Annotated in this window: 54 protein-coding genes and 1 pseudogene; 33 read left to right on the top strand and 22 right to left on the bottom strand. The window is 54.4% G+C overall.

Annotated features, from left to right (window positions below; translation table 11 throughout):
- The first annotated feature begins 443 nt into the window (after positions 1-443).
- Positions 444-2093 (top strand): Na+/H+ antiporter, encoded by a 1650-nt coding sequence (locus WG891_RS21755; RefSeq protein WP_337264489.1) that lies wholly within the window; start codon positions 444-446, stop codon positions 2091-2093.
- A 40-nt stretch (positions 2094-2133) separates the two neighbouring features.
- Here WG891_RS21755 and WG891_RS21760 read toward each other — a convergent pair whose 3' ends face one another.
- Both WG891_RS21760 and WG891_RS21765 read right to left on the bottom strand, forming a co-directional pair.
- A complete protein-coding gene (locus WG891_RS21760; protein WP_337264488.1) occupies positions 2134-3864 on the bottom strand; it encodes a SulP family inorganic anion transporter in 1731 nt (576 codons plus the stop codon).
- 119 nt (positions 3865-3983) lie between these two features.
- Positions 3984-4898, bottom strand: a complete 915-nt coding sequence (locus tag WG891_RS21765) for a LysR family transcriptional regulator (protein WP_337264487.1) — start codon at positions 4896-4898, stop codon at positions 3984-3986.
- Between the two features lie 124 nt (positions 4899-5022).
- On the opposite strand from WG891_RS21765, the gene WG891_RS21770 reads away from it, so the two are divergent.
- A complete protein-coding gene (locus tag WG891_RS21770) occupies positions 5023-5445 on the top strand; it encodes a CidA/LrgA family protein (protein ID WP_337264486.1) in 423 nt (140 codons plus the stop codon).
- On the top strand, positions 5438-6127 hold the full coding sequence (locus tag WG891_RS21775) for an LrgB family protein (protein WP_337264485.1): 690 nt from the start codon (positions 5438-5440) through the stop codon (positions 6125-6127). The genes WG891_RS21770 and WG891_RS21775 overlap by 8 nt, the downstream gene beginning before the upstream one ends.
- Positions 6128-6157: 30 nt before the next feature.
- Here the strand turns inward: WG891_RS21775 and WG891_RS21780 are convergent, their stop codons facing one another.
- From WG891_RS21780 to acuI, 14 genes are all read right to left on the bottom strand, one after another.
- Positions 6158-6850, bottom strand: a complete 693-nt coding sequence (locus WG891_RS21780; RefSeq protein WP_443006244.1) for a CTP synthase C-terminal region-related (seleno)protein — start codon at positions 6848-6850, stop codon at positions 6158-6160.
- A 140-nt stretch (positions 6851-6990) separates the two neighbouring features.
- Positions 6991-7911, bottom strand: coding sequence for a kdo(2)-lipid IV(A) palmitoleoyltransferase (gene lpxP / locus WG891_RS21785; protein ID WP_337264484.1), 921 nt, complete (start codon positions 7909-7911; stop codon positions 6991-6993).
- A 243-nt stretch (positions 7912-8154) separates the two neighbouring features.
- Positions 8155-8451, bottom strand: a complete 297-nt coding sequence (gene fis, locus WG891_RS21790) for a DNA-binding transcriptional regulator Fis (protein WP_000462905.1) — start codon at positions 8449-8451, stop codon at positions 8155-8157.
- Entirely contained in the window at positions 8433-9437 is a 1005-nt protein-coding gene (gene dusB, locus WG891_RS21795; protein ID WP_337264483.1) for a tRNA dihydrouridine synthase DusB, read from the bottom strand. Before dusB ends, fis begins: the two co-directional genes overlap by 19 nt.
- 382 nt (positions 9438-9819) lie before the next feature.
- Positions 9820-10557, bottom strand: a complete 738-nt coding sequence (locus WG891_RS21800) for a carbonic anhydrase (RefSeq protein ID WP_337264482.1) — start codon at positions 10555-10557, stop codon at positions 9820-9822.
- A 186-nt stretch (positions 10558-10743) separates the two neighbouring features.
- Positions 10744-11625, bottom strand: coding sequence for a 50S ribosomal protein L11 methyltransferase (gene prmA / locus WG891_RS21805; protein ID WP_076941756.1), 882 nt, complete (start codon positions 11623-11625; stop codon positions 10744-10746).
- An 11-nt stretch (positions 11626-11636) separates the two neighbouring features.
- Positions 11637-13082, bottom strand: coding sequence for a sodium/pantothenate symporter (gene panF, locus WG891_RS21810; RefSeq protein WP_156294059.1), 1446 nt, complete (start codon positions 13080-13082; stop codon positions 11637-11639).
- Positions 13072-13314: a YhdT family protein gene (locus tag WG891_RS21815; RefSeq protein ID WP_337264481.1), complete on the bottom strand. Its 243-nt coding sequence runs from the start codon at positions 13312-13314 to the stop codon at positions 13072-13074. The genes panF and WG891_RS21815 overlap by 11 nt, the downstream gene beginning before the upstream one ends.
- 149 nt (positions 13315-13463) lie before the next feature.
- Complete coding sequence (gene accC / locus WG891_RS21820) at positions 13464-14813, bottom strand: acetyl-CoA carboxylase biotin carboxylase subunit (RefSeq protein ID WP_156294061.1); 1350 nt, start codon at positions 14811-14813, stop codon at positions 13464-13466.
- 11 nt (positions 14814-14824) lie between these two features.
- A complete protein-coding gene (gene accB, locus WG891_RS21825) occupies positions 14825-15286 on the bottom strand; it encodes an acetyl-CoA carboxylase biotin carboxyl carrier protein (RefSeq protein WP_076941760.1) in 462 nt (153 codons plus the stop codon).
- Positions 15287-15403: 117 nt separating this feature from the next.
- Positions 15404-15898, bottom strand: coding sequence for a type II 3-dehydroquinate dehydratase (gene aroQ, locus WG891_RS21830; RefSeq protein WP_076941762.1), 495 nt, complete (start codon positions 15896-15898; stop codon positions 15404-15406).
- Between the two features lie 286 nt (positions 15899-16184).
- Positions 16185-16784 (bottom strand): protein-methionine-sulfoxide reductase heme-binding subunit MsrQ, encoded by a 600-nt coding sequence (gene msrQ, locus WG891_RS21835; protein WP_076941763.1) that lies wholly within the window; start codon positions 16782-16784, stop codon positions 16185-16187.
- On the bottom strand, positions 16785-17786 hold the full coding sequence (msrP, locus tag WG891_RS21840; protein WP_156294062.1) for a protein-methionine-sulfoxide reductase catalytic subunit MsrP: 1002 nt from the start codon (positions 17784-17786) through the stop codon (positions 16785-16787).
- A 137-nt stretch (positions 17787-17923) separates the two neighbouring features.
- Positions 17924-18901, bottom strand: coding sequence for an acrylyl-CoA reductase (NADPH) (gene acuI / locus WG891_RS21845; protein ID WP_337264480.1), 978 nt, complete (start codon positions 18899-18901; stop codon positions 17924-17926).
- 296 nt (positions 18902-19197) lie between these two features.
- Here acuI and csrD point away from each other — a divergent pair, with 296 nt between their 5' ends.
- The 13 genes and pseudogenes from csrD to WG891_RS21905 all read left to right on the top strand — a co-directional run bounded on the left by csrD (position 19198) and on the right by WG891_RS21905 (position 34473).
- A complete protein-coding gene (gene csrD / locus WG891_RS21850; protein WP_337264479.1) occupies positions 19198-21129 on the top strand; it encodes an RNase E specificity factor CsrD in 1932 nt (643 codons plus the stop codon).
- A 320-nt stretch (positions 21130-21449) separates the two neighbouring features.
- Positions 21450-22493 carry a rod shape-determining protein MreB gene (gene mreB / locus WG891_RS21855; protein ID WP_021180765.1) on the top strand — a complete coding sequence of 348 codons (1044 nt, stop codon included), beginning with the start codon at positions 21450-21452 and terminating at the stop codon, positions 22491-22493.
- A 94-nt stretch (positions 22494-22587) separates the two neighbouring features.
- Positions 22588-23601, top strand: a complete 1014-nt coding sequence (mreC, locus tag WG891_RS21860; RefSeq protein ID WP_337264478.1) for a rod shape-determining protein MreC — start codon at positions 22588-22590, stop codon at positions 23599-23601.
- Positions 23598-24086 carry a rod shape-determining protein MreD gene (mreD, locus tag WG891_RS21865; protein ID WP_337264477.1) on the top strand — a complete coding sequence of 163 codons (489 nt, stop codon included), beginning with the start codon at positions 23598-23600 and terminating at the stop codon, positions 24084-24086. The genes mreC and mreD overlap by 4 nt, the downstream gene beginning before the upstream one ends.
- Positions 24087-24141: 55 nt before the next feature.
- Positions 24142-24729 carry a Maf family protein gene (locus tag WG891_RS21870; protein WP_337264476.1) on the top strand — a complete coding sequence of 196 codons (588 nt, stop codon included), beginning with the start codon at positions 24142-24144 and terminating at the stop codon, positions 24727-24729.
- A gap of 54 nt (positions 24730-24783) precedes the next feature.
- Positions 24784-26253, top strand: coding sequence for a ribonuclease G (gene rng, locus WG891_RS21875; protein WP_076941770.1), 1470 nt, complete (start codon positions 24784-24786; stop codon positions 26251-26253).
- Between the two features lie 44 nt (positions 26254-26297).
- Positions 26298-30110 carry an AsmA2 domain-containing protein YhdP gene (gene yhdP / locus WG891_RS21880; protein ID WP_337264475.1) on the top strand — a complete coding sequence of 1271 codons (3813 nt, stop codon included), beginning with the start codon at positions 26298-26300 and terminating at the stop codon, positions 30108-30110.
- Entirely contained in the window at positions 30107-30967 is an 861-nt protein-coding gene (nit1, locus tag WG891_RS21885; RefSeq protein ID WP_337264474.1) for a deaminated glutathione amidase, read from the top strand. The genes yhdP and nit1 overlap by 4 nt, the downstream gene beginning before the upstream one ends.
- A 7-nt stretch (positions 30968-30974) precedes the next feature.
- A complete protein-coding gene (tldD, locus tag WG891_RS21890; protein WP_337264473.1) occupies positions 30975-32420 on the top strand; it encodes a metalloprotease TldD in 1446 nt (481 codons plus the stop codon).
- A gap of 356 nt (positions 32421-32776) precedes the next feature.
- Positions 32777-32860 (top strand): annotated as a pseudogene (locus tag WG891_RS27105) (ShlA/HecA/FhaA protein); the annotation flags it as partial.
- A 56-nt stretch (positions 32861-32916) separates the two neighbouring features.
- Complete coding sequence (locus tag WG891_RS21895; protein WP_337264472.1) at positions 32917-33309, top strand: contact-dependent growth inhibition system immunity protein; 393 nt, start codon at positions 32917-32919, stop codon at positions 33307-33309.
- Between the two features lie 118 nt (positions 33310-33427).
- Positions 33428-33676 (top strand): hypothetical protein, encoded by a 249-nt coding sequence (locus tag WG891_RS21900; protein WP_337264471.1) that lies wholly within the window; start codon positions 33428-33430, stop codon positions 33674-33676.
- Positions 33677-34095: 419 nt separating this feature from the next.
- Entirely contained in the window at positions 34096-34473 is a 378-nt protein-coding gene (locus WG891_RS21905; protein ID WP_337264490.1) for a barstar family protein, read from the top strand.
- 158 nt (positions 34474-34631) lie between these two features.
- Here the strand turns inward: WG891_RS21905 and WG891_RS21910 are convergent, their stop codons facing one another.
- The 4 genes from WG891_RS21910 to aaeR form a co-directional block, all read right to left on the bottom strand.
- Positions 34632-36320 (bottom strand): glycoside hydrolase family 28 protein, encoded by a 1689-nt coding sequence (locus WG891_RS21910; RefSeq protein WP_337264470.1) that lies wholly within the window; start codon positions 36318-36320, stop codon positions 34632-34634.
- A gap of 557 nt (positions 36321-36877) precedes the next feature.
- Positions 36878-38221, bottom strand: coding sequence for an APC family permease (locus WG891_RS21915; RefSeq protein WP_337264469.1), 1344 nt, complete (start codon positions 38219-38221; stop codon positions 36878-36880).
- Positions 38222-38233: 12 nt separating this feature from the next.
- Complete coding sequence (locus WG891_RS21920) at positions 38234-39136, bottom strand: acetamidase/formamidase family protein (protein ID WP_156294068.1); 903 nt, start codon at positions 39134-39136, stop codon at positions 38234-38236.
- Between the two features lie 297 nt (positions 39137-39433).
- Entirely contained in the window at positions 39434-40345 is a 912-nt protein-coding gene (gene aaeR, locus WG891_RS21925) for an HTH-type transcriptional activator AaeR (protein ID WP_076941782.1), read from the bottom strand.
- Between the two features lie 306 nt (positions 40346-40651).
- Here aaeR and aaeX point away from each other — a divergent pair, with 306 nt between their 5' ends.
- From aaeX to WG891_RS21950, 5 genes are all read left to right on the top strand, one after another.
- Complete coding sequence (gene aaeX / locus WG891_RS21930; RefSeq protein WP_337264468.1) at positions 40652-40855, top strand: p-hydroxybenzoic acid efflux pump operon protein AaeX; 204 nt, start codon at positions 40652-40654, stop codon at positions 40853-40855.
- Positions 40856-40883: 28 nt separating this feature from the next.
- Complete coding sequence (gene aaeA, locus WG891_RS21935) at positions 40884-41795, top strand: p-hydroxybenzoic acid efflux pump subunit AaeA (protein WP_443006254.1); 912 nt, start codon at positions 40884-40886, stop codon at positions 41793-41795.
- The gene (gene aaeB / locus WG891_RS21940; RefSeq protein WP_337264466.1) at positions 41795-43762 is read left to right on the top strand and encodes a p-hydroxybenzoic acid efflux pump subunit AaeB; all 1968 of its coding nucleotides are present in this window, start codon (positions 41795-41797) and stop codon (positions 43760-43762) included. The genes aaeA and aaeB overlap by 1 nt, the downstream gene beginning before the upstream one ends.
- A 196-nt stretch (positions 43763-43958) precedes the next feature.
- Positions 43959-44417 (top strand): ribonuclease domain-containing protein, encoded by a 459-nt coding sequence (locus WG891_RS21945; protein WP_337264465.1) that lies wholly within the window; start codon positions 43959-43961, stop codon positions 44415-44417.
- A 4-nt stretch (positions 44418-44421) separates the two neighbouring features.
- Positions 44422-44721, top strand: coding sequence for a barstar family protein (locus WG891_RS21950; protein ID WP_337264464.1), 300 nt, complete (start codon positions 44422-44424; stop codon positions 44719-44721).
- 33 nt (positions 44722-44754) lie between these two features.
- Here the strand turns inward: WG891_RS21950 and yjgA are convergent, their stop codons facing one another.
- On the bottom strand, positions 44755-45303 hold the full coding sequence (gene yjgA, locus WG891_RS21955; protein ID WP_076941787.1) for a ribosome biogenesis factor YjgA: 549 nt from the start codon (positions 45301-45303) through the stop codon (positions 44755-44757).
- Between the two features lie 293 nt (positions 45304-45596).
- Between yjgA and pmbA the strand changes: the two genes are divergently transcribed.
- Positions 45597-46937 carry a metalloprotease PmbA gene (pmbA, locus tag WG891_RS21960; RefSeq protein WP_337264463.1) on the top strand — a complete coding sequence of 447 codons (1341 nt, stop codon included), beginning with the start codon at positions 45597-45599 and terminating at the stop codon, positions 46935-46937.
- Positions 46938-47071: 134 nt separating this feature from the next.
- Entirely contained in the window at positions 47072-47458 is a 387-nt protein-coding gene (gene cybC / locus WG891_RS21965) for a cytochrome b562 (protein ID WP_337264462.1), read from the top strand.
- 62 nt (positions 47459-47520) lie between these two features.
- Here cybC and rnk read toward each other — a convergent pair whose 3' ends face one another.
- A complete protein-coding gene (rnk, locus tag WG891_RS21970) occupies positions 47521-47931 on the bottom strand; it encodes a nucleoside diphosphate kinase regulator (protein ID WP_337264461.1) in 411 nt (136 codons plus the stop codon).
- A gap of 427 nt (positions 47932-48358) precedes the next feature.
- On the opposite strand from rnk, the gene WG891_RS21975 reads away from it, so the two are divergent.
- The 10 genes from WG891_RS21975 (at position 48359) to WG891_RS22020 (ending at position 57256) form a co-directional block, all read left to right on the top strand.
- On the top strand, positions 48359-48706 hold the full coding sequence (locus WG891_RS21975; RefSeq protein ID WP_337264460.1) for a glycine dehydrogenase: 348 nt from the start codon (positions 48359-48361) through the stop codon (positions 48704-48706).
- 76 nt (positions 48707-48782) lie between these two features.
- The gene (locus WG891_RS21980; protein WP_337264459.1) at positions 48783-49148 is read left to right on the top strand and encodes an SFCGS family glycine-rich protein; all 366 of its coding nucleotides are present in this window, start codon (positions 48783-48785) and stop codon (positions 49146-49148) included.
- Positions 49148-49444 (top strand): DUF4312 family protein, encoded by a 297-nt coding sequence (locus WG891_RS21985; RefSeq protein WP_337264458.1) that lies wholly within the window; start codon positions 49148-49150, stop codon positions 49442-49444. The genes WG891_RS21980 and WG891_RS21985 overlap by 1 nt, the downstream gene beginning before the upstream one ends.
- 88 nt (positions 49445-49532) lie before the next feature.
- A complete protein-coding gene (locus WG891_RS21990) occupies positions 49533-50309 on the top strand; it encodes a DUF4311 domain-containing protein (RefSeq protein WP_337264457.1) in 777 nt (258 codons plus the stop codon).
- Between the two features lie 11 nt (positions 50310-50320).
- On the top strand, positions 50321-50971 hold the full coding sequence (locus WG891_RS21995) for a DUF4310 family protein (protein WP_076941794.1): 651 nt from the start codon (positions 50321-50323) through the stop codon (positions 50969-50971).
- A gap of 52 nt (positions 50972-51023) precedes the next feature.
- Positions 51024-52163: an amidohydrolase/deacetylase family metallohydrolase gene (locus WG891_RS22000; protein ID WP_076941795.1), complete on the top strand. Its 1140-nt coding sequence runs from the start codon at positions 51024-51026 to the stop codon at positions 52161-52163.
- Positions 52147-53265, top strand: coding sequence for a DgaE family pyridoxal phosphate-dependent ammonia lyase (locus WG891_RS22005; protein ID WP_076941796.1), 1119 nt, complete (start codon positions 52147-52149; stop codon positions 53263-53265). Before WG891_RS22000 ends, WG891_RS22005 begins: the two co-directional genes overlap by 17 nt.
- Positions 53262-54002, top strand: coding sequence for a 2-dehydro-3-deoxy-phosphogluconate aldolase (gene dagF, locus WG891_RS22010; protein ID WP_337264456.1), 741 nt, complete (start codon positions 53262-53264; stop codon positions 54000-54002). Before WG891_RS22005 ends, dagF begins: the two co-directional genes overlap by 4 nt.
- An 89-nt stretch (positions 54003-54091) precedes the next feature.
- Complete coding sequence (locus WG891_RS22015; RefSeq protein ID WP_337264455.1) at positions 54092-55288, top strand: lactonase family protein; 1197 nt, start codon at positions 54092-54094, stop codon at positions 55286-55288.
- 51 nt (positions 55289-55339) lie between these two features.
- Positions 55340-57256, top strand: coding sequence for a BglG family transcription antiterminator (locus WG891_RS22020; RefSeq protein WP_337264454.1), 1917 nt, complete (start codon positions 55340-55342; stop codon positions 57254-57256).
- Positions 57257-57373 lie beyond the last annotated feature (117 nt).

Consider the following 57373-nt stretch of genomic DNA (forward strand, 5'->3'; position numbering starts at 1 on the left):
CGCAATAAGCTCTCCCACGGGCTTGGTGTCCCAGAGGGCGTACGTGCTGCCACGCCGGGTAAGAACACGGTACAACCTATCTTTTTACATCAACTACAAACATACAAGGGCATCTTGGCGGTTTTCCCTTTCAGATAAATCCCCCTTCTCCTTGCGCTTTGTTTTAAAAGGCATAACAAGCTTTTCCTGCTACGAAAATGTGATCTACTATTCGGCATAATTTGGCACTGTTCTGAACCAGAGAGTCTATACCCGTGGTCTTTCAAGATGCAGGGTTGTTGGCTGCCTTCTCTCACACTGGTGTAAGCTCCTGGGGACTATGAGCCTCGGGGAGGCTCACCCTGCGGGCCAGCGCAAGCGCTGTTCAAATCGGTCATGACCGATTTGTCGTTCAGTTGCCTCCTACCTGCATCTCGAAATCCATTGGGTATTATAAGGAAAGCATGGAAATCTTTTTTACAATCCTCATTTTGATTCTGGTGGTTTCCCTTTCTGGGGTGGTGACTCGCATGTTGCCGTTCCAGGTGCCGCTGCCGCTCATGCAGATCGTCATCGGGGCGTTGTTAGCCTGGCCGCATTTCGGCCTGCATGTCGACTTTGACCCCGAACTGTTTCTGGTGCTGTTTATTCCTCCGCTGTTGTTCGCCGACGGTTGGAAAACCCCTCTGCGCGAGTTTTTGCATCATGGGCGCGAAATCCTCGGGCTAGCGCTGGTTTTGGTGCTGATCACCGTTGTCGGGGTGGGGTATCTCATCTACCTGATGGTGCCAGGGATCCCGCTGGTGGCGGCGTTCGCGCTGGCGGCGGTGTTGTCACCGACCGATGCCGTAGCGCTGGGGGGGATCGTCGGCAAAGGGCGGATCCCGAAGTCGATCATGGGTGTGCTCGAAGGTGAGGCGCTGATGAACGACGCTTCCGGCCTGGTATCCCTGAAGTTTGCCATCGCCGTAGCCATGGGCACCATGGTGTTTACCGTAGGCGGTGCCACCATGGAGTTCCTGAAGGTGGCGATCGGCGGCCTGCTGGCCGGTGTGGCGGTAACCTGGGTTTACAGTAAGTCGCTGCGGGTGATGAGCCGCTGGAGCGGTGACGATCCGGCAACGCAGATCGTCTTTCTGCTGTTGCTGCCGTTCGCTTCTTATCTGATTGCCGAACACATCGGTGTTTCCGGCATCCTGGCAGCGGTGGCAGCCGGGATGACCATCAGCCAGTCTGGCGTGATCCGCAACGCGCCGCTGGCGATGCGCCTGCGCGCCAACAGCGTTTGGGCCATGCTGGAGTTTGTGTTCAACGGCACGGTGTTCATCATGTTGGGGCTGCAGTTGCCGGGTATTATCGAGACCTCTATTCTGCAGGCCGAGTTAGACCCGACCATCGAGACCTGGTATCTGTTCACCGATGTGGCGATTATCTACGCCGCGTTGCTGATGCTGCGTTTCACCTGGCTGTGGCTGATGAAAAGCGCCAGTAAGCGCTTTATGAAAAAACGCCCGTTGCAGTTTGGTGATTACAGCACGCGCGATCTGTGGGTGGCGTCATTTGCTGGAGTGCGCGGGGCGATCACGTTGGCGGGTGTGCTGTCGATTCCGCTGTTGCTGAGCGATGGCACCGCTTTCCCTGCTCGCTATCAACTGGTGTTTATTGCCACCGGCGTGATTCTGCTGTCGTTGATTATCGGTGTGCTGGTCTTGCCATGGCTGCTGCGTGGCGTACAGGTGGCGGATAAAAGCGTCAGTAAGAATGAGGAGCGCATGGCGATTGCCCTTGTGGCGGAAGTGGCGATCGAAAGCATCAACAAGATGGAGGAGCGCCTGGCTGCCGACACCGAAGAAAACTTTGATCCGCAGATCCTCAAAGAAGTCAGCTCGCGGGTGATCGGTGCGCTGCGGCGGCGTATTGCCAATAGAGATGACATTGAGAACGCGCTGGCGCTGGAAAACCTAGAGCGGCGTTTCCGCCTGACCGCATTGCGGGCTGAGCGAGGGGAGCTTTATCACCTGCGCGCCACACAGAAAATCAGCAATGAGACGCTGCAAAAACTGCTGCACGACCTCGACTTGCTGGAAGCCTTGTTGGTAGAGCGGGAGGGCTGAGGCAGAAACTGCAAGGGCCGCAGCGCGGCCCTTGGTGCAGCTAGCCTTTCAGCAGGGCCTCGGCGTCTCGCATTCCCTCCTCCTTGAGCTCTTTACTTTGAATCAGCCTCAATGCCAGATACAGGTCGGGAACCAGGATCAGATCGCGCTCATCGCTGCCGGAACGATGCAGGCGGAACCAGCGGGTCAACTCGGTACGGCGGCCCGCCAGCACCAGGCTGATACCACGCAGCTTAAGTTCCCGCTGCAATTCGTTGATCGCGGCGAGCACGCTGATATCCGCATGGGTAAAGCTGGCTACTGCGTCAATCACCACCCAGCGCGGCTGGGAAGGCCTGCTATCCACCAGATTGGTGATCCGCCGTTTAAAATAGGCCACGTTGAAGTAGGTCAAGGGCGAATTAAAGCGGTACATAATCACCCCATCGACCGGTTTAATACCGTTATCTTTCCCCATCGAATGGATCATTCCGTCATCATTTACCCCGAGCAACTGCTCGGTTGGCCGGAACACCGTTTGCAGGAACTGCAGCAGGCCGAGCAGAACCGCAAGCCCGATACCGGGAATGATCCCGACCAGCAGCACGCTCAGGAAAGTAAACAACGCCAGATTGAACGCCGGGCGATTGCGCTTGCGCAACCGGAAAATACTGCGCATGTCCAGTAGCGACCATGAGGCGTAAATCAGTATCACGCCCAGCACGGGTATAGGAATAAATTGCAGCGGTTCGCTGAAGAACAGCACCACTACAGCGATCGCCAATGCGGCAATCACCGAGACCAACTGGCTTTTGCCGCCGTTGGCGTCGTTAACGGCGGTGCGGGAATTGGCACCGCTGATGGCAAATCCTTGTGAAAGCCCGGAAACGATATTCACCAACCCCAGCGCGCGAAACTCACTGTCGGCATCCACCTCGTAGCCATTTTTGGCCGCAAAGCTGCGAGCGGTGAGCATCATGCTGACAAAGCTGACAACTGCCAGGTTTAACGCCGGGATCACCAGATCGCGCAGCAACCCCGGTTTAAAATCCGGCCACGACACCATCGGCAAGCCGCCACCGGTATAACCCGATACCGTTTCGATGCCAAAACGCGGTAAATTCGCTGCCCAGGTCAGCGCCGTCGTCAACACTACGGCGAACAGCGGGGCTGGCCAATTGGGCCTGGCATAATGCACGCCGAGCAGGATCAGTAACGTCAGAAACGAGATACCCATCGTCGGCCAATGGCTGTTAAGCAAGTTTTCCGGTAGCGCGAGAATGCGTTCAATCAGTTCATTGGATGGGGCCGGGAAACCGAGTATCTTACTGATCTGATTGACGATGATCGTCAGCGCCACGCCGTTCAGCAGCCCGTTTAATATCGGGCGCGACAGCAGATCCGCAATCGCTCCCAATCTGAAGCGGCTGGCGATCAGGCACCATGTGCCCATCATCAGGGTCATCACGATAGTTAACTGCCAGTGGAGTTCGCTATTACCGGCGGCCAGCGGCGTCACGACGGCGGCGATCACCGCACAGGTTGCCGCATCAGGGCCGACGATCAGCTGTCGTGAGGAACCAAAGATGGCGTAGGCGATCATCGGCAGAATGCAGGAGTAAAGCCCGACGATCGCGCTCACACCGGCCAATTCGGCATAGGCAATCGCCACCGGTAGCGCAACTGCCGCGACGGAAAGGCCAGCGCGAATGTCCGGTTTCAGCCAACTGCGCTCATAAGCGAGCAGATTCATCAGGCCGGGAGTCATATTCTGGAGGGATTTCCGCTGCATATATTTTCCATCTGGCATAATAATTGAGAAGGCTGACTTTGTGCTGGCCCCTGGCCGGTAACCGTTCAGGAAGAATAACCCAGCGTATTTTTAGCTGTTTTCTGTAGCTATTAGCCGAATTATAGCAGGCGATTTTGCAATGAATTTCCCGAAGTCACAGGCCAGTAGTCGCGGCAGCAGGCGATCCAGGCTTGGGCGCTGTGCGAGAGATAGCTCCCCTGGCGCCAGATCAACCCCACCAGCCACTCCATACGCGGCTCGAGCGGCAGCCAAATCAGGCTGCTTTTATCCAGCCATTGGCACACGGGTTCGGGTAACGTGGCAATGCCGATACCCGCCTGAACCATCGAGGCCAGAAAATCCCACTGGCCGCTGCGCACGGCAATCTTGGGCTCGAAACCCGCCTGATGGAATGCGGCCATCAGCATCTTATAGAGCGTAAAATCCTCGTTATAAATCAGAATTGGCCACTCGGCGAGTTCGGCAATATTGACGGTAGTGCGGTTGAGCCAGTAGGCCGTGCGGGGCATGACGACGCACATCGGGTGGCTTAGCAGCGGCAGAAAAGTCAGGAGCTGTTCAGCGCCAGAGGGGCGTATCGTCATCGCCAGATCCAGTTCCCCAGACAGCACCGCCTGTTCAACCGACTGGCCGCCCAGCTCGGCAATCTTCAGCTCGATGCCGGGGTAGGTTTGGCGAAATTGCTTGATGAGCCCGGCGATCTGCCTGCCGACCATCGGCGGGATCCCCAGCCGCAGCACGCCTTTTTTCACCGAGCTGATGTCTTCCAGCTCCGTCTCCAACTGGCGGAATTCATCCAGAATCGCCAGCCCACGCTGATAAACCGCCTGCCCGCTGTCGGTGAGATGCAGCTTGCGCCCTTCGCGGATCAGCAGCGTGCATTCCAGCTCATCTTCCAACTGGCGCAGCATTTTGCTGATGGTCGGTTGGGTGACGAACAGTTTCTCGGCCGCGCGGGTGAAGCTTTGCTGGCGAACCACTTCAATAAAATAGCGCAGAGTGCGGACATCCATTCAGGTGCTCCTCAGGGCAAAACCATTCCTTTTTGGCATGATGATAATGACTTTAATTCATTTCAGGCACAGTTTCCTTACTGCGTATACTGTGTGCCGTGATTTTCTGTTTGAGGTTTCTATTATGTACCTGGCGTTACGCCGCGCTGCGCCATCGTTGTTGAGCCGCTTACAGGTGCCGGCTCAGGTGGTGTTATATGCCTTGTTATTCCTGCTTGCCGATCGGCTGGTAAAACAATTCCATCTGCCGCTGCCGGCCAATATTGTCGGTATGCTGATGATGCTGGCGCTGATCCTGCTGCGCATTCTGCCGCTGAATTGGGTAAAGGCCGGTGCACGCTGGTTGCTGGCCGAAATGCTGCTGTTCTTTGTACCTGCCGTGGTGGCAGTGGTGAACTATGCCCAGTTGCTGATGGTGGAGGGCTGGAAGATTTTCCTGGTGATCGCTCTCAGCACCATGTTGACGCTGGGCGCGACCGGGCTGGTGGTGGATCGCGTCTACCGCTTTGAGCTTTGGCTGCAACGCAGGAAAGCGCGCCATGAATGATGTGATCCTCAGCCTTGCCTGCTTTGTGGCTACCTTGGTGCTCTATTTTGCCAATAAAAAACTCTACCGCCGCCGCAGAACGCTGTTATTGATGCCGTTGGTATTGACCCCGCTGATCCTGGTGGTGCTACTGGTGGTGACCCATATTTCTTATCAGGATTACATCGGTGAAACGCACTGGCTGCTGTGGTTGCTTGGCCCGGTGACCATCGCTTTTGCCGTGCCGGTGTATGAGAACCTGCATATCATCCGCCGCCACTGGCTCTCGCTCAGCGCTGGGGTATTCACGGCGGTCGGCGTGGCCGTTTGCAGCTCGGTGTGGCTGGCACGTTGGCTGACTTTGCCGGACGAGGTACAGCGCAGCCTGGCGGTGCGTTCCATCACTACGCCGTTTGCATTGGAAGCGGCAAAGCAGATGGGAGGCCAGCCAGATCTGGTGGCGCTGTTTGTGGTGATCACCGGCGTATTCGGCATGGCGGTGGGGGACGTGTTGTTCCTGCGGCTTTCGGTGCGCAGCGGTTTAGCGAAGGGGGCTGGATTTGGCGCTTCATCGCACGGTGCCGGTACTGCAAGAGCCTATGAACTTGGCCAGCAGGAAGGCGTGGTTTCCAGCCTGGTGATGATGCTGGCGGGAGTGATTACCGTGATTGCTGCCCCGCTGATTGGCCGGTTGATGTGGTAACCGCAGGGGCTGCTAAGCCCCCTGAAAGACTCAGCGCGCTGCTTGGATCAGTGCCACCACCAGCGGTGAAAGCTCACCGCGTAGCGCCGCGCGTTCCGACTGGAACAGCGTAGCGGCATAAAAGCGGTGCCCCGGCAGTTCTACCGAGCGTACATCCCCTTCGGTATCGTGGCCGCTGACGATCAGCGGATGTTGTTCCAAATCAGCAACAAACTCCGGGTTCACGCCAAAGTTACAGTGGTAACCTTCATGTGTTTCCAACTTGCCATAGGCGCGAGCGATCAGCGTTTCTGGCCGGAAGCGAATGGTGCCGGTCTTTTCGACCAGTGAGCAACTCAGCGGGGCGATCACCAAACGGCCACCCTGATCGGTTTCCGCATGCCCGGCATCGTGCCAGCCCATCACATTGCGGGCATATTCCACAATCGCGTACTGAAAACCACCACAAGATCCCAGAAACGGTACGTTCTGTTCACGGGCATAGCGGATGGCCATAAAAACGCCATCGTCATAGTGATAGGGGCTGCCGGGCACCACCCAGATCGCATCATAACCCTGTAATACCGCGGTTGCGGTAAGGGTTTCCGTGGCAAGCCACTGGAACTGAATATTGATATCGAGGTGTGAGGCAGTCAGTTGAAGAGCGACGGGGATAGCCTGGTGGGCAACAGCTTCTGGTTTGTAATCACCGACCAGAGCAAGACGAACCTGAGTTTTCATCATTTCCTTTTCCTGTGTGTGGGTAAAAAAGGAGGTTACAGCAAAGTTAAAACTGGTTCAGCGGGTTTTTCGATAGGGAGCACAAAATGCCTGAGGAGAAATGCAGATTGGGGCACAGTGGGCTGCGCCCCAGAAGGAGATGTTCAGTACAACGAAGACGACCCAGCCGGGCGCGTCTTGAAACGGCGATGCAGCCACAGATATTGCTCTGGTGCGCGCATGATCTCTTGCTCCACGACCTTATTCATATAGGCAGCGGCGGCAATTTCATCGTTGATGGGGTAGTCTTCCAACGCAGGCTGGATCAGCAGATCGTAACCACGGCCATTTGGGCGACGAATCAGCACCACTGGCAGCAGAGCTGGCTTGGCCAGGCGGGCCAGCATAAAGGTGCCGCTGGTGGTGGCAGCCTGCTCGACCGCGAACAGGGGGGCAAATACGCTGCCGCGTGGGCCATAATCCTGATCTGGCGCGAACCAGACGGCTTCACCTCGTTTCAGGGCATTCACCATACCGCGCAGGTCTTTACGATCCAGCATCGCTTTGTTGGAGCGCATACGGCCTTTAGTTTGGGCCCACTCCATCGCTTTATTGTTGTGCGGGCGATACATTGCCATCATCGGCTGGCATAACCCCATCGCCCGGCCACCGAGTTCCAACGACATAAAGTGCACGCCGATCACCAGCACGCCACGATTGTTCTGCTGGGCTGCTTGCAGATGATGAATGCCTGTCACGTTGAACCAGCGTTTTACGCGGTTGTCGGGCCAGAACCAGGCCATGCCGGTTTCCAACAGGCCCATGCCGAGGGATTCGAAATTACCCACAACCTGGCGTTCGCGCTGTTCGGCGTCCATTTCCGGGAAACACAGCTCAAGATTACGGCGAGCGATGGTGACGCGGCGCTTCAGGAAGCGCATGGAAGTGCGGCCCATCCAGACACCGAGCTTGTGCAGTAGCGGGTAAGGGAGTTGAACCAGCAGAAACAGTACACCCAAACCGAACCAGGTCAACCAGTAGCGTGGGTGCAGAAAAGCACGTTGGAATTTTTGCGGGGGCTTCATCATTAACTCATTATGCGATTGGGTACGGAAACCTGTAACGCATAAAGAAGCGACTCAATAGCGGTACAAGGTTCAGACAGCCAGTCATAGCAATCGTTTAGCCAACTCATGGAATTAGCGAAATATTTACACTCGGGTGCCAGAAAGCACGCATAACCCGCCGTATTTCGCGGAGCCATAAATAAAAAGGCGCTTACCCCAATAAGGAAAAGCGCCTTTTATCAATACGTTAACTGATTAGTATCAGTTCATGCCGTATTTTTTTAATTTCTTACGCAGTGTACCGCGGTTGATACCCATCATCAGTGCTGCACGGGTCTGGTTGCCACGGGTGTATTGCATCACCATGTCCAACAATGGCTGTTCAACTTCAGCCAATACCAGCTCATACAGGTCGTTAACATCCTGACCATTCAGTTGAGCAAAATAGTTCTTCAGTGCTTGTTTAACCGAGTCACGCAGAGGCTTTTGGGTTACTTGATCCTGTGAGTTCACGGTTGAAACGGTCAGTACGTCAGAATTTACGCGTTGTTCGAACATAGTTCTGTCAGCTCTTTTTTTACGCTAAGATTTTCGAAATATGCCTCCAACGCCTCCAGCTGTTCGCTGGCATCCTCTATGGCGTTGAATGTGCGCCGAAACTGGTCATTTGGGGCATGCTCCTGGAGATACCAGGATACGTGCTTACGAGCAATCCGGAATCCCTTGCCTTGGCCATAAAAGCCGTGCAATTCCCGAATATGTTCTATCAACAAGCGCTTCACTTCGCCAAGTGGCATCGGTGGCAGCAGCTCCCCTGTGTCCAGATAATGCTGGATTTCCCGGAAGATCCAGGGTCTCCCCTGAGCAGCACGGCCTATCATCAGGGCATCGGCCCCGGTGTAGTCGAGCACTGCTCTGGCTTTATGCGGGTCAGTAATGTCACCATTCGCGATAATCGGAATGGAAACACTCTGCTTAACTGCCCGAATGCTGTCGTACTCCGCGTCGCCGTTGAACAGGCAGGCACGGGTTCGGCCATGAATCGTCAGGGCCTGTATACCACAGTCTTCGGCCAGTTTGGCAATCTCTACACAGTTACGGTGTTCTGGTGCCCAGCCGGTACGAATCTTAAGCGTTACCGGCACATCCACCGCGTTAACCACCGCGTGGAGGATCTGTTTAACCAGATCCGGGTACTGCAATAATGCAGACCCTGCAAGCTTCCGGTTCACTTTCTTGGCCGGGCATCCCATATTGATGTCGATGATCTGTGCGCCGCTGGCCACATTAATGCGCGCCGCGGCCGCCATATCATCAGGATCACATCCGGCAATCTGCACGGAACGGATCCCTGGTTCATCGCTATGTACCATACGCAGACGTGACTTATCCGTGCGCCACACCTCCGGATTGGAGGAGAGCATTTCGGATACAGCCATCCCAGCCCCCATTGCATGACATAAGGTTCTGAATGGGCGATCGGTGATCCCGGCCATCGGGGCCGCAATCAGGCAATTTGTTAACTGGTGGTTTCCAATGCGCATAGACAAAAGAATGACCATACTGTGTCCGCAAGGGCGCGTATATTACGCATTTTTTCGTTGAGATGAAAGGCCAAACTTTGACCAATTTGCTGCTATTTATCAATGAAAATGCGGGTCACAGCGATTTAGAATAATATTATAGTTATTTAACAATGGTTTGACGTATTGTGCTTAATTTATGTGCAGTGAAATATTCCCGGCACAACAGGATATTATCTTTGAACGATGCGAATTTAAGCATGCAGCATCAGGCATACAGCAGAATTATCAGGGTATTACTTTGACAAAGCGGAAAAAATCTCCGTGGAAGGGGCTGTGGCTGAATCGTGTTAGCGGCCCACCGCCCATCCCTGAGGGTGCAGCGGTGAGCATGCCTTAAACATCAATCGACGATAACGCGGCCATTCAGCGGCTGTACCGGGCGATTGTTGGCATGATGGACAACGGAACGGAACTGACCGATCTGTTCGGCAGAAGCGCTGACAGGATGATCCAGCACCATCCAGGTTACACCTTCAGAGCAGGGTGGCGTAGTCAGTGAACCGCTGAAGCGGTAGAAGTTGAACTGCTTAGGCAACAGCGCCTTGATATCCACCGGCTTGTTCAATACTGCTTTCTGATCAACCTGAGTGGGCATTTGCTGCCAAGCCTGCGCCAGTTGCGGGTTAGCTTTGCCTTCCTCGAACATCAGTGCCATCACGGCCAGAGCACCGTCTTTGTCTTTATAAACGAAGTGCGCTTCCAGTGGGAACTGCTTGCCGTCGATCTCGTTTTCGCTTGGAGCGTGGAAGTGGAACTGCTGCAGCGTAAAGGTATCGTTATCCAGGCGCAGGGTATTGCCTTCGCTGACGTTAACCTGAATGGTGTGGCCGTTATTGATGATTTGCTGCTTACCGGGCTGGAAAGCCAGATCAAGCTTGCCATGATGGGTTTTCAATGCACCCTGAATATTGACCGGTGACTGGTTCTTGCCGGTTTCACACAGTGCGAAATCCGGTGAGAGTTTGCCCCAGTGCGCCGGATCTTCCTGCCCTTCATAGCTCCAGTGCTGATGTTGTTCTGCAGCGCCGATCGAAAAACTGGCAGCCAGCATTGCTGCTAGCAGTAATTTTCTTTTCATTTTCAATCCTTTCAAAACAAAAATGTGGGTGAGCTTTTGGCGTGCAACCAATGGATTGCCGTCGCTTGCGCAGGAGAATACGCCTGCGTTTTCTCAGTATAAACCGGTGATTTTGAGCAGGAATTAGCAAAACCACCGGAAGTGATTCAATTTCCGGTGGTTTTTCGTTGGCAGGGAAAAATGTAACTATTTGCGTTGGCCGGTAATACGGCACCACTCTTCGCGTTCGGCAACTGGCTCGAGAGCGAATTTATCGGCATAGGCTTCGGCAACGCTCGGGGCCTGAGTCGCCAGCACGCCGGAGAGGCCAAGATAACCTCCGGTTTTGGGCAGGCAGCCGATAAGCGGTGCTAGCTCACGCAACGGGCCAGCCAGAATGTTGGCAACGACCACGTCGGCCTGCAGATCGGCAGGCTGGTCTTTTGGCAGATACAGCTCTAGGCGTTCAGAAACACCGTTACGCTGCGCATTATCGCGGCTGGCCTGAATCGCTTGGGGATCGATATCAATGCCAATCGCGCGTGCGGCACCGAGTTTCAGGGCGGCAATCGCCAGAATACCGGAGCCACAGCCGAAGTCGATAAGGGTTTTGCCCGCCAGATCCAGGCCGTCGAGCCATTGCAGGCACAGCGCCGTGGTAGGGTGAGTACCGGTGCCGAATGCCAGGCCCGGATCGAGCATCACGTTAACCGCCGCTGGATCCGGCACGTCACGCCAGCTTGGGCAGATCCACAGCCGCTCGCCGAAGCGCATCGGGTGGAAGTTATCCATCCATTCGCGCTCCCAGTCTTTATCTTCCAACTGCTCGATTTTGTGGCGGAAACCAGCACCCAGCAACGGATGCTGCTCCAGCATGGCAACGACCTCGGCCATATCGGTTTCGGCGTCGTACAGGCCGATCACATCGGTATCGCCCCACAGCAGTGTTTCGCCCGGCAAGGGTTCAAACACCGGGTTATCGTGGGTGTCCTGAAAGGTCACCGACACGGCACCGCTCTCAACCAGCGCATCGCTCAGGTCTTCTGCCAGTTTGCCGGTGGTGTTCAGTTTTAGTTGGATCCAAGGCATAACAATTCTCTTCAAGAGGGTAAGGATGACGCCAGCCGACGCTTTTCGCCGCACAGGTTACCGATATAAAACGCCGACAGGCTGAGCAGCAGCGCAGGCACAATCGGGTGCAACCCGGCCAGTTGCAGTTTGAAGCTGGCCAATAGCGTATAGCATAACGCACCAGTGACCATTGAGCTAAGCGCTCCCTGTGCGTTGGCGCGTTCCCAGTACAGGCCCAGCACCAGCGGCCACAGGAACACGGCCTCCAGGCCGCCGAAGGCCAGCAGGTTCAGCCAGATAATCATTTCCGGCGGCCGCCACGCGGCCAGCAGCACCAGCAGGCCGAGGATCAGCGTGGTCAGGCTGGAGAAGCGTTTGATCATCTTCTCGTTGTGCATTTGCTGTGGCCGCACGCCGAGATAAAGGTCTTTGATGATGGTGGCGGAAGATTGCAACAATTGGGCATTGATGGTCGACATGATCGCCGCCATCGGCGCTGCCAGGAAGATCCCGGCGGCGTAAGGCGGCAGCACGGTGATCATCAGCGTTGGGATCACCTGGTCGGGGATCTTCAAGTCTGGGAGCACCGCGCGGCCCAGAGCACCGGCAAGATGCATGCCGAACATCAGCACCGCCACCACGATGGTGCCGAGGATGATGCCACGGTGTACCGCTTTACTGTCTTTGTAGGAGATGCAGCGTACGGCGGTGTGCGGTAGGCCAATCACGCCAAAGCACACCAGGATCCAGAACGAAGCCATAAACGGCAGGCTGAGGATCTGCTCGCCGCCTTGTGGTGTCACCAGCGCCGGGTCGATCTGCTGCAGTTTCTCTACCGCGCTGTGCAGGCCGCCCGCCGCGTGGATCACTGCCACCAGCAGCAACACGGTGCCGAGCAGCATCACCAATCCTTGCATGGCGTCGTTGAGCACGCTGGCGCGGAAGCCGCCGAACGCGGTATACAGCGCAATGCTGATGCCAAAAATCAGCAGGCCGGTATCGTAGGGAATACCGGCTGCCGTCTCCAGCAGGCGCGCACCGCCGATAAACTGCACCGTCATGGCTCCCAGGAAGGCCACCAGCAGGCTGAGGCTGGCCAGCCATACCAACAGGCGGCTTTGATAACGAGCAAACAGCATGTCGTTCAGGGTGATGGCATTGTAACGCCGCGCCAGAATGGCGAACTTTTTGCCCAGTACCCCGAGCGAAAGCCACACTGCGGGCAGTTGGATCATCGCCAGCAGCACCCAGCCGAGGCCATATTTATAGGCGGCACCGGGCCCACCGATAAATGAACTGGCGCTGATATAGGTGGCGGTGAGCGTCATTGCCAGCACAAAACCGCCCATCGAGCGGTTGCCGAGGAAATATTCGCTGAGAAAGTTACCGGTCTGGCGGCGGCTGTAGGCATAGATCGACAGGCCGAACACCAGCAGCAGATAGGCGATCAGCGGCAAGATCACTTCAGTTTGCATCGCTATCCTCCAGGGGAATATCGCGGAAGACGCCGCGCACCATCAGCCAGCATAGGCCGATAAACAGCAGCGGCACCAGCAGACAGGCCATTTCGAACCAGTGCGGCAGGCCGGTGATGCCTGCGGTGCTATCCGGCAGGTAGGCTGCCAGTGACCACGCCAACAGATAAAGCAGCGTCAGGCCCACTGCCCAGCGCGCCTCGCGATGAGCTTGAACAAAGCGTTTTTCCATCCGTGCCTCCGGGGTTTACGCTGATGGATTGGCAAAGGAGGGGATTTTACGACAAGATCGGCATTTGCCCAGCGTTAAGTTGGTGGCAGCCATAAAGAAAAAGGCCGATGAATCATCGGCCTTGGTCAGATAACGTGCAATCTGCGGGCTTAGGTCTCTTGCAGACCCAGCTTCTTTTCCAGATAGTGGATGTTGGTGCCACCATGCTGGAAGTTCTCGTCGCTCATGATCTTTTGCTGCAATTCAACGTTGGTTTTGATGCCATCGATGATCAGTTCAGCCAGCGCGTTTTTCATGCGGGCAATCGCCACATCACGGTTTTCACCGTAAGTGATCAGTTTGCCGATCATGGAATCATAATACGGCGGTACGGTATAACCGGCGTAGATATGAGACTCCCAGCGCACGCCGAAACCGCCCGGCGCGTGGAAACGGGTGATCTTGCCTGGGCTTGGCAGGAAGGTGTTCGGATCTTCGGCGTTGATACGGCATTCCACCGCATGGCCGTGGATCTTCACTTCGTCCTGTTTGATCGACAGCGGCTGACCGGCAGCGATACGCAACTGCTCTTTGATCAGATCCACGCCGGTGATCATTTCTGTGACCGGGTGTTCTACCTGAATACGGGTGTTCATTTCAATGAAATAGAACTCGCCGTTTTCGTACAAGAACTCAAAGGTGCCTGCACCGCGGTAGCCGATCTCCACACAGGCTTTCGAGCAACGCTCACCGATGTAGCGGCGCAGTTCCGGGGTGATCCCTGGCGCTGGCGCTTCTTCAACCACTTTCTGGTGGCGGCGCTGCATTGAGCAGTCACGTTCTGCCAGATAGATGGCGTTGCCCTGGCCGTCTGCCAACACCTGAATTTCGATGTGGCGTGGGTTTTCCAGGTACTTTTCCATATAAACCATGTCGTTGTTGAAAGCCGCTTTGGCTTCCGCTTTGGTCATGGAAATGGATTGCTCAAGATCTTTGTCGCTGCGCACAACGCGCATACCACGGCCGCCGCCGCCACCGGAAGCCTTGATGATCACCGGGTAACCGATGCGCTTGGCGAAGGCACGGTTTTTATCCATGTCGTCGGTCAGCGGGCCGTCGGAACCTGGTACGCAAGGCACGCCGGCTTTTTTCATCGCGTTGATGGCAGAAACTTTATCACCCATCAGGCGGATGGTTTCAGCACGCGGGCCGATGAAAATAAAGCCAGAACGTTCAACCTGCTCGGCGAAATCGGCATTCTCGGACAGGAAGCCGTAACCGGGGTGGATCGCCACTGCACCGGTGATTTCCGCCGCAGAGATGATGGCCGGGATGTTCAGATAGCTTTTAACCGATGGCGCAGGGCCGATACATACGGTTTCGTCAGCCAGCAGCACGTGTTTCAGATCGCGATCGGCGGCAGAGTGAACGGCCACGGTCTTGATGCCGAGCTCTTTACAGGCTCGCAGAATACGCAGCGCAATTTCGCCACGGTTGGCGATAACAATTTTATCAAGCATGGTGCGCCTCGTTATTCGATGACGACCAGTGGCTCGTCATATTCAACCGGCTGGCCGTTTTCTACCAGAATGGCTTTCACCACGCCAGATTTGTCGGCTTCGATTTGGTTCATCATTTTCATTGCTTCGACGATGCACAGGGTGTCGCCGGCGTTCACTTTCTGGCCCACTTCCACGAAGGCTTTTGCGTCCGGGCTTGGTGTGCGGTAGAACGTCCCAACCATTGGAGAGCGAACGATGTGGCCACTCACGGCCGCGGGTGCTGCTGGGGTTTCTGCGGCAGTTGGGGCAACGGCAGCCGCCAGCGCGGGTTGCTGCTGGGCTGGCATCGCGTACTGTTGCATCATTGGGTAAGCCTGCACCGGAGCGGCACGGCTGATGCGGACTGACTCTTCGCCTTCAGAGATTTCCAGTTCAGAAATACCTGACTCTTCAACCAGTTCGATCAGTTTCTTGATTTTACGAATATCCATGAGTGTGATTCCGACTCTTTTTTTGCGTAGCAATTATACCCGTCATACTTCAAGTTGCAGGTGCGTTGACTTTCCTCGCTCACACCAGTCACTTGACTTCCGTAAGCTCCTGAGGATTCACTGCGTCGTCGCCTTCCTGCAACTCGAACTATTTAGGGTACAGTTGGATTTTGACAAACGGCGAACCGCTGCCTGTAAAGCAAATGTGTAGCCATCCGCGCCGAGACCGCAAATCACGCCTACCGCAATGTCAGAGAGGTAAGAGTGATGGCGGAAAGGTTCGCGGGCATGCACGTTGGACAGGTGGATCTCGATAAACGGGATCTGCACCGCCAACAGCGCATCACGCAGCGCCACGCTGGTATGCGTGAACGCGGCAGGGTTAATCAGAATGAAATCTGTATTACCGCGTGCCTGATGAATGCGATCGATTAGCGCATATTCGGCATTGGATTGCAGATGGCTCAGGGTAATATTCAGCGCCAGCGCCTGGTTTTCCAACCCGTTAACAATCTCGGGTAACGTCGTGCTGCCGTACTTCTCCGGCTCACGCGTCCCCAGCAGATTCAGGTTGGGGCCGTTCAAAAGCAAAATGTGAAACTTATCCGCCATTGTGCTGCTATCTCCGGCAATAAAACCATCATTGAAGAAAATAACCCGATGTCACCGATTTGTCACCTGCTAGGTGATGATTTCATGCCGTCAGCAGGTGCAAGGGCGGGCATTATAACGATATCGTAGCAATTCGCAGCTAAATACTGGTCTTATCAGCGAAGATATTCAACCCTGAATTGACAAACAGATAACCCCATTATCGGATTATGAGGGATAGAACACAGAAAAGTTCCGTACTGCAAATGGTGATTTTCGCTGCAGGTTGAACCCGTTGCAGGCGGGTTTAGCGCCACCAACGGCGGAATTTCCTGTAACGCAGGACCAGTAACAACAGTGCCAGCGCGGCATAAATAAAGGGCTGCGGTGAAAAGGTTTTTACTGACCACAGATAGTGAATGGGCGCTACAATAGCGACCAGATAGACGAAGTTATGCAACTTTTGCCATTTTGAACCCAACTTGCGCTGTGCCCAAAGCGTTGAGGTGGCGGCCAACGCTAACAGCAACAGCCAACTGACGATACCGAGTGTCAGGTATGGACGGGTGATCAGCTCACGTCCCAACAGGTTGATATTGCTGAGCCCCAGTTCAAGCGTCGAATAGCTGATCAGATGTAGCGTGGCCCAGGCAAAACACCACAAGCCCAGCATACGGCGGCAGCGGATCAGCATGGGTTGGCGTGCATAATGGGCGAGAGGCGTGACGCACAGGGTGGCCAGCAGCAATTTCAGCGCCATTCTGCCGGTAAAATGCTGGATATCTTTGGCCGGATCGGCGCTGAACCAGCCTTGATCGACCGCCAGAATCAGCCACAGGAACGGTAGAAACGCCGCTAAAGTGATAACCACCTTCAGCCAGCGGACATGCGTTGGGGTGAGCCGCACTCAGAAGTTCTCCCGTAAATCCAGGCCGCGGTACAGCGAGGCCACCTGATCGGCATAGCCATTGAACAGCAGCGTCGGCTGGCGCTGAACGTCCAAAATGCCGCCAGAACCGATGAAACGTTCGGTGGCCTGTGACCAGCGCGGATGATCGACATGCGGGTTCACATTGGCGTAAAAGCCGTATTCATTGGGGGCGGAAAGATTCCAGGTGGTCGGCGGCTGTTCACGGGTCAGGCTGATTTTCACGATCGATTTGATGCCTTTGAAACCGTATTTCCAAGGAGCGATTAGCCGCAGAGGGGCGCCGTTTTGCGGTGGTAATGCTTTGCCATACACGCCGACGGTGAGCAGGGCCAACGGATGCATGGCTTCATCGAGCCGCAATCCTTCCACATAAGGGTATTTCAGCCCGCCACCGATAAAGCGGTCTTTTTGGCCGGGCATCTGCTCAGGGTCATACAGGGTTTGGAATGCCACATAGCGTGCGCTGCTGGTGGGTTCCACCAGTTTCAGCAGTTTGCCCAGCTCAAAACCGATCCAGGGCACCACCATCGACCAGGCCTCCACGCAGCGCATGCGATAAATACGCTCTTCGAGTGGGAAACGCTTGATCAGATCGTCGATATCCAGCGTCATCGGCTTGCCGACCTCACCGTCGATCTGCACCTTCCAGTCTGCGGTTTTCAGATCGCCGGCGTTAGCGGCAGGATCGGCTTTATCCAGGCCAAATTCATAGAAGTTATTGTAGCCAGAGACTTTCTCCTCCGGCGTCAACGCCAGGTTGGCCTGCCAGATCTCCGGTTTGCTGAACTCCAGCGCTTTGCCCGCTGGGGCCTTGGGCCGATCGTTGCCTTTGAACCAGGACAGTAAATCGGCTTGCGCAGGGGTGGGTAAAGCCAGGGAGGCGGCGGTGATCCCTAATGCTTGGAGCACTTTGCGCCGCTGATAGAACACGCTCTCCGGCGTGACATCGGCTTCGGTGAGTTTTCGTAGCTTGTCCATTATTTGTTCTCCGCAGGTGACGGCCTAAGCATGGCGTGAAAGTGAACGTAATGCGAGAGATAGAGCGTAAAAAACAATGGCAAGTGGCGCGGGGAGATTGCCCTTCTCCAGGCGGAGAGGGCATTTTCCCGCTATTTTCAGCGTATTTTCACCAGCGTACGGCCGGTGATCTGGTTGTTCATCAGCGCGGCGGCAGCGGCAGGCACCTCTTCGAGCAGGATCTCCTGCGTTGCTTGCTGATAGAAACTTTCTGGCAGGATGCTGGCCAGGCGCTCCCAGACGGCTTGGCGGCGTGGGAAGGGGGTATGTACTGAGTCGATCCCTTGCAGGCGCACGTTGCGCAGAATGAATGGCATTACCGTGGTGGGAAGTTGATAGCCACCCGCCAGGCCGCAGGCGGCAACGGTACCGTTGTAATTCATCTGGGCCAGAACGCGGGCCAGCAATTTGTCGCCCACGGTATCGATCGCCCCAGCCCAAAGCTGTTTTTCCAACGGGCGCGGAGTTTCGACATAGTCGCTGCGTGGCAGTACCTCTTTAGCCCCGAGCGATTTCAGATAGCCGGTATTGTTATCGCGGCCGCTGATCGCCGTCACGCTGTAACCCAGTGTGGCGAGCAGGGCGATCGCCGTACTGCCCACGCCGCCGCTGGCACCGGTGACCAGAATGTCGCCATCAGCCGGTTTGACCCCACCTTCTTCCAGCGCCATCACGCATAACATGGCGGTAAAGCCTGCGGTACCGAGGATCATCGCTTTACGCTCATCCAGCCCAGTCGGCAGTGGGACCAGCCAGTCACCGGAGACACGGGCCTGTTCGGCTAAGCCACCCCAATGGTTTTCCCCGACGCCCCAGCCGGTGAGCACCACGCTTTGGCCCGCTTTAAAACGCGAGTCTCGGCTGCTGTAGACGCGGCCCGCAAAGTCGATTCCGGGTACCATAGGGAAGCTGCGAATAATCTTTCCTTTGCCGGTGATCGCCAGCGCATCCTTATAATTAAGGCTGGACCAGTTGACATCGACCGTCACATCGCCGTCTGGCAGCCGACCGCTGCCGATATCTTTTACCTGGGCCAGGATTTGATCGTCTTGCTGTTCCAATAACAGTGCTCGCATGTCACTCTTCCCCTTGATTTCATATTGGATATGAATGTTTGAATCGGTTTGCTTTGACTATTATGCATAATAGAAATGCGTGTTCTGATAAATGACAAAAAAATAGCGCTTAATAGTTTTCTTCGTTGTCTATGCTTGATAGGTTGGTAGCGATAACCTGATGCTGGGTAAGGAAAAAAACACTTTCTTAATTTTTTTGAAATCAGGGTACGGTGTTGTACTTATTTGAGCAGGAACGGGGCCTTTATATATCAAAAGGTGATCTTTCATTTAACCATTGCGGACAAGGCACGGGAATGAGATTTACCACGAAACTCTCTGCACTAATCACCTTGCTCGTTGCGCTGGCAATGTTCTTGATGCTGATGGGGTGCTCGTACAGCTTTTTTTATGTCACCCAGGAACGGTTAGAGAACCGTTTCGAGGCGTTGGCAACCTCTCTCGATCAGGCGATGTTGCATGAGGCTCCTCAGGCGCTGGATCACTGGTTACCGCTGGTGATGCGGCCACTTGGCATTGTTGCCATCAGCGTGGATACCGAGAAAAGTACCCAGTTTTCCTACCGCTTGCCGACGGTAAAATTGCCGTGGGAGTCGCTCAATGGTTATCGGCATACTTCGCAGGTGATGATGCATCATCCTGGAGCCGTGCTGAATATCACCTATCTTGATCCTTTCGCCAGCGATGTACGAACGTTGCAGTCAACGGCGGCGGTAACCCTGTCGATCATTACCATGGTGGTGATCCTGTTGTTTAGTTTGCGTTGGCTACGTGAGCAGGCCGATGGTGAAGATCGCCTCGATCGGCGTGCCAGGCGGATCCTCAATGGTGAACGTGAAGAGGTGCTCAAGGGGGATGTGCGTGAGTCCCCAGCCAGCGTCAGCGGTGCAATCGATCGTCTGCTGGCGGATCTGGCCGAAGCGCGTGAAGAGCGTAACCGTGTCGATACCCTGATCCGCGCTTTTGCTGCCCAGGATGCGAAAACGGGCCTCAATAACCGGTTGTTTTTTGATAATCAACTGACGACGCAGTTGGAAGAGGGGGGATCACACGGCATTGTCATGATGGTGCGCCTGCCCGATTTCGACACGCTGCGTGAAATTCACGGTAATGCAGCGGTAGAGGAACTGATGTATTCGCTGGTGAACCTGCTCTCTACTTTTGTTATGCGCTACCCAGCCGCGTTGCTGGCCCGTTATTTTCACAGCGATTTTACCGTCTTGCTGCCACACCGCACCCTCAAAGAGGCTGACGGTATTGCTGCGCAACTGGTTAACGCCATTGATGCCTTACCTTCAACAACGCTTATCGATCGCGAGGCATTCCTGCATATTGGTATCGTTGCCTATCGTAGTGGGCAGAACACCGAGCAGATTATTGATAACGCCGAGCAGGCCACCCGTAATGCTACCCTGCAGGGGGAAAATGGTTGGTATGTCTATGACAGTGATGTGCCGGAGAAAGGGCGTGGCAATGTTAAATGGCGTACCTTGCTTGAACAGGTATTGGCACGCGGTGGGCCACGTCTTTACCTGCAGCCGGTGGTCACGGTGGAAGGCGAAGTGCATCACCGCAAGGTGATGAGCCGGATCCATGACGGGACGCAGGAGCTGTTGCCTGCAGAATATCTCCCCCTGATCAAGCAGTTCGGGCTGGCAGAAAGCTATGATCGCCAGCATATGAGTCGGATAATTCCGTTATTAACGCTTTGGCCTGAAGAGACGCTGGCGTTTCCCCTGTGTGTGGATTCATTATTACAACGCAGTTTCCAGCGCTGGGCGCGTGATATCCTGCTACAGTGTGAAAAAAGTTGCCGCAGGCGAATTCTGATTGAACTTGCTGAGGCTGAAGTGTGTCAACATATTGATCGGCTGCGTCCGGTGTTACGATTATTCTCAGGCTTGGGTTGCCGTTTGGTGGTTTCTCAGGCCGGGTTAACCGTAGTGAGTACTTCTTATATCAAGTCATTGCCGGTGGAGATCGTCAAGCTTCACCCGGGGTTGGTGAGGAGTATCGATCGGCGTGACGAGAACCAGCTGTTTGTTCAGAGCCTGGCCGGTGCGTGTGAGGGGACCCATACGCAGGTTTTTGCCGTGGGTGTGCGCACGCGCAATGAGTGGCAGACGCTGAAAGAGCGCGGGATTCTTGGTGGTCAGGGCGATTTTTTTGCGTCGCCAGAGCCGTTCGACGTCAGTCGTAAAAAATATTCGCGTCGTTATCGTGTTTAACCTGATGACCGGGCAAAAATTGACGTAGAATGGCCCGTCTTTTCCTGTGGGCGTCAGTAGGTGCTTACCATCGATGATAACCAGGAAAAATGTTAAATTTTATGAGCTGCGTTACGCTGTTGAGTGCGTTGATTGGTGGAGAACTGAGCCTTTGTTGAGGGATTTCAGGCCCCATTCGCTTTCCGTACGTTTGATCGGCAATAACGCAGACTATTTTTCACCGAAGCAGAACATTTTTGCGCCTTGTCGCTGCTTCGTGTGGTTGGTAAAGTAGGCGGATTTTATTTTCCGCCCCCAGCTTGCAGGATTATCCTTTCGTTATGTTTAAGAAATTTCGTGGCATGTTTTCCAATGACTTGTCCATCGACTTGGGCACCGCCAATACCCTGATTTATGTTAAAGGACAAGGCATTGTACTGAATGAACCGTCGGTGGTTGCCATTCGCCAGGATCGTGCCGGTTCACCCAAGAGCGTTGCGGCCGTGGGTCATGACGCCAAACAGATGCTGGGGCGTACGCCTGGCAATATCGCAGCGATTCGTCCGATGAAAGACGGCGTAATTGCCGACTTTTTCGTGACTGAGAAAATGTTGCAGCATTTCATCAAGCAGGTTCACAGCAACAGCTTTATGCGGCCGAGCCCGCGTGTGCTGGTTTGTGTTCCCGTTGGTGCTACTCAGGTTGAACGCCGTGCGATCCGTGAGTCCGCTCAGGGCGCAGGTGCGCGCGAAGTATTCCTGATCGAAGAACCTATGGCTGCGGCTATCGGTGCGGGCCTGCCTGTCTCGGAAGCGACCGGTTCGATGGTGGTCGATATCGGTGGTGGTACTACCGAAGTGGCAGTGATCTCCCTGAACGGCGTGGTGTATTCCTCTTCCGTACGCATTGGCGGCGATCGCTTTGATGAAGCCATCATTAATTATGTGCGCCGTAACTACGGTTCCCTGATCGGTGAAGCAACAGCAGAACGTATCAAACACGGTATCGGTTCGGCCTATCCGGATGACGAAGTGCGCGAAATTGAAGTGCGTGGTCGTAACCTGGCCGAAGGTGTGCCGCGTGGCTTCACCATGAACTCGAATGAAATCCTTGAAGCCTTGCAGGAGCCGCTGACCGGTATCGTTAGCGCGGTCATGGTGGCGCTGGAACAGTGTCCGCCGGAACTGGCTTCCGACATCTCCGAGCGTGGGATGGTGCTGACCGGTGGTGGTGCGCTGTTGCGTAACCTGGATCGCCTGCTGATGGAAGAAACCGGTATTCCGGTGGTGGTGGCAGAAGATCCGCTGACCTGCGTAGCTCGCGGTGGTGGCAAGGCGTTGGAAATGATCGACATGCATGGCGGCGATTTGTTCAGCGAAGAATAGTCAGCCCCAGATCGGTGGGATTGTATCGGATGACGGTAGTCGCATGGCATCAGGTGCGATCCCCCTTTCTGTTGTCGAGGAACTCGCATAATTTATGAAGCCGATTTTTAGCAGGGGGCCTTCCCTGCAACTACGACTTTTTTTGGCGGTGATCGCGGCCATTGCCCTGATCGTTGCCGACAGCCGGCTCGGTACGTTCGTTAAAATACGAAACTACATGGATACCGCCGTCAGCCCTTTTTATTTTTTGGCCAATGGGCCGCGTAAAGTTTTGGACAGCGTTTCGGAAACGCTGGCTACCCGCCAACAGCTTGAGCTGGAAAACCGTGCTCTGCGGCAGGAACTGCTGCTGAAAAACAGCGATATTCTTCTTCTTGGCCAATTCAAGCAGGAAAATGCCCGCTTGCGGGAACTGTTGGGCTCGCCGCTGCGCCAGGATGAACACAAGATGGTCACGCAGGTGATGTCAACAGGTTCCGATCCTTACAGCGATCAGGTGGTGATCGACAAGGGTTCGGATAACGGCGTGTATGAAGGCCAACCGGTGATCAGTGATAAAGGCGTGGTGGGGCAAGTGGTCGCCGTGGCTAAAATGACCAGCCGCGTGCTGTTGATTTGCGATGCCTCACATGCGCTGCCGATCCAGGTGCTGCGAAATGACATCCGGGTGATTGCCGCAGGCAGCGGTTGCACCGACGATCTGCAACTGGAGCACCTGCCGGGCAATACCGATATTCGCGTCGGCGATGTGCTGGTGACATCGGGCCTGGGGGGCCGCTTCCCGGAAGGCTATCCGGTTGCGGTGGTTTCCTCGGTGAAAGTGGATAACCAGCGTGCTTATACGGTGATTCAGGCACGCCCCACGGCGGGCCTGCAACGCTTGCGTTATTTGCTGCTGCTGTGGGGGGCCGATCGTAACGGCACCATGCCGCTGCCGCCAGACGAGGTGCACCGCGTCGCTAACGAACGCCTGATGCAGATGATGCCGCAGGTTCTGCCGCCGGCTGATGCCATGGGGCCGCCAGCTCCATTGTCGGCCCCAGCCACCGTTAATAGCGTGCCACCGGCCCCCGCGGGGGCGACTGCGGGCTCTGGAGCAACCAGATGAACCGATACCGCAGCAACGGACGCTGGATAATCTGGCTGTCATTTCTTGTGGCGCTGGTGCTGCAAATCATGCCGTGGCCGGAACAGATCTACATGTTCCGGCCGTCCTGGCTGCTGCTGATCCTGACTTACTGGGTGATGGCATTACCGCATCGGGTTAACGTCGGTACCGGCTTTGTGCTGGGGCTGATTATGGATCTGATCCTGGGCTCTACCCTCGGTGTGCGTGCGTTAGCCATGGGGATCATTGCCTATCTGGTGGCGTTTAAATTCCAACTGTTCCGCAATATGGCACTGTGGCAACAGGCGCTGATCGTGGTCTTGCTGTCGCTGGCGATGGATGTGGTGGTTTTCTGGGCTGAGTTTTTAGTGATTAATGTCTCTTTCCGCCCTGAGGTATTCTGGAGTAGTGTGGTAAACGGTGTGCTCTGGCCATGGTTATTCCTGCTGATGCGCAAAATCCGCCGCCAGTTTGCCGTACAATAACTAGGATATCCCCAATGAATTTCAAGTCGCAGCTTGAAAGATGAGAGATATATCAATGAGTTCACTTTATCTTGCATCCGGTTCCCCACGGCGACATGAATTGCTGACCCTGTTAGGCGTTCCGTTTGACATTCTTCTGACGCATACCGAAGAGCAACGTCGGGACGGTGAGGAAGCGGAAAACTATGTCTGCCGTCTGGCGCAGGAAAAAGCCATGGCAGGCGTCGCGTTGGCACCGCAGGACAGGCCGGTTCTGGGGGCAGATACCATTGTGGTGCTGAATGGTCAGGTATTAGAAAAGCCGCGCGATCAAGCAGATGCTGCACAGATGCTGGCGGCTTTATCCGGTAAGCGGCATCAGGTGATGACCGCCGTGGCGATCGCCGATCGGCATGATGTTTTGCACCAGTTGGTGGTGACTGACGTCATGTTCCGCAACCTGTCGCCACAGGATATTCACGACTATATTGCAACAGGCGAACCGATGGATAAAGCGGGCGCCTATGGAATTCAAGGAAAGGGTGGTTGTTTCGTCAGAACGATAACCGGGAGTTATCATGCGGTGATGGGATTGCCGCTGGTCGAAACACATGAGCTGCTCAGTCATTTTGTCGCATTACGAGATGTAAGAACCGGCCAATAGATTTGTCTGCAAGCGGCAGCGGCAGGCATTATTGACCGGATCTGAGGAGAGAACATGACAGCTGAGCTACTGGTTAATATCACACCGTCCGAAACGCGGGTTGCTTATATCGACGGTGGTATTCTGCAAGAGATCCACATTGAGCGCGAAGCCAAGCGCGGCATCGTTGGCAATATCTATAAAGGGCGCGTCAGCCGGGTGCTACCGGGGATGCAGGCCGCTTTTGTTGATATCGGCCTGGATAAGGCGGCCTTCTTGCACGCTTCTGATATCATGCCGCACACCGAATGTGTTGCGGGTGATGAGCAGAAAAACTTCCACGTGCGTGATATTGCCGAACTGGTGCGCCAGGGGCAGGATCTGATGGTCCAGGTGGTGAAAGATCCACTGGGCACCAAAGGCGCGCGTCTCACCACCGATATCACCCTGCCATCGCGCTATCTGGTCTTTATGCCAGGTGCTGCCCACGTGGGCGTTTCCCAACGTATTGAAAGTGAAGCTGAACGTGAGCGTCTGAAACGCGCCGTGGTGGGCTATTGCGACGATCTGGGGGGGTTCATCATCCGCACCGCGGCAGAAGGGATTGGTGAAGAGGAACTGGCACAGGATGCCGCCTTCCTCAAACGCTTGTGGACCAAGGTGATGGAGCGCAAAAAACGCAACCAGACCAAATACAAGCTGTATGGCGAGTTGGCACTGGCACATCGTATTCTGCGCGATTTCGCCGGTGCTGCGCTGGATCGTATCCGGGTTGATTCCCGCCTGACGCATGACCAACTGGTGGAATTCACCAGTGAATATATTCCCGATATCACCAACAAGCTGGAGTTGTACACGGGCAGCCAGCCGATTTTCGATCTGTACGATGTAGAAAACGAGATCCAGCGCGCGCTGGAGCGCAAAGTCGAACTGAAATCCGGCGGCTACCTGATTATCGATCAAACCGAGGCCATGACTACCGTCGACATTAACACCGGCGCTTTTGTTGGCCACCGTAATCTCGATGAAACCATCTTCAACACCAATATTGAGGCAACGCAGGCCATTGCCCGCCAACTGCGGCTGCGCAATCTGGGCGGTATCATCATTATTGATTTCATTGATATGAATAATGAAGATCACCGCCGCCGGGTATTGCATTCGCTGGAACAGGCGCTGAGCAAAGATCGTGTAAAAACCACGATCAACGGCTTTTCTCAGCTAGGATTAGTTGAAATGACGCGTAAACGCACGCGTGAAAGTATTGAACATGTGCTGTGTAACGACTGTCCTACCTGTAATGGCCGCGGAACGGTGAAAACGGTGGAAACCGTCTGTTATGAGATCATGCGTGAAATTGTGCGTGTACATCATGCTTACGACTCCGATCGTTTCCTGGTTTATGCCTCAGCGGCGGTGGGGGAAGCATTGAAAGGCGAAGAGTCGCATGCCCTGGCTGAAGTGGAGATCTTCGTCGGCAAGCAAGTCAAAGTGCAGATTGAACCCTTGTACAGTCAGGAACAGTTTGACGTCGTGATGATGTAAAATAGTAGAACCCGTTGCCTGGCAGCGGATGCAAGGAGAAATGCGTGAGGCGACTGCCCGGGATCCTGTTAGCAACAGGCGCCATTTTGATTGTTGTTGTGGCGTTGCTGATCAGCGGGTTGCGTCTGATCCTGCCTGAACTGAACAACTATCGCCCTCAATTGCTGGAGAAAGCGCAGGCGATCTCCGGCGTTCCCGTTGAGGCCGATTTTGTTCAGGGGAGTTGGGAAACCTTTGGGCCAACGCTGGAAATCCGCAATATCCGCCTCGCGCTGCCGAAAAGCCATATGCAGATCGAGCGGGTCAGCCTGGCACTGGATGTTTGGCAATCGCTGTTGCATTGGCGCTGGCAATTCCGCGATCTGACCTTTTATCAGCTGCAGCTCGATCTTAACACCACGCTCGGCGGCGATGGCAGTGATGGTAATACCCTCCCTCCCGGCCGGATCAGCGATCTGTTCCTTTATCAGTTGGATCATTTCGATCTGCGCAATAGCCGTATCTCTTTCCTCACGCCTTCCGGGCCGCGTGCCGAATTCCATATTCCACAGCTTACCTGGCTGAACAGCCATAATCGCCACCGTGCCGAGGGGCAAATCAGCCTGTCGAGCCTGAATGGGCAGCATGGTGTAGTGCAGTTGCGCCTGGATCTGCGCGATGAGCAGGGGCTGCTGAATACCGGTACGGTCTACATGCAGGCCGATGATATCGACATGAAGCCGTGGTTCAACCGCTGGTTGAAGACCAATACCGGCCTGGAAAGTGCTGATTTCAGCCTTGCCGCCTGGCTGCAGATCAAAAACGGGGAAATCTATGGCGGTAACGCCTTGCTTAAACAAGGGGTTGCCCTGTGGTCGGCAAGCAATATGCCCCATCGGCTGGATGTGGACAATCTGGCGCTGGCGTTAAAGCGCCAAGGCAATGGCTGGCAGGTTAACGTGCCGCAGTTGAATCTGAAAACGGATGGTCAGGCCTGGCCGCCGGGTAGCCTGGCAGCGCTGTGGCTGCCGGAAAATAACCAGTTTATTGGGCCAGATCAGAATGAAGAACTGCGGATTCGGGCGACAGGCCTGCAGCTTGAACGGCTGGGAGCGCTGCTGCCGACTTTCTCCTTCCTCAGCCCAGACGTGTTGGATCGTTGGAAAGACCTGCAGCCACAGGGCAATCTGCGCGCGCTGGCGCTAGATATACCGCTGAAACAACCGGAGAAAAGCCGTTTTCAGGCGCTCTGGCAGGATCTGAGCTGGCAGCACTGGGAGCTGTTGCCGGGCGTGAATCACTTCTCGGGGGCTTTAACGGGCGGTGTACAGCATGGTCGTCTGACGCTGGGGCTGCGCGACAGCACCCTCCCTTACGGCGATATGTTCCGCGCCCCCTTGGAAATCAGCCGTGCGCAGGGGGCATTGACCTGGCGGAACAGCGATAAAGGCTGGGAACTGGCGGGTAGAGATTTGGATGTGAAAGCCAAATCCTTGTGGGTGAACGGCGATTTCCGCTACCAGCAACCGGCCAATGGGGCGCCCTGGCTGGACATTCTTGCCGGTATCCGCCTTTATGATGCTGCCGATGCCTGGCGTTATTTCCCGGAACCGCTGATGGGGAAACATCTGGTGGATTACCTTAGTGGTGCCATTCAGGGGGGCCAAGTAGACAATGCTTCAATGATTTATGCCGGTAACCCGCATCAGTTCCCGTACAAGCAAAATGACGGCCAGTTCCAGGTTTATGTGCCGCTGCGCCACGCCACTTTCGCTTTCCAGCCGGAATGGCCAGCCTTGAAGGATTTGGCGATCGACCTCGATTTCGTCAACGACGGCCTGTGGATGAATGCGCCGCAGACCCGCTTGGGCAATGTAACGGGCAGGAATGTCACTGCCGTGATCCCGGATTATCTGAAGGAAAAGCTGTTCGTTGACGCGGATATCGCCGGTGCCGGGCAGGATGTGCATGAGTATTTCAATCAGACGCCGCTGGATCACTCGGTAGGTGCGGCATTGGACGAACTGCAGGTGGTGGGGAACGTCAGTGGGCGCTTACACCTAGATATCCCACTGAACGGTGAGCTGGTCACGGCCCTGGGTGAAGTGACGTTGCACAATAACTCTTTGCTGGTGAAACCATTGGCCAGCCGCTTGGAGAATGTGAGCGGTAAATTCCGCTTCAATAACGGCAATCTGGATAGCGATACCCTGGCGGCCAGTTGGTTTGGTCAACCGCTGGCCATTAACTTCACCACGCAGGAAGCGCCGCAGGATTATCAGGTCAATGTGGCGCTGAAAGGCGACTGGCAACCGGGTAAACTCGAAGGCGTGCCGCCAGAGGTGGCAAAATCCCTCAAGGGTAGCGCAGCGTGGCAAAGCGAGGTCGCCATCCATCTGCCGCAAAAGGGCGAACCCAGCTATGAAGTGGGAGTAAACGCCGATCTAAAAAAAGTGAGCAGTAACTTACCTGCGCCGCTGGATAAACCGGCGGGAGCCGCGTTACCAATCAGTGTGAAAGCGAAAGGTGGCCTGTACGGTTTCACCCTCAGCGGCAGTGCGGGCAAGCAGAACCACTTTAACAGCGAATGGCTGTTGGCCGATCGGCAGGTATCGCTGGCACGCGCTGCGTGGCAAACCGGCAGCAGTGCTATCCCTGATTTACCTAAAGACCCAGCGCTGATGCTGAACCTGCCGCCGCTAGACGGTGAACAATGGTTGGCGTTGTTGGCACCGGCGCTTAAACCGGGCAGTGACGCCGGTAAGCCAGGTAATTTCAGTTTCCCAACGCAGGTGACACTCAAGACGCCGCAGCTTCTGTTGGGTGGGCAGGCGTGGCACAACCTCCAGCTTGCGGTAGAGAAACAGCTTGGGGGTATGCATACCATCACTGCCAAGGCTAATGAGATTGATGGCAGCTTGAAAATGCCGGATCACGGCCCGTGGCAACTGGGTATTAGCTTTCTTTATTACAATCCGCAGTTCTCTGACGATAAGAGTACCCCAGGCAGCGCCAATCCGCTGGCGGCTGACAAGATATCGTTCCACGACTGGCCTTCGGTCATGTTGCGCTGTGAGTCATGCTGGCTGTTAGGGCAGAGTTTAGGCAAAGTCGAAGCCGATATTAAAAATGACGGTGACTCCCTGGTTCTGACCCACGGTTTGGTGGATACCGGCCAGGGGCGCATGACGGCGACAGGCCTGTGGAAACAGAATAGCCATGAAGAGCGCAGCGCGCTGAAAGGCAGGCTGCTGGGCAGCAAGATCGATCAGACCGCCAGTTTCTTCGGCGTGACTATCCCGCTGAAAGATGCTCCCTATACGATAGATTTTGATCTGTTCTGGCATGGCCAGCCGTGGAAACCACAGATCAATACGCTGAATGGCACCATGAAGATTGATCTGGGTAAAGGCGAGATTGACAACGTCGGCGGTGGCCGAGCCGGCCAGTTGTTGCGGCTGGTGAGTTTTGATGCTCTGCTGCGTAAATTGCAGTTCGATTTCAGGGATACTTTTGGTAATGGTTTCTACTTTGATTCCATACGCGGCACCATCTGGTCGAAAGATGGCATAATGCACACAGACAATTTATTCATTGATGGATTGGCGGCCGATATCGCCATGAGGGGCCAGATTGATCTGGTGCGTCGCCAGATTGATATGCAGGCGGTGGTTGCGCCTGAGCTTTCGGCCACGGTGGGCGTTGCGACGGCGTTTGTGATTAACCCGATTGTCGGTGCGGCGGTGTTTGCCGCCAGCAAAGTGCTGGGGCCATTGTGGAGCAAGATCTCGTTTATCCGCTATGACATCAGCGGTAGCCTGGATCAGCCAAGCATCAATGAGGTGTTGCGTAAGCCAAAAGAGGAGAAGGCGCCATGAAAAATGCTAACGTTGCGTTGTTACAACTGTGTAGTGGTGATCAGGTGCGAGATAACCTGGCCCAGATTGAGCAGCAAATCAAGCAGCTCAATACCGGGGTGAAACTGGTCATGACGCCGGAAAATGCCTTGTTGTTTGCCAACGCGGCCGCCTATCGGGAACATGCAGAACAGCAGGGAGACGGGCCGCTGCAACAGGCGGTGCGTGAAATGGCTCGCCGCTACGGCGTGTGGCTGCTGATTGGTTCCATGCCGCTGGTCAGCCGCGAAGATCCGCAGCGCATTACCACCAGCAGCCTGCTCTTTGACGATCAGGGTGAAATTCGTGCCCGTTATGACAAAATGCATATGTTTGATGTCGATATCAACGATATGCATGCACATTATCGCGAATCGGATACCTATCAGCATGGCCAGCAACTGACGGTGGTAGATACCCCCGTTGGCCGGTTGGGGATGACGATCTGCTACGATTTACGTTTCCCGGGTTTATATCAGGCGCTGCGGGCGCAAGGTGCGGAACTGATTTCGGTGCCAGCGGCATTTACCCGCCTCACCGGCGAGGCTCACTGGGAAATACTGCTGCGTGCGCGGGCGATCGAGAACCAATGCGTGATCCTGGCACCGGCGCAGGTTGGCCGCCATGGCGCCACTCGCCGCACCTGGGGCCATTCTATCGCGGTTGACGGTTGGGGCACTGTGCTGGCAGAAAACGCCGACAGGGTCTCTGCATTGAAGGTGCGCGTGGATATTGGCGCGTTGAAAACCATTCGTACTCAGATGCCGGTGATGCAGCACAACAGATTCCAACCGTCGCTGATTGCGCCGGTTGAACCCTCCTCCTCACATCAAGAGTGAAAAAACTATGAGCCTGACGTTTGTCAGTGAGCAATTACTCGCTGTAAATAAGCTGAGTCACCAAGACCTGTTCTCTGTATTAGGTCAACTGGCCGAACGCCGCCTCGACTATGCCGATCTCTATTTCCAGTCCAGCTACCATGAGAGCTGGGTGATTGAGGACGGGATTATCAAAGATGGTTCTTACCATATCGACCAAGGTGTCGGCGTGCGTGCCGTCAGCGGTGAAAAAACCGGTTTTGCCTATGCCGATCAGATCACCCTCAATGCCCTGAACCAGAGTGCCCACGCGGCGCGCAGCATTGTGCGCGAAACCGGCAACGGCAAGGTTCATACCTTGGGTGAAATCAGCCATCGGGCGTTGTATCCGTTGCTCGATCCGCTGCAAAGTTTGCCGCGTGAAGAAAAAATCGCTCTGCTGCACCGGGTGGATAAAGTGGCGCGCGCCGCAGATAAGCGGGTACAGGAAGTGACGGCCAGCATCACCGGTGTGTATGAACAGATACTGGTCGCGGCCACCGATGGCACGCTGGCGGCGGACGTTCGCCCGCTGGTGCGTTTTTCCGTCAGCGTGCTGGTGGAGGAAGACGGCAAGCGTGAGCGTGGTGCCAGCGGTGGCGGTGGCCGGTTCGGCTATGACTATTTCCTGGAAATGGTTGATGGTGAAGTGCGTGCCGATGCGTTCGCCAAAGAGGCGGTGCGCATGGCGCTGATCAATCTTTCCGCCATTGCCGCCCCTGCAGGCACCATGCCGGTGGTATTGGGCGCCGGTTGGCCAGGGGTGTTGCTGCACGAAGCGGTCGGCCATGGGCTGGAAGGCGACTTCAACCGCCGTGGTACCTCCGTGTTCAGCGGCCAGATGGGCCAACGGGTGGCTTCCGAACTCTGCACCGTGGTGGATGATGGCACCCTTCAGGGCCGCCGCGGCTCGTTGGCGATTGACGATGAAGGCGTTCCTGGCCAGTACAACGTACTGATCGAAAACGGCATCCTGAAAGGCTATATGCAGGATAAGCTCAATGCGCGCCTGATGGGGGTTGCACCTACCGGCAACGGCCGCCGTGAGTCTTATGCTCATCTGCCGATGCCGCGCATGACCAACACTTATATGCTGGCGGGCCAATCAACGCCGGAAGATATCATTGCCAGCGTGGAATATGGCCTGTATGCGCCGAATTTTGGCGGCGGCCAGGTGGATATCACCTCCGGCAAGTTCGTGTTCTCCACTTCCGAAGCCTATCTGATCGAAAATGGCCGTATCACCAAGCCGGTGAAAGGCGCAACGCTGATCGGTTCCGGTATTGAAGCGATGCAGCAGATCTCCATGGTGGGTAACGATCTGGCGTTAGATAAAGGCGTTGGCGTGTGCGGTAAGGAAGGGCAAAGCCTGCCAGTCGGCGTTGGTCAGCCAACGCTGAAGCTGGATTCTTTGACCGTTGGCGGCACGGCGTAATGCCACGTAAATGATGGGATGTCTTGTCTGCATCCATGGGGGCGTAAGCCCCTTTTTTGTGCGAAATTAAAAATTTTGTATAGGTGTAATTTGCTATCGTTATTATTAACCTAAAATTAAATAAAATTTTTAAGCCATTTAGAAGATATTTGTGCTTTATTATGATGGAGAATAACGCGCTGAGTGCGACTGATGAGAAAGAAGTCAGGATGCGAAGTGGTCATCGCCATATTTGGACGGTGAGAAGAAGGCGCAGGCAGAGAAGCTCATTAATGACCTGAATGAGAAGGACAAGGCATTCGACGCAGCGTTAGACTCAGCCTGATGGAAGTGGGGAAAACTGGAGCCATATCAAATAGATGAAAAATACCCTTAATGGTTTAAAGAATCATACAAACACGCTAAAAAATATTAATAATCCGGAAGCTCAGGTAGCTTAAGGAGGAGCAACAGAGGCGGTTAAGAGAATAGAGTCGGCGATCAAAGGATGCGACATATGACAACATTTAGGGATCTATTAATAGCGGAAGGCATTAATTATGAGCCTAATACTAGGTCATCTCTTGATGAGTGGTTTAGCAGTATCGTAGATGTACCGCTTGGTAAGTTGGATGTTGGGGATATTGCTCGAGCCATAAGGCAGGGTCTGTTTTTAGTTCATATATTGCCAAGAGCAGAATCGATCTTACGAGGAGATCCTTTAGCTGGAGAAGATTACGGTGGGCAATTAATATCATCAATCGCATCTTTAAGTCTCAAGGAAGCAAAAGGCGTTCTATCTTCTCTAAAAAGAATAAGTTATATTTTAAACCAAGTAGATAAAACTACTCTTGATGAGCAGTTACTGTTAGACATAAAGAAAATAGATAATTTATCTTCTTATGAGTAATATAACTACCGGCCAGCTGGCCGAGGAGCTTACTGCTAAGTCATAAATCCTCTGTCATTTCGCCTCTGCAACCGGAGCACTTCGGGCTCGGTGGCACCATATCTTGCGGATCATGGTTATGAAACGAATTTGGTCGATTTTAATGCACAGCGAAAATGAGATTTATGTATGTCAAATCGGTGGGTCTGAGCAGTCAGATCCTCTCTGGGGAGATGATGAAAAGAATATGACTTTTAATATATATGATTGTTGTGGCGTTGAATTTGGATATGAGGATGCAACGTTAACAGGGATAAAAGGATATAGAGAGAAGTGGCTTACTAGTGGTGTTAAATGGAATAGCAAAAAATCTAAACCAGAGGATTGATCGCTAAATGAACAGTTAAAAAATGCCCCCAAAGAGTATCTTTAAGTATTAGATGGAATGTCCCTGCCAACTGACTTGGAACGTTGTTCTAGCCAGCAACCCTTGATGAGCAATTGTGTTGGCCGGTTTGGCACGCCATTTTTTAGAGCTATAGATTTAAAACTCAAACTTAACCGAATTCCATATGACCACACAAAAAACATGTCTATATATTCAAGGTTTATCTGATTGTAAAAAAGCTAAGTCAGTTTTACTTATAAAACCTACGTGATAATATATGGAATGTTTTCATCTAATACCAACTATATCAGAACAGATAATTAATTAATTAATTAATGAATTCATTCTGGAGTAAAGTGTTAAAGCTTATTGTACGAATAATAATTATAATATGTTAATAAAAATAAGGAGATGATGTGATGAATCAATTTAAATTTGCAGATAATTCTGTATGTTATGATGGTAGTGAGGTGTTTGTAGCCAGAGTAGATCCTACTATTAATAACAGTGATGAATTGTTAAAGTCTCTTTATTACTTGCTTTGGCTTCCTGGATATTTTTCTTTTGATTGGAATTCTCTCTATGATTGTTTGCGTGATTTTAGTTGGATTGGGGAAGGTAAAATAATGATTGTGCATGAGTCATTGCCGAGTATTCCTGATATTGACTTGCGTATATATTTAGAAGTGTTAAAAGATTCCGTCTTGGATTGGGTGAATGATGAGAAACATCAATTAGAAGTTGTTTTCCATGAAAAAGATAAAAAAGCAATCGAGAAATTATTATCATCTTATTAACCAGATAAAAGCTCCATGCATCGTGGCGGGAGTTTTGCTTTTATTCCTTAAAAACATCAAGTTCTCGCCGCTGTAATCGGAGCATTTTTTCTCAAGGTACTAACATTCTAGGCGCAGCCTCTCTGCGCCTAAGGGAGCATTGCTCTATTTTCTAACGATTAAACCATCGCCGTACTCTGATCCGAACTATTAACGGTGACGTCAATCAGCGTTGGGGCTTGCAGGCCCGCCAACTCTGGTTCTGGTGCCGATAGCTGCGGTGTGCCCGCTTTTCCAGATTGCACGCCCAGGTTGTAAACCACTGCGGCAACGCCTGCGGGATCGCGCGCCGTGGTGCCGAAGCTGGAATGGCGCACATTGATATCTTTAATAATGCAGTTCTCTCCTGGCGCACTGCTTGCCGCGGCCAAGTCGGGGGCATAGATATTGATAAATATCGGTGCGTTGGAAGGCCCACATTGGAAGTCGCTGACAAAGATATCGCGCATCTCATAGTTGCGCGTTCCTCCGCTATTCTGCTGAGGGCTGGCGTAACCGTTATAGTTGCCGTCCAGCAGGAGCGCACCATAGAGGTTATTGGCGGTTGACGTCCCTGCGGGTACGTTGATATTACGCATGTAGATATTGCGGATATAGCCGCCAATCCCACTGTTACTTTTCAAGCGTAGGGCAGCATATAAATTGGTACTGCTCATGGTGATATTCTGCGCATAAACGTTATAGACGCCGCCAGAAATTTCACTGCCTAAGGTTACGCCGCCATGCCCTTCGGCCATTTTACAGTTCTGGATCACGATGTTGTAAGAGGGGCGTGGGCCGCCGGTGCCGTCAGGAGAGAAGTTGAAGCCATCTCCGCCGCGGCCAGACTTGATGGCAATGCAGTCGTCACCGGTGTTAAAGGTACAGCCGTCGATCAGCACGCCTGAGCAACATACGGGATCGCAACCGTCGTTGTTGGTGCCAAGGCTTTCAACGGTCACACCACGCACCGTCACATCGGTGCACAGTACCGGAGCCACGATCCACATCGGCGATCGGGTAAAGGTGACGCCCTCGATCAGAACCGCCTCGCATCCCCAGAATCCAACAAAGTTTGGCCGCAAAAAGCTCATCTTGCCGGTATTGGCATTGGGACCGAATGCCGGTGTATAGCCCAATACCCGCTCGCTCCAAGGCAGGTAGCTTTGCTCGTCAGCGCTGTTTTTCAATGCGTCACTTTCGGCTGCCTGATTACCGGAAATAATTGGGTTGGCGCTGCTGGGATCGTTGCCATAGGTAGTAGAACCTTTCCATGGCCACCACGCTGTTTTACTAGCCTGCCCGTCAAATGTCCCTAATCCGGTGACCGCAATATTGTTAGCCTGGTAGGCATACAAAAAAGGTGAGTAGTTATAGCAGGGATTGGCCTCGAAGTGTGTCAGCACGGTGGGATAGAACGCTGGGTCGGTACCAAACAGCACAACAGTATCGGTACTCTCAAGGTACAGGTTAACGTTGGAAAGCAGTGTGATCGGGCCATTCACCAACCAGGTCCCGGACGGTACGACGACGCGGCCGCCACCGGCATCATGACAGGCCTGAATGGCGGCGGTAAAAGCACTTAAGCAATCATCATTGCCCCCAGACTGTGCACCGTAATGGGTGATTGAAAAGTCCTGTGTGGGGAAAACGGGCAGGCGAATATCCTTAATAATCTTTTGTACGGCGGCATTATCCCAATAAGGATCGGCAGGGACAGGGGGCTTATTATCTTTGCCGTGCGTGATAGACGTACCGCTCCAATCATTACAGGCTGAAAGTATAAACGGTGATAATACGGTGGATAATACAAAGGTCCTACGTTTCATGAAAACTCCCTTTGATAGAAAAGATATATCCTTCATGGATTTCAAGATACAGCAACACGTTGAAATAATTACGGTCAATGTATCTATACCCTTCATACTTCAAGTTGCTTGGGTGTTGGCTGCGTTACTCGGCCCATATTGGGCCTCGCCCCTTCGGGGCCGCTGCAAGCAGCGTTCAAATCTGCTTAGCAGATTTGTCACTCACCCTAGTCACTTACTTGAGTAAGCTCCTAGGGATTATGAGCCTCTTCGAGGCTCACCCTACGGGCCAGCGCAAGCGCTGTTCAAATCGGTCAAAGACCGATTTGTCATTCAGTTGCCGCCTACAAGCAACTCGAATTATTTTGGGTATATAACGCTAATTACTTGTGACATAATTAGACGTATTCTCAGCCCTGGTAATGCTAAAGAAATATATCAAATGGATTAATCATCTGCCGTTATTATTTTATTGTTGTTACTTTATTATTTTGACGAGCAAACTTAATGGTTAAAAATAATGACCTTCAGCGTGATAAATGTGCCCTGACATTCACCAGGGCACATAATGCTATTTCTTAGCCTTCTAATTCCAGTACGGGTTTACGCTTCAGAATAACGCGTAACACAAAATAGTACACAATACCCACTGCCAGCCAACTCAGGCCGAGGACTTTGGCTTCAATATCCATTTCGTACAGCACGAAGCCGATAATCGCCAGGCCAACCAGCGGGAAAAGCAGGTGCTTCACCCAGGCGGTGGATTTCTGGCGGATGATGTAGTGGTTAATCACCGACAGGTGCAGGATCAAAAAGCCCATCAGTGCGCCGAAGTTCACCAGGCGGCTTAGGTTGTCGATGCTGCCGTTGAAGTACAGCCCCGAACCGAGGGAGATCACCGCCACCAGCAGGGTGCTGACGTAAGGGGTTTTGAAACGGGGATGCACCTTCGCCAGGATTTTCGGCAACTGGCGATCGCGCCCCATGGCAAACAGAATGCGCGAAATCGCCGCCTGGGCTACCAAGGCGTTGGCGATCCCCCAAGAGAGCGCGGTGGCCCAGATGGTGGCCTGCTTCAGCCAGGCACCACCGGCCAGGTTGGCGGTGTCGTAAAACGCGGTATCCAGGTTATTGAAGTTGTGGCCGGCGGCTAGATCGGCGGCGATCCAGGTTTGCAGAATAAACAGCGATCCTACTAGCAGCAAAGCAAACAGCGAGGCTTTACCCACCGCATCGGCGCCGCCTTTGCTCTCTTCAGAGAGCGTCGAAATACCGTCAAAGCCCAGGAATGACAGCACGGCGATCGACACAGCCCCCATTACCAGCGGCAGGCTGAATTTTTCGGCGTTGTAGAGCGGATTGAGCGTCAAGCCGCCCGAACCTTCACCGCTGTATAGAGCAATCAGCCCCATCACCACGAAAATGGTGAGGATCACGATCTCTGCCACCAGAATGTAGCGGTTGGCTTTGGCGGTAAACTGGATGCCGATCAGGTTGATTACGCTGTTAATGGCGATAAACGTCACGATCCACACCCAGGCAGGCACGCCCGGCAGAATCGGGCCAAGGGCTGCGGCGCTGACGATATACAGCAGCGAAGGCACCAGAATGTAATCCAGCAGGATCAGCCAACCGGCGAAGAAGCCGACGGTTTCATGGATGCCGCGCTGTGCATAGGCATACACCGAGCCGGAAACCGGGAATGCACGCGACATCGACCAGTAGCTCATGGCGGTGAAAAACATTGCCACCATACCGATCAGGTAAGCCAAGGCGACCATGCCTTGCGAACCTTCCCAGACGTAGCCGAAAACGCCAAACGGCGCGATCGGCACCATGAAGATCATGCCGTAAATCACCAGATCTTTTAGCGTAAGGGTGCGATGCAGCTCCTGCTTATAGCCAAATTGTTCAACAGACATTGCTTTGGCTCCTTAATCCAGCTGAATATTTAACTGCGCGGCAACGCTGCGTGGCAGGGCAAAGCGGCAGGTTTTCAGCGGATCAACCACCTGGCAGATCTGCAGATCGCCGGTGATGCTCATCAGATTGATGGCGTCGGCCAATGTGACTGTGCTGTTATTGGCAACAAAATGCGCCATATTGCGGGTCGCCAGTTGGGCAGCCTCATCAAGCGTCTTGGCGGAAGCCAGCGTGTACAGCGCTTCTTTGGTGCTCATCATCGGCGTAGGCAGCGGGCGGTTTTTCACCACGGTCAGATTGACCACCACTTCACCGGGGATCTCCAAGCCGCATACCGAAACTTCGCCATCGCCCATGGCGGCATGCAGATCGCCGAGCGCAAACAGCGCGCCTTCCACGTTGACCGGTAGCCACAGCGTGCAGCCTTCGGTGATGATCTTGCAGTCCATGTTGCCGCCGTGTGCATCCGGTGTGCCACATGGCACGGCTTCACCGGCGGGTGCCACGCCAATCACGCCAATCATCGGTTTGAGCGGCCAACGCACGCCGCCTGGCAGCAGGGCAAAACCCTCTTCCAGCGGCACGGTGCGGATCTGCGGCTGTTGCAGTTCATCGCCAATCACGCCCAAGCCCGGTGCTGTGACCATCACCGCTTGGTGGCTGCGCGGAGTGATACGTTTGATCTCTACCCGCAGTACGTCGCCTGGCTGTGCGTCCTGCACATAGACCGGCCCGGTAGCCGGGTTGATGCGGTTCCAATCCAATTCGGTAAACGCGGCGTGTTCAGAAGCGATCTGATCTTCGAAACAGTCACAGGTTTCAAAGCAGACGTCGCTGCCGCTGGCAATTTTTGCCACAGGGGAGTTATCACGCGACATGGCATAAACCACGTGCGTGCGGGGGATTCTTTCCATGGTGATTCCTGTAAAGTTGTCCTGAGTTTTTCTTATGAGGGGTGAATTTCAATCTGCCAGAAACAGCATCAATTACCTTGCCTGAATTAATTAATCACACCCGCCGGGGCGGTGGCAAGTGCAGCAAAATCCGGCTTGGCGAGCGTTTGGCGGAATGTTCTTCACCGGCTAATTACCGTGGTTTTTTGCGTTACTGAAAAGGGATAATTGCCAGATAACCGCTTTGCCGCGAATCTGATTACCAGCAGGTAAAATATTAGGTAACACGTGTTGTCTATTAGCGTCTGCGGCGCTTAATCAGCGGTAACCCTGATAGACGGCCGCCACGCGTTTAAAGTATTCAGTCAGGTAATTAATGCACACCTGTACCTTCAGCGGCAGCTTGTCCTTTTCGGTGTACAGGGCGTATACCGGTCGGGGCTCTGAGTGATAGCGCTTGAACAGGATTTCGATCTCGCCGCGTTTGATTTCTTCGATCACCCACATCAGTGGAACATAGGCGATCCCGGCCCCGGCGTTCAGCCAGCGGATCATGGTTTGCGAATCATTGGTCACGAAGCGCCCCTGCGGGGAAATGCGCGTGCTGATGCCTTCCGGGGCCATCAGTTCGAATTCGCTGTCTGGCCGCACGCTGTATTCTAACCAGGAAAAATTCGCCATATCGCTCGGTTTTTGCGGCGTGCCGTGTTGGCTGAGGTAGCTTTTGGCGGCGCAAACCACCATCGGCATGGAGCCCAGGCGTTTGGAGAACAGGCTGGAGTCCTGCAACGCCCCGGTGCGGATCACCAGATCCAATCCGTCGGCAATCAGATCGGGAGCCGGAATACCGGTGACCAGATTCACCGTCAAGCCAGGGTATTCCTGCAGCATTTCAGCGGTCATGGTGGCCAGCACGTTCTGCGACATGGTGGAAGAGCTGCCGATACGCAGAGTGCCGGTTGGAGTATTGTTCAGTGCATAAAGCTGTTCATGCACTTCGGTAACTTCCTGCAGCATCCGGCGGCAGCCCTGATAGTAGATTTTGCCCGCTTCGGTCAGGCCGATGCTGCGCGTGCTGCGGTTGAGCAATTTTACCTGCAGTTCATTTTCCAGCTTGGACACGGTTTGGCTGATGGATGAAACGCTCATACCGAGCTGGCGCGCTGCCGCAGTAAATGACCCACATTCAATAACTTTGGCGAACACCGACATCCGTTTGAGTCTTTCCATTGTTCACTCTGGCTTAAAAGTGATTTAGATCACATATTATAGATGAGTATATCCTAAGCAGGCTAATATAACCGCGTCGGGTGTATCCTTCTGAGCGCTTGAGCATGGCCGGCACTATCGCGGCTTACCGCCGTCGGCCATGCATTCCCTTTCATGAGTCTATGTTCGTAGTCTAACCCTTTTTCAGGTTCGCGGCCTGGCCACTGTCTAGGTGCGGCGTTTGGCGTCCTTCGGCCAAAATGTAAAGAGAATGTGAAATCAGCAGGGTGCGATTCCCCGGTGCAGTAAACATTTAAGGATAAAGTAATGAGTTTGCTTCCGGTTATGGTCATTTTTGGACTGTCGTTCCCGCCGGTATTTTTTGAACTGTTGGCGTCGTTGGTGCTGTTTTTTGTCGCGCGCCGCCTGCTGCAACCGACCGGGATTTACGATTTTGTCTGGCATCCAGCGTTGTTCAACACTGCGTTGTATTGCTGCTTGTTTTATCTGGTTTCATGTCTTTTTGTTTGAGGTGGCTGTGAAAACTTTTTCAATACAAATGACCCGAATTGCGATCACCCTGATTCTGGTCGTGCTGGCCGCTATCGCCGTGTTTAAGTCCTGGTCGTTTTATACCGAATCCCCCTGGACGCGTGATGCCAAGTTCAGCGCCGATGTGGTGGCGATCGCGCCAGACGTGAGCGGCCTGCTGACCGAGATACCGGTCACGGATAACCAACTGCTGAAAAAGGGCCAGATCCTGTTTGTGATCGATCAGCCTCGCTACCAGCAGGCATTGGCGCAAGCCAATGCGGACGTGGCCTATTATCAGGCGCTGGCTGAAGAGAAAAAACGTGAGGCGGGCCGCCGCGTGCGCTTGGGCATTCAGGCGATGTCGCAGGAAGAGATCGACCAGTCGAGCAACTCATTGCAAACCGTGCAGCATCAGTTGGCCAAGGCGATTGCCGCTCGCGATCTGGCGCAGTTGGATCTCGATCGCACCACGGTGCGGGCACCTGCCGACGGTTGGGTGACCAACCTGAACGTGCACGCCGGGGAGTTTATCACCCGTGGTTCCACCGCTGTGGCGCTGGTGAAGAAAAATACCTTCTATATTCTGGCCTACCTGGAAGAAACCAAGCTGAATGGTCTGAAGCAGGGCGATCGGGTGGAGATCACTCCGTTGGGCAGCAACCGCATCATGCATGGCACCGTCGACAGCCTGGCGGCAGCGGTGAATAACAGCAGCAGCACCGTGAACAGCAAAGGGCTGGCGTCGATCGACAGTAACCTGGAGTGGGTGCGCTTGGCGCAGCGCGTGCCGGTGAAAATCCTGCTGGATGAGAAAGATCAGCAGCACCCCTACCCGGCAGGAACCACCGCCACCGTGGTGATTACCGGTAAGAACGACGGCAACGATAACGGTTCACCCTTTGCCCGCCTGATGCACCGGCTGCGTGAGTTTGGCTGATGAATAGCCCAACGTTTGTTCGCCTGAGGTTTGCCTGCAAACTCAGCTTCGCGATCGTTTTCGCGCTGTTTGTCGGTTTTCACCTCAATCTGGAAACGCCGCGCTGGTCGGTGCTGACGGCGGCGATCGTCGTGGCTGGCCCCGCCTTTGCCGCAGGGGGCGAGCCCTTTTCTGGTGCCATCCGCTATCGCGGTTGGTTGCGTATTATTGGCACCTTTGTCGGCTGTTTTGTCGGCCTGGTGATTATCGTCACCTGCGCGCGTGCGCCGGTGGTGATGCTGATGCTGTGCTGTGTCTGGCTCGGGGTGTGTACCTGGATCTCGTCGCTGGTTAAAGTTGAGAACTCCTATGCCTGGGGGTTGGCGGGCTATACGGCGCTGATTATTATCGTCACCTCGGCCAGCAGCACCTCTGCGCTGATGCAGGCACCACAGTTTGCCCTTGAGCGCTGTAGCGAGATTGTGCTCGGTATTCTCAGCGCAGTGTTGGCCGATCTGTTGTTTTCGCCGCGTTCGATCAAACAGGATATCGACCGTGTTGTGGATCAACTGTTGGTGGGGCAATACCGGCTGATGCAGATGTGCATCAGCAATGCAGAGAAAGAGGATATCGATCGTGCCTGGAGCGATCTGGTAAAAAGCACCACCGCCTTGAACGGCATGCGCAGCAACCTGATGTTGGAGTCTTCGCGTTGGCAGCGGGTAAACCGCCGGGTGCGCGTACTGCACACCCTTTCGCTGACGCTGATTACTCAGGCCTGTGAAACCTATCTGATCCTGCTGAATTACCCCAATGCAGTGAAGGAAAACATTCGCCAACTGTTGCTGGTACCCGCTGAAACCCCGCAGGAAGTGCATAAACAGCTGAAATTGGTGCGTCAGGTGTTGGCCACTAACCGCACCGATGAAACGCTGCTCACCGTCAGCACTTGGGTCGGTACGGCGACGCGCTACCTGCTGGTGGCGAAAGGCGTGCACACCAACAGTGGCATCAGCGCCGTTGAAAACGAGATATTGGCCAGTGAAGTTGAGGTGAAAACGGCTTCGGCGGAAGGTCATCATGCGTTGATTAACGGCCTGCGTTCTTGGGCGGCCACGTCTATCGGCTGTTTGTTCTGGTTGTGGACCGGTTGGACCTCCGGCAGCGGCTGCATGATGATGATCGCCATTGTGACCGCCTTGGCGATGCGTACGCCGAACCCGAAAATGATGGCGTTTGATTTCCTGTTGGGGGTGTTGATCGCCTTTCCGATGGGGGCGCTGTTCTACATGTTTATCTTGCCGCAAACCCAGCAGAGCATGTTCCTGCTGTGCCTGAGCCTGGGAACGCTGGCGTTTTTTATCGGCATCGAAGTGCAGAAGCGCCGCCTGGGTTCGCTGGGCACGCTGGCGAGCACCATCAATATTATTGTGTTGAGCAACCCGATGCATTTCTCAGTGACGACGTTTATCGACAGCGCGATCGGCCAGATCATCGGCTGCTTTGTCGCGATGATCGTGCTGTTCCTGATCCGCGATACCTCGCGGGAACGCACCGGCCGCACGCTGATGAATCAACTGGTCAGCAGTGCCGTTTCGGCGTTAACCACTCAAGCGGCGCGGCGGCGTGAAAACCACCTGCCAGCGCTCTATCAGCGTTTGAACCAACTGCTGATGATGTTCCCGAACGACATCGCTAAATATCGGTTGGGGCTCAACCTGATTATCGCTCACCAGCGTATGCAGATGACCGAGATCCCGGCCAAGGAAGAGCTGTCGGTGTTCCACAAACAGATCCGCAATACCGCCGATCATGTGGTTTCCGCCAAGAGCGGCGGAAAACGGGCTTACTACTACGATCGGCTGCTGAAAGAGATGAATGAATACCAGCAGAAGCTGGTGGATAACAGTGCGCCGCTCAGCGTGACCGCGCCGGTCAAACGCTTGGCGGACATGCTGCATCGCTATCGCCACGCGTTAATTGATTGAGGCGTTTTACGCTGAAAATATACGGGTGTTCCGCGTGTCAGCGGTGCTGGAAAATGGCATGATTGATAGCAAGAGCGCAGACTCTGCGCGGGATGAAGGTCAGCAGATGAAACGGTTACATTTCAGTCATCTCTGATTCATTATTTTTTGCTATAAGTTTAGCCATAATGAGGCATTCACCTCATTCAGGGAAAATATGAATAAACGTACCCTTGTGGCGATGCTGATCGCCATTGTGGTGGCCGCTTTCAGCGCACTGCACGGCAATAATAGCGAACGGGCGATCGCCCCTGTATCTGCTGCCAGCGCTGCGGCTGAAAGTATCGACAAGCTGACGGAGCCGAAACGCGTGGCCCGCTATCTGCAGCAGCATCAACGGTTGCCGGATTATTACCTCACCAAAAAACAGGCGCGTGAGCAGGGCTGGGATGCGGGTGACGGCAACCTGTGCAGGGTATTGCCGGGCAAGGCGATTGGCGGCGATCGTTTCTCTAACCGTGAAGGGCGTTTACCGGTGGCCAACAACCGGGTATGGCGCGAGGCAGACGTCAATTACCAGTGCGGCCGACGCGGGGCCGATCGCCTGTTGTATTCCAGCGACGGTCTGATTTTTATCACGCGCGACCATTATAAAAACTTCATGCGGATGGAGTGAATCGATGGGGAAAATAGAGTTCGATTTTAACCAGATACCCGATCTACCCGCGTTTTATCAGCAATTTGCCGACAAGTTCGCGCTGGGTGAAGGATTTGGCGCCAATCTGGACGCGCTGTGGGATGTGGTGACCGGCGACATCAGCCTGCCGGTTGAGATTGAATTTGCCAATCTCAACGCCCGCCGTAAACGCCGTTTTGGTGCCATTATTCTGCTGTTTGAAGAGGCGGAAGAAGAGCTGGAGGGTGACCTGCGGTTCAATATCCGTGAAGCAGGGGGGGCAGCGGTGCATCACCGGGGATGAACAGGGTTCATCCCAGAGTGATGCTGCTGACGATCACTGTTGCGCCTCGGCCAGATCGCGCAGGTACTGGAAGATTTGGCGGAACGATTTCGGCGGCTTGTTAGCGGCCTTCTCTTTTTGCGCGTTACGCACCAGCGCGCGCAGCTGTTGGCGATCGGCCTCTGGATACAGATCCAGCACCGAGGGGATCGCATCATCACCTTCTTCCACCAGGCGATCGCGCAGCGCTTCCAGCTTGTGGAACAGTGAAACCTGCTGGTTATGGCGGTTCTTCAGCTTATCCAGCGCGGTCTGAATCGGCTCGACATCACGGGCGCGCAGCAGTTTGCCGATCAGTTGGATCTGGCGGCGGCGGCCTTCTTTTTTGATCTTCTGCGCCAGCTCAATAGCGGCACGCAGATCTTCATCCAGCGGAATGCGTTCCAGCGCATTTTTACCCAGTTCGACCAACTCGGTCCCCAAGTCTTTCAGCGCTTCAGCATCACGCTTAATTTCACTTTTACTGACCCAGATAATCTCGTCATCGTCCTCGTTTTCGTTCTCAGGGACATCGTCGAGCCAGTCTTCAGGCTGTTTGTTCATGGTAGGCTCCGTTAAAAAGAGGCTAATCCTAACAGGTTGCCGACATTATGCGAAATTCAACACAGTTCCTGTTAGACTCAAAAACAGATTCGGCTGTATTCTGCGCTGCTGTGAGTGGAAACAGCTTGGAATTATTTTGGCGCGTTATAGCGCGCAAAACCACGCCGATGCGGTAATGCCGGTATGTTAAGGCTAGCCAGTTCCCTCTCCCACAGGGAGAGGGGGCGCCGCTGTTAGCATTGCACCGATACGGCACTTTTCTCAGCGATTTTCTGATTAATTATGGCAGATTGATGAAAGTAGTCACTCAAGTTGCAGAACAGCGCAAAGCGCTGGAACAAGCCGTTTCACAGGCTTTAGAGCTGGCGCGTGCCGGTTCCGATGCGGCAGAAGTTGCCGTGACCAAAACCACCGGTATCAGCGTCAGCACGCGCTTTGGTGAGGTAGAAAACGTTGAGTTCAACAGCGACGGCGCGTTGGGTATCACCGTTTATTATCAACAGCGTAAAGGCAGTGCCTCTTCGACCGATCTCAGTCCGGATGCCATTTCCCGCACCGTGCAGGCGGCGCTGGATATTGCCCGCTATACCTCGCCAGATCCTCACGCAGGCCCAGCAGAAAAAGATCTGCTGGCGTTTGAAGCACCGGAGCTCGATCTGTTCCACCCGACCGAGCTGGATGCCGAGCGCGGGATCGAGCTGGCGGCGCGCGCCGAGCAGGTTGCGCTGGCGGCGGATAAGCGCATCACCAATACCGAAGGCGGCAGTTTCAGCAGCCATTACGGCATTAAGGTATTCGGCAACAGCCACGGCCTGCTGCAAAGCTATTGCTCCAGCCGTCATTCGCTTTCCAGCTGCGTCATTGCCGAGCACAACGGCGATATGGAGCGGGATTACGCCTATACCATCGGCCGTGCTATGGGCGATCTGGCAAGCCCGGAGTGGGTTGGTCAGGAGTGTGCCCGCCGCACGTTGGCGCGCCTTTCGCCGCGTAAGTTAGCCACCATGAAGGCACCGATCTTATTCGCTTCTGAAGTGGCAACCGGGCTGTTTGGCCATCTGGTTGGCGCCATCAGCGGCAGCAGCGTTTACCGCAAATCGACCTTCCTGCTGGATTCATTGGGCAAACAGATCCTGCCGGAATGGATGACCATTGAAGAACATCCGCATCTGCTGAAAGGGCTGGCTTCCACGCCGTTCGACAGTGAAGGGGTACGTACCGAGCGCCGCGATATTGTCAAAGACGGCGTGCTGCAAACCTGGTTGCTGACCAGCTACGCGGCGCGCAAGTTGGGTATGCACAGCACCGGGCATGCGGGGGGCATCCACAACTGGCGTATTGCCGGGCAGGGTAACGATTTTGCCGCGATGCTCAAGCAGCTCGGGACCGGCCTGGTCGTGACCGAGCTGATGGGGCAGGGGGTTAGCGGCATTACCGGTGACTACTCGCGCGGTGCCTCCGGTTTCTGGGTGGAAAATGGCGAGATCCAGTATCCGGTCAGTGAGATCACCATTGCCGGTAACCTGAAAGATATGCTGCGTAATATTGTCAGCATCGGCAGCGACATCGAAACCCGCAGTAACATCCAATGCGGTTCTATTCTGCTGCCAGAAATGAAGATTGCCGGTCAGTAATCAAGCCTTTTCGGCCGGCGTTCTGTCGGCCGAGTCTCTTTTTTTAACCTCTCTTACCCATAGGGGGTTTCGAATTTATCGTTCTCTGCCTATGTTATCTGTGGGTTAAATAAAACAATAACTGGAAGGTGAGTATGAAAAAAGCATTGAAAGCATTAGTAGCATTGACGCTGTTGGGTGCGAGTTCGGCATTGATGGCGTCCGATCTGGAAACAGATATGGACACTATCGCCAGTAATTATAAAACCGTATTGAAAACTGATTCTGTTGATACGCTGAAGTTGAGCTTGGAGAATATGCGCGCAGCTGCGGTCAGCGCCGAGAAAGGCACACCATCGAAGCTGAAAGGTAAGGCGCATGACAGCGCCGAGATGAAGGATTTCCGCCAGGGGATGACCACGTTAATCGGGCAGATCGATCAGTCACTGGCGTTGGCGAATCAGGGTAAACTGGAAGAGGCGCGCAAAGTTGCGCAGGATTTCAAGCAAACCCGCGATACCAATCATAAGAAGTTCCGCTAAGGCCGGTAGCGGGCGGTGTTTCCGCCGCCCGTCTATGCCGGTGCCTTCAGTCACTGCGCCCCTCAGCGGTGATATTCACCCGCCGCTTCCGGCTGATACAGCAGTTCCAGCACTTCAATCCGTGCCTCTTCGCCGTTTGGCAGCTTCCAGGAAATTTGTTTACCCACGTACATCCCCAGCAAGGCTGCGCCCAGCGGTGCCATCACGGAGAGCTGTTCGTTGCTGTCTTTGAGCGACGCCGGGTATACCAGCGTGCGTATGTGTTCTTCTGCGGTATGCAGATCGCGGAAACGCACACGGCTGTTCATGGTGACGACATTGGCTGGGATCTGCGATGGTGGCACGATATCTGCGCGATCCAGTTCGGCATTCAGCGCGGCTGCGACGTCAGTGTTGGCAAAGGCAGGCTGTGCCAGCAGGGCATCCAGGCGTTCCGCATCCAGCTCATTAATGGTAATGGTTGGTTTGGTCATTCCACTCTCCAGTCAAATCAAAAGGCACCCTTTCTGCGCCCATAAATTCGGAAAAACAACACAAAGCAACACCCCCGCGCCGTTGGGTGCGGGGGTGTAAGAAATAGCAATTTGTCCTACTTAAGATAGTAGGCGGTTAGGCACGGAAAAGGAAGAGATCCCGATCACGAAGTTTTTTGCTGGTTTTTTGCCCACTGTAAAGTGGCCATTGCGCTATCTTTTTGTAATTTAATTAACTTATTGGCAAAAGAACCGTTTTGCGAAATGGATCCCCAACTGTCACTCAATTTCCAGTTTGAACTGGAAAAAAACAGACTACACAGGAAATGCCCTTAAGGTTAGGGTAAAGGCATCCGATAAAGTGGATTATTCGATGATGCACTTTACAACTTACAGATTAATGTCCGAAATCAGGGGTGACTGAAAAGTGAATGAAGGAACTGCTTCGGTAAGTGAAATTGAACAGGCTGATATCAGCAAGGCGGCGACGATCACCACGCAGGTGCTGGCAGATATCACCGCAATGCTGAGTGCGGAGAATATTTTTACCAATGCGGTGCAACAGCAAATGCTGGAGTCACATATTCGCGCCATGGTATTGCGTTCGATAACCGGTGAACCTTTGCCGGAAGTGGATAAGTCACTGTTTGACGAGATCTCTGCCGAATCCATGCAAATGGCCGAACGGGTTGTGGGGAAGTTCGCCACCTTGCCGATTGAAGAGGCTTACTTACTTTCTGTGCATTTTGAAGTGGCTAAAGATAATAACCAATAAGTTTTATACCCCAAATAATTCGAGTTGCTGAAGTATGCAGGGGATACTGGATTAAATTCAATCAGGAGAGAATACCATGGGTCAAATTACCGTAGTGATTGGCGATCGTTTGGGCAAAGGTCAGAAAGTCGGCGTGGGTGTTGAAAGTGCCGGTGGCAGAGCAGTCGTTATCCCAGGCGTGGCGGCAGATATGAAGCTGGGTGACGTAATGAAAGCGGAAAACGCGCAGTTGGGGATTTCCTTCTGTGGCAGCGGCGGTGCCGGTGCGATCACGGCGCAAACCAAGCATGGTTATAAAGCTAAATATGGTATGCGCTCTGTGGAAGAGGGCGTAACGGCGATCAACGAAGGCTACAACGTATTAGGCTTTGGCTTTATGGATAAAGAGGAACTGGGGCAGCGGCTGGTAGAAGCCTACATCAAAAAATATGGCAATGCATAATGAAAGAACAATACACCACGTCGGTAAAAGTGGAGGGTAAAGGCGACAGCAAGGCGAAAGCTTTTGCTTCCGCTTTGGCGAATGTGCAGGGGGCGATATTAAAGTCCACCAGTAATATCCTGCTGCGCATTGAACCACAGGACGTCAGCATATTAAAAGCGGAAGAAAAAACCACCAAAGAGAAATTTCTTTTCTTCTTTCTGCCGCGTGAAAGAAAAAGTTATAGCGTCTCTTTGGAAATAACCGTGAACGTGACGATCATCAATACCGAAAAGGTTATTTTCACCACTAAATAAAAACGCTATCCCCCCCTTTTTCAAGGCGTTGCGTTATTGGCTGGCGACAAGATGAAAACGATGGGATATAGCATAAAAGGGGATGTTAATGTTTTTAATCATCTTATTTAAGTCGATTATTATCGGCGGGCTGGTTGGTGTCGGCGTAGGGGCCGGTGCCGCACGTATGTTCCACGCCCCGACGACACAGGGTATGGGTGCTTTCCGCACCTTGGGTGAGCTGAATTCCTGCGAAGGCGATCCAGCCTCTCACTTCTCATTTGGTCTGGGCTTCTTCTTCAACGCCTGGGCGTCTTCCGTGGCGGCGGGTGCCTTCACGCAGGACGTTGATCACCGCATTATCCCCAACTGGGGTGCCGCGGCCTTGATGGTCAAGAACCGTAACCTGGCTGAAACGCTGCACGATCCGAAAAAAATGGCGATCGCCTGCGGCATCATCGGCATCCTGGTCGTGACCTTCCTTAACACTACCGCTTCTGCAGTGCCCGCTGCCTTGCAGGTAACGGCGATCAAGGTGCTGGTGCCAGCCGCCAACCTGCTGGTGAATACCGTGATGCCGGTGATCTTCTGGCTGGCGGCGATCGAGGCCGGCAAGCGTTCTGGCTTCTGGGGCACCATCTTTGGCGGCCTGGCGCAGCTGATTATGGGTAACGCCGTGCCAGGCCTGGTGCTGGGGATCCTGATCGGTAAAGGCGTCGAAGAAAGTGGCTGGAACAAAGTCACCAAGATCATGATGACGGTGATCGTGCTGCTGTTCGTGCTAAGTGGCTTCTTCCGCGGCTTTGATCTGAAATTCCTCGAGTCCTTCAGCCTTGGCGTGCCGGGCTGGCTGGATGCCATTCATAACACCCTGAGCGGTAAATAAGGAGCTGGATGATGGAAACACAAACTCAAAAAGGCTTCTGGTACGCCGACTGGTCGTTCCCGATTTTTGTTGGCCTGCTCTCGTCCGGCGTCTTTGCCGGGACGCATATGTATTACCTGTACGGCATTGGCGCATTTAACGAAGTGGCGTTTGTCTCCATGCTGCGTGCTGGCATGGATACCGGGGTGTATGGCGCGGTGGCGGCGTTTGGTGCCAGCTTCCTGTTTGCCCGCATCATCGAAGGTTCGCTGGTGGGGATCCTGGATATCGGTGGGGCGATCCAGACCGGTGTCGGCCTCGGCGTTCCGGCGCTGCTGCTCGGTGCCGGGATCGTCTTCCCGGTGGCTAACTTTGCGGCCTCGTTGGTGACCGGCCTGGTGATCGGTCTGGCGATTGGCTACGTGATTATTCTGGCGCGTAAATTCACCATCAACCAGAGCAACTCCACCTACGGCGCAGACGTGATGATGGGCGCGGGTAACTCTTCCGGGCGTTTCCTGGGGCCGTTGATCATCCTGTCTGCCATGGCCGCTTCGATTCCGATCGGCGTCGGTTCCCTGCTGGGAGCCCTGCTGTTCTACATCTGGGGCAAGCCGATCACCGGTGGTGCGATCCTGGGGGCGATGATTTTAGGCGCGATCTTCCCGGTAGCCATTTCTTAATCAAAATTTCGCCCCGCTGGAGATCCTTCGGGGCGAAAGGGAGTAGCGAAGTATGTATGACCTAATCATTCGCCGCGCCAAGCTGGTGGATGGCACCCTGGCCGATGTGGCCATCCAAGACGGCAAAATTGCTGCCGTGGGGCAGGTGGCAGCAGACGCCGGTGCGCATCAGCAACGGGATCTGGCGGGGAATTATTACCTGAGCGCCGGTTGGATCGACTCGCACGTACACTGCTACCCCTCTTCGCCGATCTACCATGATGAACCGGATCGGGTTGGGGTTGTCAGCGGTGTCACCTCCGTGGTGGATGCGGGCAGCACCGGCACCGACGATATCGATGAGTTCTACGCCCTGACGCGCAGTGCCAAAACCAACGTATTTGCCTTTCTCAATATCTCGCGCATCGGCCTGCTGCGGCAGAATGAGCTGGCGGATATGGCGGATATCAATAAGCAGGAAGTCAAAAAAGCCATCGACGGCAAACCGGGTTTTATCATCGGCATCAAGGCGCGCATGAGCAGCAGCGTGGTGGGGCAGAATGGCACCCAACCGCTGGTGCTGGCGAAAGAGATCCAGCAGGAAAACCATCAACTGCCGCTGATGGTGCATATCGGTAACAACCCGCCGGATCTGGACGAGATTGCCGATCTGCTGACCCAGGGCGATATCATTACCCACTGCTATAACGGCAAACCGAACCGCATCCTGACCCCAGCCGGTACGCTGCGCGAGTCGATCCAGCGCGCGTTGCAGCGCGGGGTGCTGCTGGATGTGGGCCACGGCACGGCCAGCTTCAGTTTTGCGGTCGCCAGACAGGCGATCGCGCTGGGCATTTTGCCGCACACCATCAGTTCCGATATCTACTGCCGCAACCGCATCAGCGGCCCGGTTTACAGCCTGGCGACGGTGATGTCCAAGTTCTTTAGCGTTGGGCTTTCATTACCGCAGGTGATTGATTGCGTCACGGAAAACGCTGCTGCGGCGCTGCGCCTGACCACCAAAGGGCGCTTGAAGCCTGGCTTTGACGCCGATTTGACCATTTTTGAACTTCGCACCGCGCCGCAGGTGTTTGCTGATTCCGAAGGGGAGTCGGTCAGCGCTGAACAACTGCTGGTGCCGCTGGCCGCCGTGGTGGCCGGGGAAGTCCTATTAACCGATGAAGGGAAAGCTGCCGATGTCTTCAGTCTATGAAAAATATAATTTAAAACAGGTGATCAATACGTCTGGTCGCATGACCATTCTGGGTGTTTCCACGCCGCGCCAGGAGGTGATTGACGCCGTGGATTACGGCCTGAACCATTACTTTGAAATCAAAGATCTGGTGAACAAGACCGGCGCTTATATTGCTGACCTGCTGAACGTGGAAGATGCGGTGATTGTCTCCTGCGCTTCTGCCGGTATTGCCCAGTCGGTGGCGGCGGTGATCGTTAAAGATAACGCCAACCTGCTGGTCAATCTGCACTCGGCTGCGGTGAATGAACCACGTGAGATCGTGTTGCCCCGCGGCCATAACGTTAACTTTGGTGCGCCAGTGGACACCATGGTAGCCCTCGGCGGCGGCAAAGTAGTGGAAGCGGGCTATGCCAACGAATGCTCCCCTGAGCAGATCGAAGCCTGCATCACGCCGCAAACGGCGGCCATCATGTACGTCAAATCCCACCACTGCGTGCAGAAAAGCATTCTCTCGGTGGAGCAGGCGGCGGCGGTGGCGCGCAAGCACAACCTGCCGCTGATCGTCGATGCGGCGGCCGAAGAAGATCTGATGTGCTACTACCAGATGGGGGCCGACCTGGTGATCTACAGCGGTGCCAAGGCGATCGAGGGGCCAACCAGCGGTTTGGTGATCGGTAAAAAACAGTACGTTGCCTGGGTGAAGCAGCAGTCCAACGGTATTGGCCGCGCGATGAAGATCGGCAAAGAGGGCATTCTGGGGCTGACGCAGGCGATTGAAAGCTATCTGCGGCTGGAGAAAACCAGCGGTGCGCAGATGGTGGAGCGCATGACGCCGTTTATCACCCATCTCAATACCCTGAACGGTGTCAGCGCAAAAACCGTGTGGGACAGCGCGGGGCGCGATATCGCCAGGGCGGAAATTACCTTTGATGAGGCGGTGCTGGGCATGTCGACCGTAGACATCGTGCAGCGGCTGAAAACGGGCGATATCGCTATCTATTTCCGTGGCTATAAAGCCAACGAAGGCAAGATCGAAGTGGATGTACGCAGCGTCAACGAACAGCAACTGATGACCGTCTTCACCTGTATTAAAAATCTGTTTACGGAGCAACAAGCATGAAGCTGAAGCCGAATTACTATCAAGACCGCGTGTGTCTGAACGTGCTGGCCGGTTCGAAAGACAACGCGCAGGAAATCTATGATGCGGCCCAGGGGCATGTGCTGGTGGGTGTGCTTTCCAAAAACTACCCGGACGTGGACAGCGCGATAGCGGATATGACGCACTATGCCCGGTTGATCGAAAACGCGCTTTCCATCGGCTTGGGCGCGGGCGATCCGAAGCAGTCCAACATGGTCAGCCAGATCGCCTGGAAGGTGCAGCCGCAGCATGTGAACCAGGTGTTTACCGGCGTTGGTGCCAGCCGTGCGCTGCTGGGGCAGCGCGAAACCGTGGTTAATGGCCTGGTATCCCCGACCGGCCGCGTGGGTTGGGTGAAAATCTCCACCGGGCCGCTGAGTGCGCAGGCACCAGACGGCATCGTGCCGGTAGAAACGGCGATCGCCCTGCTGAAAGATATGGGCGGCAGCTCGATCAAGTATTTCCCGATGGGGGGCCTGAAGCACAAAGAGGAATTTCAGTATGTGGCGCAGGCCTGTGCCGAACATGATTTCTTGCTGGAGCCGACCGGGGGCATCGATCTGGAAAACTACGAGGCTATTATGGAGATCGCGCTGGCTGCCGGTGTGAAGCAGGTGATCCCGCATATTTACAGCTCCATCATTGACTCCACCAGCGGTAATACCCGCCCGCAGGATGTGAAAACCCTGTTGGCAATGACCAAAAAGCTGGTGGGTTAACGCGATATTTTCCCCTCACCTCCCCCGAAAGGAGAGGGGTGTCGTGGCCAAGAGTTAACGTCTTTTCCAATCTGCTAAAAAGGACACTTATGCGAAACTCTTTACGAATCACTACGCTATCCCTGGCGCTGCTGGCGGTTGCCAGCCCGGCGCTGCAGGCTGAGGATACCATGACATCCCCATCGTCACATTTTGCTTATATTGGCACCTATAATCCTAACGGTGAGGGCGTCTACCGGGTACGGGTGGATGCCAAAAGCGGGGTGCTGAGCGACAAAACGTTGGTCAGCAACCTGCCGAATCCGGCGCAACTGGTGGTGGATGCCAAAGGGCAGACGCTTTACGTAGCCAGTGAAGTGGCCGATTTTAACGGCACCAAACACGGTGGCATTGTTGCTTATCGCATCAACCGGCAAGACGGCAGCCTGACGCCGCTTAACCAGGTCGATTCGCAGGGGGCCGGGCCGGTTTACCTTTCCCTGCTGCCTGACGGGCGGCATTTGCTGGTGGCTAACTATGTCAGCGGCAGCGTGGCGGCCTTTCCGCTAGACGGGGAGGGTAAACTGGGTGAGGCCAGCTCGGTGCAGCAGGCTGAAGGTCCGGCAGGTGCGGCTAAACCTGCCGGCGCGGTGGAGGGCAGTTTTGCCATCAGCGATCATAACGGCCCGCACGCGCATATGATTGCCAGCGATCCGAGCGGCAACTTTGTGTTTTCTACCGATCTGGGGCTGGATCGCATCTATCAGTGGCGTTTTGATAACCGTAACGGCAAGCTGACGCCGAACGATCCGCCATGGATTAGCGCGTCTTCCGCCGGTGCCGGGCCGCGCCACTTTGTGTTCCACCCGGATGGCAAAACGCTGCTGTTGATCAACGAAGAGGCCTCGACGCTGACCAGCTATCGTTTCGACAGCCAGAAAGGCACGCTGAAGCCGTTGCAGGTTATTTCGAGCTTACCTGCTGATTATCGGGGCACCAGCTTTGCTGCTGGCTTGGCGTTGAGTGCCGAGGGTAAAAACCTGTACGTCGCCAACCGCCTGCACAACAGCATTGCGCAGTTCAGCGTCGGCGGCAATGGTGAGATGAAACCGGTAGCCGAGGTTTGGACGCGTGGGGATTATCCGCGCACTATCACGTTGGATCCGAGTGGTCGCTACCTGTACGCACTGAACCAACGCAGCGATAACATCACCCGCTTCAGCGTGGACCCGCAGAGCGGTAAACTCAGCTTTGTTGAGGGTTACACGCCGGTGGGCAGCCCTTCGCAAATGGTGTTTATGCCTTAACCTGTGGCCCGTCCGGCACGAGCGGACGGGCACATTAATAACGGAAAGAGAATGGTGCGCTTCCCCTACCCACGTTTGGCTTACCTGTTTGACGCTTTGCAGTCTGAGACGCTACCTCAGGAAGAACTGGCAAAGCGTTTTGCCGTGTCTACCCGAACCGTGCGTGCGGATATCACTGCGCTGAATGACATTCTGGAAAAATACGGCGCGCGTTTTGTGCATAACCGTGGGGCGGGTTATCGCCTGCAGGTGGATGACGCGGTGCTGTTCAGCGCCTTGCAGCATCAGGAGCGTAAAAAACAGGTTACCCCGCGCAGCGCGCACGAGCGGGTGCATTATCTGTTGGTGCGCTTTTTGACCTCCGCCTTTTCCCTCAAGCTGGAAGATTTAGCTGACGAATGGTTTGTCAGCCGCGGCACGCTGCAAAACGATATGGCGGAGGTGAGAGAGCATCTGGCGCGTTACCAGTTAACTATTGAAACCAAACCGCGCTATGGCATGAAGCTGTTTGGTTCGGAAATGGCGATCCGCGCCTGCCTGACCGACCTGCTGTTTCAGCTACATCTGGCCGACCCAGAGAACCCGTTATTGAACAATGAGATCCTGCATCAGCCGCAGGTAGTGACCTTTGCCGAGCTACTGCATCCATTGCTGACGCAATACGCCATCCGCTTGACGGATGAAGGCGAGCAGTACCTGATTTTCTATTGTGCCGTTGCGCTGCGGCGTATTATTGATGGCTATCCGCTGCCGGATTTTGAGGTTGAGGACGGCGATGAGGCGGTGCGTAAGGCCTCTAGCCGCCTGGCGAGTGAACTGCGCAAGGCGGCGGGCAAAGAGATCTCGGCGGCGGAAGAAGCCTATTTACGGGTGAATATTGCTGCCCGGCGCGTGCAGGAAGTGCAGCCGACGGAGATCAATGCCGACGATGAAGAGGCGTTGGTGGACTACATCCTGTCCTACATCAATGCGCACTATAACTACAATCTGCAGGGTGACAAACAGCTGCGCGCCGATCTGCTCACCCACATCAAGACCATGATAACCCGGGTGAAATACCAGATTACGATCCCGAATCCGCTGCTGACCAACATCAAGCAGCACTATCCGATGGCTTACGACGTCACGCTGGCGGCGGTATCGAGCTGGGGGAAACACACGCCTTATACCCTGAGTGAGAATGAGATCGGCTATCTGGTGCTGCATATCGGCGTCGGCCTGGAGCGGCATTACAATATCGGCTATGAGCGCCACCCGCAGGTGATGCTGGTGTGCGATACCGGCAACTCCACGGTGCGCATGATTCAGGCGCAGATTGCGCGCAAGTATCCGCAACTGGTGATGACGCGCATCGTTTCGTTGCGCGATTACGAGATCCTCAGCCAGATCGAAGAGGATTTCGTGATTTCTAACGCGCGTATCAGCGAGAAGAATAAGCCGGTGGTAGTGATGTCACCCTTCCCGACTGAATATCAGCTCGAACAACTGGGCAAGCTGGTGCTGGTGGATCGCACCAAGCCGTATATGCTGGAAAAATTCTTCGACGCCAATCATTTCATGATCGTCAACGAACCGCTGACGCAGGAGCAGCTGTTTAAAAAAGTCTGTACCCAGTTGGAGCAGGAAGATTACGTAGGCAGCGATTTCTACCCTTCCGTGGTAGAGCGTGAAGCGATCGTTTCCACCCTGCTGGGCGAGGGCATTGCCTTGCCACACTCGCTAGGCCTGTTGGCGAAAAAGACCGTGGTCGTCACCTTGTTGGCTCCGCAGGGTATCGCTTGGGGAGAGGGGGAGACCGCCCATGTCATATTCCTGTTGGCGATCAGCAAGCGTGATTATGAAGAAGCGATGGCGATTTACGATCTGTTCGTCACCTTTGTGCGCGAACGTTCGATGAGCCGCCTGTTGGGCAGTGATAATTTCGACAGCTTCAAGGCGGTGGCGCTGGATTGCCTGAGCCGGATTTGAATAACCCTCTCGTGTAAGGAGAGGGGATTGAAGTTTATTGCTCTTTCTTCTTGCCAAAGATCTTGATCAACGCGCCGACGATCAGCCCCACCGCGATGCCGGTTAAAATCCAGTCGA

The organism is Serratia sp. MMO-28, from assembly GCF_037199905.1.
In the GTDB taxonomy this organism is placed as follows: Bacteria; Pseudomonadota; Gammaproteobacteria; order Enterobacterales; family Enterobacteriaceae; genus Chania; species Chania oryzae.

Excerpts from the sequence above, each read along its gene's own strand:
- WG891_RS21755 (WP_337264489.1), top strand. The coding sequence starts at position 444 with ATGGAAATCTTTTTTACAATCCTCATTTTGATTCTGGTGGTTTCCCTT.
- WG891_RS21760 (WP_337264488.1), bottom strand. The coding sequence starts at position 3,864 with ATGCAGCGGAAATCCCTCCAGAATATGACTCCCGGCCTGATGAATCTG.
- WG891_RS21765 (WP_337264487.1), bottom strand. The coding sequence starts at position 4,898 with ATGGATGTCCGCACTCTGCGCTATTTTATTGAAGTGGTTCGCCAGCAA.
- WG891_RS21770 (WP_337264486.1), top strand. The coding sequence starts at position 5,023 with ATGTACCTGGCGTTACGCCGCGCTGCGCCATCGTTGTTGAGCCGCTTA.
- WG891_RS21775 (WP_337264485.1), top strand. The coding sequence starts at position 5,438 with ATGAATGATGTGATCCTCAGCCTTGCCTGCTTTGTGGCTACCTTGGTG.
- WG891_RS21780 (WP_443006244.1), bottom strand. The coding sequence starts at position 6,850 with ATGATGAAAACTCAGGTTCGTCTTGCTCTGGTCGGTGATTACAAACCA.
- lpxP (WP_337264484.1), bottom strand. The coding sequence starts at position 7,911 with ATGAAGCCCCCGCAAAAATTCCAACGTGCTTTTCTGCACCCACGCTAC.
- fis (WP_000462905.1), bottom strand. The coding sequence starts at position 8,451 with ATGTTCGAACAACGCGTAAATTCTGACGTACTGACCGTTTCAACCGTG.
- dusB (WP_337264483.1), bottom strand. The coding sequence starts at position 9,437 with ATGCGCATTGGAAACCACCAGTTAACAAATTGCCTGATTGCGGCCCCG.
- WG891_RS21800 (WP_337264482.1), bottom strand. The coding sequence starts at position 10,557 with ATGAAAAGAAAATTACTGCTAGCAGCAATGCTGGCTGCCAGTTTTTCG.
- prmA (WP_076941756.1), bottom strand. The coding sequence starts at position 11,625 with ATGCCTTGGATCCAACTAAAACTGAACACCACCGGCAAACTGGCAGAA.
- panF (WP_156294059.1), bottom strand. The coding sequence starts at position 13,082 with ATGCAAACTGAAGTGATCTTGCCGCTGATCGCCTATCTGCTGCTGGTG.
- WG891_RS21815 (WP_337264481.1), bottom strand. The coding sequence starts at position 13,314 with ATGGAAAAACGCTTTGTTCAAGCTCATCGCGAGGCGCGCTGGGCAGTG.
- accC (WP_156294061.1), bottom strand. The coding sequence starts at position 14,813 with ATGCTTGATAAAATTGTTATCGCCAACCGTGGCGAAATTGCGCTGCGT.
- accB (WP_076941760.1), bottom strand. The coding sequence starts at position 15,286 with ATGGATATTCGTAAAATCAAGAAACTGATCGAACTGGTTGAAGAGTCA.
- aroQ (WP_076941762.1), bottom strand. The coding sequence starts at position 15,898 with ATGGCGGATAAGTTTCACATTTTGCTTTTGAACGGCCCCAACCTGAAT.
- msrP (WP_156294062.1), bottom strand. The coding sequence starts at position 17,786 with ATGGACAAGCTACGAAAACTCACCGAAGCCGATGTCACGCCGGAGAGC.
- acuI (WP_337264480.1), bottom strand. The coding sequence starts at position 18,901 with ATGCGAGCACTGTTATTGGAACAGCAAGACGATCAAATCCTGGCCCAG.
- csrD (WP_337264479.1), top strand. The coding sequence starts at position 19,198 with ATGAGATTTACCACGAAACTCTCTGCACTAATCACCTTGCTCGTTGCG.
- mreB (WP_021180765.1), top strand. The coding sequence starts at position 21,450 with ATGTTTAAGAAATTTCGTGGCATGTTTTCCAATGACTTGTCCATCGAC.
- mreC (WP_337264478.1), top strand. The coding sequence starts at position 22,588 with ATGAAGCCGATTTTTAGCAGGGGGCCTTCCCTGCAACTACGACTTTTT.
- mreD (WP_337264477.1), top strand. The coding sequence starts at position 23,598 with ATGAACCGATACCGCAGCAACGGACGCTGGATAATCTGGCTGTCATTT.
- WG891_RS21870 (WP_337264476.1), top strand. The coding sequence starts at position 24,142 with ATGAGTTCACTTTATCTTGCATCCGGTTCCCCACGGCGACATGAATTG.
- rng (WP_076941770.1), top strand. The coding sequence starts at position 24,784 with ATGACAGCTGAGCTACTGGTTAATATCACACCGTCCGAAACGCGGGTT.
- nit1 (WP_337264474.1), top strand. The coding sequence starts at position 30,107 with ATGAAAAATGCTAACGTTGCGTTGTTACAACTGTGTAGTGGTGATCAG.
- tldD (WP_337264473.1), top strand. The coding sequence starts at position 30,975 with ATGAGCCTGACGTTTGTCAGTGAGCAATTACTCGCTGTAAATAAGCTG.
- WG891_RS21895 (WP_337264472.1), top strand. The coding sequence starts at position 32,917 with ATGACAACATTTAGGGATCTATTAATAGCGGAAGGCATTAATTATGAG.
- WG891_RS21900 (WP_337264471.1), top strand. The coding sequence starts at position 33,428 with ATGAAACGAATTTGGTCGATTTTAATGCACAGCGAAAATGAGATTTAT.
- WG891_RS21905 (WP_337264490.1), top strand. The coding sequence starts at position 34,096 with ATGAATCAATTTAAATTTGCAGATAATTCTGTATGTTATGATGGTAGT.
- WG891_RS21910 (WP_337264470.1), bottom strand. The coding sequence starts at position 36,320 with ATGAAACGTAGGACCTTTGTATTATCCACCGTATTATCACCGTTTATA.
- WG891_RS21915 (WP_337264469.1), bottom strand. The coding sequence starts at position 38,221 with ATGTCTGTTGAACAATTTGGCTATAAGCAGGAGCTGCATCGCACCCTT.
- WG891_RS21920 (WP_156294068.1), bottom strand. The coding sequence starts at position 39,136 with ATGGAAAGAATCCCCCGCACGCACGTGGTTTATGCCATGTCGCGTGAT.
- aaeR (WP_076941782.1), bottom strand. The coding sequence starts at position 40,345 with ATGGAAAGACTCAAACGGATGTCGGTGTTCGCCAAAGTTATTGAATGT.
- aaeX (WP_337264468.1), top strand. The coding sequence starts at position 40,652 with ATGAGTTTGCTTCCGGTTATGGTCATTTTTGGACTGTCGTTCCCGCCG.
- aaeA (WP_443006254.1), top strand. The coding sequence starts at position 40,884 with ATGACCCGAATTGCGATCACCCTGATTCTGGTCGTGCTGGCCGCTATC.
- aaeB (WP_337264466.1), top strand. The coding sequence starts at position 41,795 with ATGAATAGCCCAACGTTTGTTCGCCTGAGGTTTGCCTGCAAACTCAGC.
- WG891_RS21945 (WP_337264465.1), top strand. The coding sequence starts at position 43,959 with ATGAATAAACGTACCCTTGTGGCGATGCTGATCGCCATTGTGGTGGCC.
- WG891_RS21950 (WP_337264464.1), top strand. The coding sequence starts at position 44,422 with ATGGGGAAAATAGAGTTCGATTTTAACCAGATACCCGATCTACCCGCG.
- yjgA (WP_076941787.1), bottom strand. The coding sequence starts at position 45,303 with ATGAACAAACAGCCTGAAGACTGGCTCGACGATGTCCCTGAGAACGAA.
- pmbA (WP_337264463.1), top strand. The coding sequence starts at position 45,597 with ATGAAAGTAGTCACTCAAGTTGCAGAACAGCGCAAAGCGCTGGAACAA.
- cybC (WP_337264462.1), top strand. The coding sequence starts at position 47,072 with ATGAAAAAAGCATTGAAAGCATTAGTAGCATTGACGCTGTTGGGTGCG.
- rnk (WP_337264461.1), bottom strand. The coding sequence starts at position 47,931 with ATGACCAAACCAACCATTACCATTAATGAGCTGGATGCGGAACGCCTG.
- WG891_RS21980 (WP_337264459.1), top strand. The coding sequence starts at position 48,783 with ATGGGTCAAATTACCGTAGTGATTGGCGATCGTTTGGGCAAAGGTCAG.
- WG891_RS21985 (WP_337264458.1), top strand. The coding sequence starts at position 49,148 with ATGAAAGAACAATACACCACGTCGGTAAAAGTGGAGGGTAAAGGCGAC.
- WG891_RS21990 (WP_337264457.1), top strand. The coding sequence starts at position 49,533 with ATGTTTTTAATCATCTTATTTAAGTCGATTATTATCGGCGGGCTGGTT.
- WG891_RS21995 (WP_076941794.1), top strand. The coding sequence starts at position 50,321 with ATGGAAACACAAACTCAAAAAGGCTTCTGGTACGCCGACTGGTCGTTC.
- WG891_RS22000 (WP_076941795.1), top strand. The coding sequence starts at position 51,024 with ATGTATGACCTAATCATTCGCCGCGCCAAGCTGGTGGATGGCACCCTG.
- WG891_RS22005 (WP_076941796.1), top strand. The coding sequence starts at position 52,147 with ATGTCTTCAGTCTATGAAAAATATAATTTAAAACAGGTGATCAATACG.
- dagF (WP_337264456.1), top strand. The coding sequence starts at position 53,262 with ATGAAGCTGAAGCCGAATTACTATCAAGACCGCGTGTGTCTGAACGTG.
- WG891_RS22015 (WP_337264455.1), top strand. The coding sequence starts at position 54,092 with ATGCGAAACTCTTTACGAATCACTACGCTATCCCTGGCGCTGCTGGCG.
- WG891_RS22020 (WP_337264454.1), top strand. The coding sequence starts at position 55,340 with ATGGTGCGCTTCCCCTACCCACGTTTGGCTTACCTGTTTGACGCTTTG.